The organism is Photobacterium sp. GB-72 (assembly GCF_003026095.1).
Taxonomy (GTDB): domain Bacteria; phylum Pseudomonadota; class Gammaproteobacteria; order Enterobacterales; family Vibrionaceae; genus Photobacterium.
This window is the reverse complement of sequence record NZ_PYNV01000024.1, coordinates 1-57671: the sequence shown is the minus strand read 5'-3', so window position 1 is coordinate 57671 and position 57671 is coordinate 1. Positions and strand designations below refer to the sequence as shown.

Sequence of the window (57671 nt, the reverse complement as noted above, 5' to 3'; positions counted from 1 at the left end):
CATGACGATCGTATTTTGAAAAAGGAATGTTTAGCTAAAGAGCTAAAAGTCCCTTTTCGTGAATATTTAAATCTTGCCACTTTATTTAAATTACAGCGTCATGTGACGAATAAACGATTAGGTCAACGTGCCGCAATGGAAATTGCTGGTGTTGAATGGGAAGGGCGTCAGCATTCGGGTTATGTCGATGCGTATAACCTTGCGCGTTTAGCGGCAACCATGTTCTGCGAAAAAGATACAGATTCAACACAGGAATAGTGTTACTTCCAATCGATTTGTTTAGTAAAGCCGACTGATAGAGTCGGCTTTTTTATGTGTATGATGTAATTCGTGCGATGAAAATGCTGTTGTTTATATTTTGTGATTCGGTGCCAATACTTGAGGAGATAGTTGGATAACTAAAATATTAATATTAGTTTGTAGCAAGGGATTAAGTGTTTAAACAGCAAAATATAATGCGTTATGTATACTGACAAAAGCCGCTCATTAAAAGGTAACTTTTATGTCACAGAATACGTTTATTTTGCATTCCGCTTATCCTCCATCAGGCGATCAACCTGAAGCTTTAGCGCGATTAATCGGTAATATTCAAGACGGTGTTACACACCAAACCCTGCAAGGGGTTACCGGATCTGGGAAAACTTTCACGATGGCAAATATGATCCATCGTCTTCAGCGTCCTACCTTAATATTGGCTCATAACAAGACGCTTGCCGCACAACTTTATAGTGAAATGAAACGTTTCTTTCCTGAAAATGCTGTCGAGTATTTTGTCTCTTATTACGATTACTACCAACCTGAAGTGTATATTCCTGGTAGTGATCGCTTTATTCGTAAAGATTCTGCAGTGAATCAACAATTGGAACGATTACGTTTATCGACCACCAAATCGTTGATAGAACGTAAAGACGTGATTGTCGTGGCATCGGTATCTGCTATTTATGGCTTAGGCGATCCAGCTCAATATCGCGCGGTACAAATTCCGTTATCAGTGGGTATGACCATCGAAAGGGAAGACTTTATTCAACGTCTTGTCGCGCTGCAATATAGCCGTTGTGAGCGAACGATTGAACGAGCAACTTTCCGTGTCCATGGTGAAATATTTGATATCTATCCAGCAGATTCAGAATCAAAAGCAATACGTGTGGTGATGTTTGATGACACCATTGAGCAACTACAATGGCTTGACCCTATTACAGGGAAAGTGTTGGGCGACATTGAGCATTATTTTGTTTCTCCAAAAACCTTGTATGCCGCTTCAAAAGACAAGTTACTGAAAGCCAGCATTGAAATTCAAAAAGAATTAGAAATGCGTGTCGCTGAATTAAATAATGAAAATCGTATTGTGGAAGCGGCAAGGCTGTATGAGCGCACGACACATGATATAGAAATGATGCAGCAGCTTGGATATTGTTCAGGATTAGAAAACTACTCATGTTATTTAAACGATCGCGATCCTAGCTTGCCACCGACGACCTTATTAGATTATTTACCGGAAGATGGCTTACTGTTTATTGATGAATCCCATGTGATGATCCCGCAGATTTCTGCAATGTATCGCAGTGATGTGAGTCGTAAAGAGACATTAATTGATTATGGCTTTCGGTTGCCATCAGCGAAGAACAATCGACCTTTAATGTTTAAAGAATTTGAGCAAATAAAACCACAAACCGTATTTGTATCAGCTACCCCCGGTGAGTACGAACTCAAAAAATCTCAGCAGCATGTTATAGAACAAATCATTCGCCCGACAGGCTTGCTTGATCCTATTGTTGAAGTGCGTCCTTTAGCGACTCAAACCGACGATCTATTAAAAGAAATATCAGAGCGTACGCAAAAAGATGAACGCGTATTGGTGACGACATTAACGAAAAAAAGTGCAGAGGCATTGTATGAGTTAATGGTAGAGCAAGGTATTAAGGTCAGTTATATTCATTCAGAAGTAAAAACCGAGCAACGGGTTGAAATTATAGATGATTTACGTGCAGGTAAATTTGATGTGCTTATTGGGATAAACCTGTTACGAGAAGGATTAGATATTCCAGAGGCCTCATTGGTCGCAGTGTTAAATGCCGATCATGCGGGATTTTTGCGTTCAACACAGGCGCTGATTCAAATCATTGGTCGTGCAGCTCGTAACGCAAACGGTAAAGCGATTTTATATGCTGATAAAATGACGCCTGCAATGCAGCAAGCGATGAATGAATCACAACAACGCCGAGAGCGTCAGGTGGAATATAATAAAGCGCATAATATTACACCAGCCTCCTCTCAACGTAAAAAAGCAAGGATAGATAATAATGAGCCCGCACAACATAGTGTTGAGTTCTGCTCTAATCTATCAGAGTTATGCCAGCAAATTACGACAACAGAAAAAGAACTATTGGTGGCTTGTGATACGAATGATGAAATACACGTTGGTATTTTTAGAGAAAAGCTCAATGAGTTATATCGTCAGTTCATATTTATGTAAAAAGGATACTAATTGACATCTAATTAAGGTCGTAATGACTCGGCCTTAATTACTCACAATCAACCTAACTATATTCATCTGTTATATTCTTATTGAATAAGATAAGTATGACTTTAATTAAAAGTAAGGAACAAAACTGAATTATTGCAATATATTTTTATTAACAAGATAAGTGAATTTTATTGTAAATTTATCTCATTGATGAATTTGCGTTTTATTTGTGTTGTTTAGTGGTTTTGTTTTTGTGTTGTGATTGTAATTACATTAAGTTTTGATATACTCCGCCCGATTTTTATAGAAAATAAACGGTATAAAAATTCTAAAGTTAAATAGATAAAAGCAGTCATCATTTTGGTGAATACCCCTCCAGCTATATTGGCCTTTTTACAACGTCGCGCGCGAATAACAGCGATGTATATTTTATATGGTGAGAAAGAGCGTATGTTCATTCTTAATATAAAAGATCTTAGTTTTATCAGTCATCGTGCTGGAAAATCATATGCTACGATAGAAAATAGAATTTAAGTGTATTCATTTTATAAGAATGAATCTGGGGCGTAATTGCTTCCTTTAGTTTGTTATAAAGAGTTGTTATGGTGCTATACAACGCAATAAATATGGCTTTAAATGGGATCGTTCTTATATGAACATTAAATACATGAAGCTTTATACATTGATCGTGTGCTCTACGTTCTTTTTCATTATCTTTGCATGCGGTACTTATCTACTTTATCAACACGATATTGATACAAAAATTCACAATGAGCATGAAATACAACGGAAAACCTTTTATTCAGTTGTTGATAGTAAAGATACACTAGTTCCTATGTTTTCGAAGATGACGATTCCGACTTTAGCTGAGCAGAGGGAGTTAAAGCGTTATGTCTCCGATCATAAAGATGTTAGCAGTATATCTGTGATTTATAATGATTATTATGTATACAGTACATTTGGAAATCGCCTGTATTCAATGAAGATGAAGGCAGTAAAAGGTTTTAATATTAAGGTAAAAAGCTTACTAACGCATAAGCCAACCTTGTCTTATACGTTGCAAGTTGGAGCGAATACTTACTTAAAAATATATTTTAAACCGCTTCGTTTTAATGTTATCGATAGTATTGGTAGAGGCTATATTACCGTTTTTGATAATATTGAAATTGGTGAAGGTAATCAGTTAGTTAAGCATGATTTGTTAAATCATCGCGATGAGTACTATTTTCATCTCGACGACGCTGATTTTTTTGTTGATGTTGATCCGGCACTCGCTCTAAAACAATTTATAGAAACTAAATATGTTTACTTGTTAATGCTCTTATTGGGCTGCATGGTAAGTAGTTATACATCGGCCGCTTACTGCAAAAAAATCTGGGTACGAGTTTGTATCAAACGCAATATTATTCGTCCATACCTTCAACCCATTGTTAACAAGGAAGGCGATATTATTGGGGCTGAAGTATTAGCTCGTTGGATTACTAAAAAAGGTCAAGTTTTACCGCCTTATTTATTTATACCCTATATAGAGAGTCAACACTTAACATCCTTGTTAACCTGCTCTTTGATGACACAGGTTTATCAAAGTCAGTTAATGGTTTTGAGTAAACAACTAAAATTGAGTTTTAATTTGACGGAACGTTGTTTGTTTGACGAAAGTATTTATAAAGCGAGTTTATTATTGGCGCCTAAGTTTGAACTGGTGCTTGAGTTTACGGAATCAGCACCATTTTCGAATGTTCATGTGAAAGCGCGTATGGAAAAATTTCATCAAAATGGCATGTTCTTTGCGCTTGACGATTATGGTACAGGGTACTCTTCACCGTATTATTTGACGGATTATAATTTTGATTATTTAAAAATAGATCGTTGTTTTATTGAGCAAATTGAACATAATCCTAAATCGATTTATGTTGTTGAATCTTTAGTGCTATTAGCCCAAAAACTGGAGCTTTCTGTCATCTCTGAAGGCGTTGAAACAGAAAAACAAAAACAGATGTTAGATCAATGGGGAATTAAGCAATATCAAGGGTTTTACTTTTATAAACCGATGTCAATAGAAAGCTTTATGGATATATATCGTTCTCACTAATATAGCATCTTAGTGATAACCATGACTCTTCTTGCACTCTGTGCAAGAAGAGTTTTTTTAGCTCTGTTATTTTATAAGGTTAATCGTAAGTGAGTATTTGCCAACTCTAGTCTTTAACTACCTGGGTAGTTTTGCCGCGTTCTTTATAATCTTGTTGTTTTGCAAAAGTAGCGAGTTGTTGAAATTGAGCAGGTTGCCAGACCATATTGTTTGTGAGCTCAGGAGCGAGCGCGTTAAACGTTTCTTCATTGCCTACATTATGTAAATACAACTCCGCCCACATACCATTATTATCACCGTTGCTCAGTTCGGTAGATAAAGAAAGAGGAACTCCGTTTTTTACCCCATTAGGGTAGAGAGTTAATCCCAGTTGATAATCACGTTTTAACACCACCCACTTTTGTGGCAAACGTGTATTGTGATCCCACCACTGACCATTTAACAGCTGTATGTTGCGTTTGGTTTCTTCTGCTGAAACACTGCCTAATTGCTGTAATTGATCGTTAAAAGCATCAGTCATGGCTTGAGAAAAATCTGACGGAGAAAGATCGGGTTGCTGCTCTAGCACTTGTTTAGCTGTGATAGCACCTAACATGTTGGAATAGAGATCTTCAGGTGAAAAAGCAGAGACATATTCAGGAAAGCCAATAATTGATTCATAGCCAAACCACTGTGCGATTTCATGCCATTGTGCTAATCGAAAAGCTAATAGAGCCGCAAGCTCGAGACTCAGTGATTGCTTCTCTTTATTTGTAAGTAGTTGCTTATTCTCTTGTAACCGAATGTGGCGCGCCCGTAATTCCGTGGGTAAGATTATTCGATAATGGGATCCAAGATGCTGGCGAATTTGTTGATATAAATAATAAGTGAAATCTGCCGTATCTCGGACGTGAGCTGTATCGATAAATCCCCCCTTACTCGTAAAGATTAAGCCATTAGATTCACCGCCTAATCCGAATAAGCTTGAAATAACGCTTTGTGATCCATCGTTGTAGCTATGTTTACCGAGCATTGGTATATCGACAATATTCTCTACTGAGAAAAAAGGAATGGGCATACCTAATAATTCGGTTTTTAAATCTTGACCAAAGGCACAGCATGGACGTACGCCAATAGGCGCATCCAATGCTTTACTGTATGGGCTGACGAATAAAGCACAAAGGCTGAATGCTGCGATCAAAGGTGCGTGTATTTTCATTAAAAAGCTTCATTGATGTGAAAATAAAAACCGGAACTGTCTTTACCAATGGCGTAATCGACACGCACATTTATTCGAGGCTTAAAGGCAAAGCGATAGCCGACACCTAAACTAGGTAATAGCTTACTTGAAAGTAACTGCTCACTTTTGTTGGCGATATTACCTCCGCCAAGCCAGGTCACCATACCATGACGATGGTTAAAACGATGACGCCATTCTATTTGTCCAGACAGTAAATAACGATCACGGTATTGCCCTGTATAGTAACCACGCATACGTTTATCGTTACCCATTTCCGCATAGCCATACCAAGGAATATCACCATCAACCCGTTGCCCGTAGACATCCCAAGCAATAATGTTATTGCTATCAAGTTGAACATATTGACGGTAGTTCATGGTCAGGCGTGTGTAATTTTGATCAGAGCCTAATGTGGTTTTGTAATCAACCCATTCCGCGAACCACAATTGACCACGGTATGGGTTGGGTTCAAAATCTCGGCTGTCATATTCCAACGCAATGCTTATACCACTGCTTTGTTGATTTGAAAGTTTGTGCTCACCAACATCGTTAGTCTTTGCTAAGGTTTGTTGTGAATAATGTTGATAATCCCAGCCAACACTGACGTATTGATGAGGTAAAAACTGGTATGACACCTTTGGCGCAAGTTTGATGATCTGGCCGTTATACTCACGTTTATTGTTGTCGTTTTGTGCGGCAGCTTTTCCTACTCCCCAGTAATGTTGGGGGGAATGGCTGATCCATGCATCACCGATCAAGCGCAGTTTGTCTTGATTTAAGTAACTTCGATTTTCAACCCCTAATCCATAAGAGCCAGCTGAGGATAGATAGGATTTAATCGCTAATGTTGAATACGGTGTACTGGGTGTCCAGCCTGTAGGTGAGTAAAGCCCAACCGCTGCCATTCCAAATCCGACCCCTTGTTCAGGGTTAGCAAAAGGCCCCGGCAATACTCCCCAATCAATACCTTCTGAAGTATCAATCGTTTCACTAGCGCCGAGTTTTTCCAGTAGTTGATCTACCCAACCTGATTGTGTTGTATCAGCAAAGGCTAAGTGAGAAAAACTACAAATAATCAATAATGGGGAAAGTTGCCAAGGTTTCATTGCTGATCTCTGACTTAAAAACGAAAATCAATGGATGTAAATAAGCTGGAGCGATCGCCAAAGCCGGCTTCTGCCAATAAATACAGACTTGGATTGAGCTGATATTGCATCCCGAGGATTGGGTTCCATGGTGTCGACAGTTGTTGCTCGATATGGAAACTGCCATTTTTAACCCAAGGTTGTAATCCTGAAGGAAGATTGAGATCGGTGAGTTTGCCAGATAGCGATTGCTCAACATTTTGATACATCGCACCGGCCCAAACTCGTAGTGGTACACCTTGTTGATAAAAGTCGTAACCTACACGAGGGCTGATCACCCATGCAGAAATACTGCCGTCGATGACGGTTAGCTCTGTTTCGGTATAGCTGATATCAACTAAGCCAAAGAATCGCTTATAGCCACCAGCAAGCACTACACCACCACCATATAAGTAGCCATCAAGATCAAGCTTGAAGTTATCAATGCGGCCTTTGAGGTGACGGTCTGGGCGGTTTGGGAATAAAGGCTTAATAGCAACATCATAGTTCACTGCAGTTTCCGATTTACCCGTCATCTTGCCACCTAAGACATAGAGGTTCAGAAACGGAAATAGCCACATATCCGCCCGTAGGGTGAGCACTTCACTGGTTTGTTTGCCTTGCTCTGCTTGCATATCGATGTTGCGCACAAAAGAAGGCAGGTTAAGGCCATTAAAGCCAATGCTAGTTACATCAATACCTTGCTCTAACGCCATGTAACTCAAATTAAAGCCAATCGGTTTGGGTAATTCGTAACCTAAAGCTTGAGCTTCTTCTTTCCAAAGAGGGAGAGTAAAAGATTGAGCATATGTATAAGTGGATGAGGAAAACGCTAGGCTACTAAGGAAAAGTGAATGCGCTAATCGCATGTGTGCTATGCCAGTTAAATTCTATAATGGCGCGCATTTTAAGTTGACATTTGATTTAAGCATACTTAATGATTTATCTATAATGTAAGTATATGTTACATAACTATACCCAACTGATTTCAAGTTACCGAATTCAGAACATTGTTACAGTCCCTAGTTCAAAGAAAGCAAAGAAGTGTAATCGTTTTCTATTTCCAAATTGCATATACCTTTATGTTTATAGCGCTATTTTATTTGCCGTTTTCTGCTCGCTTGTGGAGGAAATCACAGAATTAACGATAAGTATTTCTTTTCTTTGGTGGTTTTTTATTTCTTATTAATTGATAAATTACTGATTTATATGCGGTTAATAAGAAAAATATGACATAGATCTGCTATTAATTTCCTTTTCCGCTTTGAAATGGAAATCAATCATCTACACATTAGCTCAACGTATCAATATTATGACCATATTCAATAAGTGGTGACACTTATATTACTAAGGAGAGATAAAGTGTCTGGAAATAAGTTTTCGGTTGATTACAGCATTTATGAGTTGGAATGCGAAGAAACCTATAAAAAAGCAACTTCACTTTTAAAAGAAAATAATATTTTTCCTGATGCTATTCAGCAACAAATGTTATTTACACATTTAAAAGCAATGGTCATTCGCTCTTATACAAAAGAGTCATTACCAGAAATTGAAGTCGATATGTTTGAAGATATTTCCCCACTATCTCATCAATTATCAGCAGATGTGGTTTCTTGGTTCCCTACCTTAGCGTACGAAGAAACCTATTTATTATCAGTCCACTTTGAAGTGGCAAAAGAAAACGAATTAACGTGTGAATTAGGAGTGTAATTATGACAACTATTAAAGTAGTAATTGGTGATCGTTTAGGTAAAGGTCAAAAAGTTGGTTTGGGTGTAGAAGCGGCGGGCGGCGCTGTAACGGTGATCCCTGGTATGGCAGCAGATATGAAGCTAGGTGATGTCATGCACCAAGAGCAAGCTGATTTTGGTATTTCATTCTGTGGTAGTGGTGGTGCAGGGGCAATTACGGCCCAAACCAAATATGGTTACAAAGCACGTTACGGTATGCGTTCTGTTGAAGAAGGTGTAACAGCTATCAATGAAGGTTGTAACGTTTTAGGCTTTGGCTTTATGGATAAAGAAGAGCTTGGTCAAAAGTTAGTTGAAGCCTTTATTAAAAAGCATCACGGTTAATATGAAAAAATCTATTACTACGACGGTTGAAGTCAGTGGTAAAGGAAATACAAAACAATCAGCTTTTAGTTCTGCACTAAATAATGTTCAAAAAACAATTCTAAAAGAAACTAATAATGTTATTTTACGAATTGAACCTGTGGATGTTGAAATAATAAGTGCAGAACATAAACAAACTACTGAGAAGTTTATGTTCTTTTTCTTACCACGAGAAAAATCTATTTATTCCATCACTATTAATGTCACTGTAAATATTACATTAATAGAAACTGATGAATTAAATTTCAAACAAATCTAATTATTAGCTACGAACATTATTTGTGTCTACATATAAAGGTATATAAATGTTCTTCATTATTTTAATAAAGTCACTAATTATTGGTGCATTAGTGGGTGTTGGCGTGGGTGTCGGCGCTGCTCGTATGTATCACGCTCCAACTATTCAAGGTATGGGGGCATTCCGTACTTTAGGGGAATTAAACTCGTGTGAAGGGGATCCTGCTTCTCACTTCTCTTTCGGTTTAGGCTTTTTCTTCAATGCTTGGGCATCATCAGTCGCTGCTGGTGCATTTACCCAAGACGTTGACCACCGTATTTTACCGAACTGGGGCGCAGCGGCATTGATGGTAAAAAATCGTGATGTCACCCAAACCTTACATGATCCGAAGAAGATGGGTATTGCCTGCGGCATCATCGGTATGATTGTGGTGGCATTTCTTAACTCAACCGCATCAGCGGTACCTGAAAGCTTACAAATTACAGCGGTAAAAGTGCTGGTTCCGGCAGCAAACATGCTGGTTAACGTGGCGATGCCGGTGATCTTCTGGTTAGCAGCGATTGAAGCAGGTAAGCGTTCTGGTTTTTGGGCAACTATTTTCGGTGGTTTGGCACAAATGATCATGGGTAACGCCGTGCCTGGTTTAGTACTTGGTATCTTGATTGGTAAAGGTGTGGAAGATAGCGGTTGGAATAAAGTAACGAAAAGTATGTTGTTTGCCGTTATCGCTCTGTTTGTTCTAAGTGGCTTCTTCCGTGGCTTTGATATTGCGGTATTAGAATCCTTTAGCCTAACTGTTCCTGATTGGCTGCATTACATCCACGGAAGTATCAGCGGTAAATAACCGAGCCGGAGTTGAAGAAAATGGACGATAAATTAAAGAATGATTTTTGGTACGCTGACTGGTCTTTCCCATTCTTTGTTGGCTTGCTGTCATCAGGTGTTTTTGCTGGTACACACATGTATTACCTCTACGGTATCGGTGCTTTTAACGAGGTGGCTTTCGTCGCCATGTTAAGAGCGGGTATGGATACCGGTGTTTACGGTGCAGTAGCGGCGTTTGGTGCAAGTTTCCTTTTTGCTCGCATCATTGAAGGTTCCTTGGTGGGTATCTTAGATATCGGTGGTGCTATTCAAACTGGTATTGGTTTAGGTGTACCAGCATTGTTATTAGGCGCAGGTATTGTATATCCACTCGAAAACTTTGCTGCCTCATTGGTTGTGGGTTTCTTCCTTGGTGTCGCTATTGGTTATGTGATCATCCTAGCGCGTAAGTACACCATCAACCAAAGTAACTCGACTTACGGTGCCGATGTCATGATGGGCGCAGGTAACTCTTCGGGTCGCTTCTTAGGTCCTCTGATTGTGTTATCAGCAATTGCAGCATCACTACCAATCGGTATTGGCTCTTTAATTGGTGCGCTTGCTTTCTATCAATGGAATAAACCTATTACAGGTGGTGCGATTATCGGTGCAATGGTGTTTGGTTCACTGTTCCCTGTTGCTATCAGTTAATCCTTGAAAGGTTGTGCTCTGCATGTTGGGTGCAGAGCACAATAAAGGCAAAGCAATGTATGACGTATTAATTAAGCAAGGCAAGTTAGTGAGTGGCGAAGTGGTGGATGTTGCGGTTCTGAACGGCAAGATTGCAGCACTGGGTCAACTGGATGTAACAGCAAAAAAGGTGGTGGATTTAGCGGGTGATTTTTATATCAGCGCGGGGTGGATTGATGGTCATACCCATTGCTACTCCAAATCACCGATTTATAACGATGAACCAGACTTAGTCGGGGTTGAGACTGGCGTTACCACTGTGATTGATGCTGGTAGCGTAGGTGCCGATGATGTGGGTGATTTCTATCACTGTTGTCAGCAAGTAAAAACCAATGTTTACAGTATCTTAAATATTTCTCGAATTGGTTTGCTGCGACAAAACGAATTAGCCGATATGGCAGACATTGATGGTGAGTTAGTGAAACAAGCCGTCAATCAGTATCCCGATTTTATCGTTGGGATCAAAGCCCGAATGAGTGGCAGTGTGGTGGAAGCCAATGGTTTAAAACCGTTGATAAAAGCTAAAGAGATCCAACGTAATCAGTGCCCATTACCTTTGATGGTACACATTGGTAATAACCCACCTAATTTAGATGACGTAGCGGATTTATTAGGTGAAGGGGACATCATTACCCATTGCTATAACGGCAAACCGAATCGCATTTTAACTGCAGAAGGTGAGTTAAAACCGTCGATGCAACGTGCTCTTGAGCGTGGTGTGAAACTCGATGTGGGACACGGTGGTGCAAGCTTTAGTTTTGCAGTGGCAGAGCAAGCGATTAAACAAGGTATTTATCCTGACATGATTAGCTCTGACATTTATTGCAAGAATCGTATTCATGGCCCGGTGCGTAGTCTCGCTCACATTATGGATAAGTTTTTAGCGATTGGTTTACCGCTACAACAAGTGATTGATTGCGTCACAGTAAACGCTGCCAAGTTACTTAAGTTAGAAAATAAAGGGCAGTTAGAAGTAGGTAAAGATGCGGATTTAACGTTTTTCCATTTAAACACTGAAACTGTTGAGCTGGTGGATTCTGATAATGATCAGCGCAGTGGCAAGACGAGCTTAAAACCTGCCGCAGCCATGGTTGCTGGCAAGATCATGACGACAAATTACGGAGTAGGATTCGATGTCTTCAATTCATGAAAAATACCAATTAAAAGAAGTCATTAATGCGTCAGGTCGTATGACTATTTTAGGTGTTTCGACACCAACAGAAACCGTGATGGATGCGGTGCGTGATGGTCTTGGCCAGTATTTTGAAATGAAAGATCTGGTGGTGAAAACCGGTGCTTATATTGCCAAGTTGCTAAATGTAGAAGATGCGATTGTGGTTTCTTGTGCCTCGGCGGGTATCGCTCAATCAGTGGCTGCGGTGATTGTGAAAGACGATCCGTATTTACTCGAAAATTTACACGCTCACGCTCATAACGTGGCGTCAGAAATTGTGATGCCAAAAGGCCACAACGTTAACTTTGGTGCACCAGTCGGCACCATGGTGACATTAGGTGGTGGCACACTAAAAGAAGCGGGCTATGCCAATGAGTGTTCGCCTGCTCAGTTAGCCGCCATGATCACCCCGCAAACAGCAGCGATTTTATACATCAAATCCCATCACTGTGTACAAAAGAGCATTTTATCCGTAGCAGAAGCGGCAGCCGTTGCCAAACAGCATAACTTACCTTTGATTGTGGATGCTGCAGCTGAAGAAGATCTGCAGTGTTACTACAACATGGGTGCTGATCTGGTTATTTACAGTGGTGCAAAAGCCATTGAAGGGCCAACCAGTGGTTTAGTGGTTGGACGTAGCCAATATATTGCATGGGTGCGTAAGCAGTCATTAGGTATTGGTCGTGCAATGAAAGTTGGTAAAGAAGGCATTTTAGGTTTAACCCACGCCATTGCCGAGTACCTGCAAACTGAAAAAGAAACTGGTCAGCAAATGGTGGCCAAAATGGAACACTTTGTGGCGCAACTCAATACCCTTAATGGCATTGATTGCCGTGTGGTTTGGGACAGCGCAGGACGCGACATTGCACGTGCAGAAATCTGTTTTGATGAAACGGTATTAGCAATGACAACACCTGAGATTGTGGCACGACTTCAGGGTGGTGATCCTGCGATTTATTGTCGTGGCTACAAAGCTAATGATGGGATCATTGAAATAGATGTACGCAGTGTCACAAGCGCACAACTTGACGTTATTTATCAGAATATTAAAGCATTATTTTAAATTTTTAAGAGAACACCACTATGTCATTGAAAGCAAAATTCTACAAAAACCGCGTATGTTTAAACGTGTTGGCTGGCTCTATTGATAACGCAGCAGAAATCTATGATGCCGCAGAAGGTCATGTCTTAGTTGGCGTACTATCTAAGAACTACCCTGATGTACAAACAGCGGTTGAAGAGATGAAAAAATACAGCGATAAGATCAATAACGCTGTTTCTGTTGGCCTTGGCGCTGGCGATCCAAACCAATCGATGATGGTTTCGCTGATCTCTCAGCATATTCAGCCACAACACATTAATCAGGTATTTACTGGCGTGGCAACCAGTCGTGCATTAGTCGGTCAAGATCAAAGTATTGTTAACGGCTTAATTTCACCAACAGGCACTGTGGGCATGGTGAAGATCTCAACCGGCCCTTTAAGCTCGTGCAATAAAGAAGCGATCGTTCCTGTGGAATCAGCGATTGCGATGCTGAAAGACATGGGTGGTAGCTCGGTGAAATACTTCCCAATGGGAGGGTTAGAAACCCGTGAAGAATTCGCCTATGTCGCTAAAGCGTGTGCTGAGCAAGATTTCTGGTTAGAGCCGACAGGCGGGATTGATTTAGAAAACTTTGAAGAAATCATGCAAATTGCGCTAGAGGCCGGTGTAACTAAAATCATTCCACATATTTATAGCTCAATCATTGATAAAGAAACGGGTAATACTCGCCCTCAAGATGTGCGTGTTTTGCTTGATATGACCAAGAATTTGTTAAAGTAACGTGATCTGATTTAACGGACCGGAAACGGTCCGTTAATATTTATAAGTCTATGAAATATTGTGAAACAGTTAATATTTAGAAACCAATGTGAATATGACCCAGGTCTTATGACGCATTGTTTTCAAATGTTAGCCTCCGTATATAAACGGACATCATTTAACGGATTATTCAATGATTCAATTCCCTTATCCTCGTCTTAATTTAATTTTTGATGCACTGCTGATGCAGACACTGCCGCAGCAAGAGTTGGCACAACGTTTTGATGTTTCTACCAGAACGATTCGTACTGACATTTCAGCATTAAATGATACCTTAGCGCACTACGGTGCTCAGTTGTTATTACGTCGAGGTGAAGGGTATTACATTGATATTTATGATCAGCAACGTTACAGCAATATCACTCAGCAAACCCAACAAATGAAGCAGTCACCACGTAGTGTTAAAGATCGGGTGACATATTTGATGTTGCGTTTATTGAACCAGCAAGATGGCTGTAAATTGGATGATTTGGCTAATCAGTGGTTTGTCAGCCGTACCTGTTTACAGGCTGATATGACCGAAGTACGTGAGTTGTTTCAGTCATACCATTTAGAGATAGACAGCAAGCCCCATTATGGGCTGTTAGTGTTTGGCAAAGAGTCATCCATACGTGCTTGTATTGCCCATATCTTGTACCAATTTAAGGCGTCAGATCCTACATTTATCAATTTATGTGAGCTATTTTACTCTGAGTGTGATTTTGCACAATTAGAGCAGCCACTGTTAACGGCAATGCAGCAGAATAGTATTAATTTGACCGATGAAGGTCTGCATCAGTTAATGGTTTACTGTGGCGTGGCGATCAGCCGTTTAAAGCGTGGTTTGGGTTGCGATCAAACCACATGTGCTAACGTGCCAAATAATGCACTATCAGCAGCCAAAGAAATCGCAGCCTTAATGGCGAGCGAAACTCAAACCATTATCGAACCTTGTGAACTAAATCATCTCGCGATTCAAATTGCTGCCCGTCGCGTTACTGGGATCAAGCATTGGCATGTTGATGATCGTAATGACAATGATGCTGATGCTTTTATTGATCATTTACTTCATTTTATTAACGATCACTTTAATTACAACTTGCTCAATGATCTGCAGCTAAAACATGACTTACTGGCTCATGTTCATCCAATGTTACTGCGTGTTGAGCATCAAATAACGATACCCAATCCATTAGCTGATCATATTAAACGTTATTATCCGCTTGCTTATGATATGACTGTGGGTGCTGTATCTAGTTGGGACGGACGACAAATCCCAGATGGTGAAATTAGTTTTTTAGTGATGCATGTTGGTGTTGGAATAGAGCGTAATTATGTGCAAAAAAAAGAACAGCAGCCGATAGTACTGCTAGTATGTAACTCTGGTACATCGGTGATCCGAATGTTGGAATCTCAATTGCTTAAAGCTATCCCACAGTTAGTGATCCATAAAATGCACTCGATACGTGAATACGATGCATTACATGAAGTTACTGAAGACTTTGTGGTTTCAACAGAAAAGCTGGTGGTAAAAAATAAGCCAACCATGGTGTTTTCACCGATTGCTAGCTCTTTTCAATTAGAGCAATTGAATAAACTGGTGCATGAGAATAGTAACCATATTAATGCGTTAGGTAAGTTCTTTCAGCCAAGTTTATTCACTCGAATTGAAACGCCTATGACGCAACATCAACTTTTTGCGCAATTGTCTACAGAGCTAGAAGCAAAAGGGATTGTGCCAAGCCATTTTCACCCATCGGTTATTGAGCGAGAAAATATTACTTCGACCATGTTAGGTGACGGTATTGCGATCCCGCATTCTCTCGGTCTATGTGCTAAGCAAAGTGCAGTCTATACCGTCCTTTCGCCACAAGGGATTGAATGGGGAGAAGGAAAACGTGCCTATGTCATTTTCCTATTAGCGATCAACAAAGATGATTATGAAGAAGCCATGGGGCTTTACGATCTCTTTGTCACTTTAATGAAGAGTAAGGCGGTCGAACATTTGTTGGCATGTTATTCATTTGAGCACTTTACCCATGTTGCCAATGAGTGTTGGAATAACTGCAAGAAAGATTGGTAATTTATCAGCTGTAAGTGGTCGATATAATAGAAGGAACTAATGTGATTATTCGTGTAATGGAACACGCTGATTTAGAGCAAGCAGCAAAGGTGCATCAACAGGCGTTTGTACGTCAGCAACGCTCCTATGAGTGGATCGAATGTAACTTTAATGCCGCCCCGCGCTTTTTAAATTTTGTCGCTGAGCTTAATAGTGAAGTGGTGGGGTATATCGTTTGGGGGCAAAAAAGCGGTTTTCGTCCTGAAGTGATTTTAGAGTTAGAGCAACTTGCAGTGTTGCCAAGCCATCATAACCAAGGGATAGCGACACAACTTATCACTCAATCACTACCACAAGTGAAACAGCGATTAGCGGAACAAGACAGTAAATTAAAGCATATTTTGGTCAATACTCGTGCTGATAACTATGCGCAACAGATCTATCAGAAACTATTAGGCGCCGAGGTGGAAATGACGATCAAATCGCTCTATTCTGCTGATGAAGTGTTTATGATTGCCCGAAACGTTTGCTCGGATTAATACCGTTTTTTAGTTTATCTCTGCGCCGTATTTGGCCTCATCTTTAAACAAGATAGCTGTTAAACTGGCTATCTTGTTTTGTTTTAGGCTTTATTATCAGTAAAGACGTTTTATCGGTGAGAAAGCAAATGTCGTATCAGTTAGAAGAGTTAGATCTGAATTTAATACGGTTATTAAAAGCGGTGGTGGAACATCGCAGTATTAAATTAGCAGCCATGCAGTTAGGGATCTCACAGCCAAGTGCCAGTCGTGGCGTAGTGAGGCTTAAACAGTTCTTTAATGATCCGCTGTTTGTGCGCAAAGCCCATGGAGTAGAACCATCACCCCTTGCGATTCGTCTCGCTGATGAATTTGATAATATCTTAGCGCCTATAGAAAAAGTGTTACTGGAGTTCTCTGAATTTAAACCAGAAACCTACCAAGGCTCGATTTCTCTTGTGGTTGATCCCTATTTGATGGATGAGCATGGTCAACACCTACTATCTTGCTGTCACAAGGCGTTTCCAAAGGCGTCATTGGTGTTTTCTAATTGGGATAGCATCAGCCAAGATGACATGCTGGAAGGGAAAGTCGATTACTGCATTTTGGATCAAGAAACGGACATTGCGAAAGATATCTACATGCAGCCGTTATTTAAGGAAAAGCGAGTGATCTTGGCGAAAAAAGATCACCCAAGTTTACGGCTCGATAGTAATGATTGGGCATCGATAGCACCATTGTCATTGGTCTCGCTGCCAGCGCCTACCGCTTATAAACCTTTGTGTACCGTTGAATCTGAATATCAACGCATGGGTTATGAGCCAAAAGTGTTACTCAAAACCTTTAATTTACGGGTCGCTTGCCAAATGCTGTTGGAAACCAACGCAATCATGTTTGCCAGCGAAAGTACTGCCGATTTAATGTCGGAATTACATGCCTATCCGATGCCTGTGGTGAACCGTAATTTCAGCCATTTTGTGGTCTCAGGTGGTTATCTTCAAACCCATCGTAATTATCCGCTTTACCAACATTTACATCAGGTGATACAGGCCGCATTCGGTTAAATTTTCTGATCATTTCTGCGCTATTTACCCTTTTAGAGATATTCAAATTTGAATATCTCAATTACCTATTGCGCTTTTGTGCGCTGCGGTAGTCTTGCGAGTAGATGCATTAACTTTATGTATTTTCACTACGAGAATGCGTGAAATTTGATGCTATCTACCTAAAAAATTAGCACAGTGGAGTCAATCATGTGGTTAGCACGAATATTTTTATTATTAGCCATTGCCGCAGAAGTGGCTGGTACCAGTACCATGAGCCTTATTTCCAGTGAAGGTGGAAATTGGGGGTACTGGGTGATGTATAGCTTAATTTGTATTTCATATTTTTTCTTGTCGTTGGCAGCAAAAAAGATCGCTATTGGTGTTGCCTATGCGGTTTGGGAAGGGCTAGGTATTGCGCTTATTACAATGGTTTCGGTGTTTGTGCTTGATGCGCAATTAAATACGCAAGAGCTGATTGGTTTAGCGATGGCAACTGTCGGGATCGTATTAGTGACACTTGGTGAAAGTCACAGCGATAAACCAAGTCATTCGCCCACAAGCGTGTCGGCATAACAACAGGAGGCAATGAAATGAGTCAATTTTTTACACTATCATTTGGTTTTGTTGTCCTTGCTGCGTTTGTCGATATTTTAGCGAACATGGCATTAACCCGATCAAATGGCTTTAGTCATAAACGTTGGGGTATTACTGCGATCGTCTTAGTCATGTTGGCATTTACCCTGCTAGCGCAAGCGGTCAAAGAGATCGATTTAGCGGTGGCGTATGCGTCATGGGGAGCTATCGGTATTTTAGGTACCGCGATTGGTGGCTCGCTGCTGTTTAAGCAAAAACTTAAGCCTATCGGTTGGGTGGGGATTGCTGTGATGATCTCCGCTGTGATTGTTATGAAAACAGCGTAATTACGTATTTTAAAGCCCAATGTGATGTTGAATCCATTGGGCTTTTTGTTGCCTTTTTTCTGCGGTGAATATTGGGAGAAAAAATTAATAGCGAGGATTCAACATGTTCTGCTCTAAAGGCTGAAATAGTCTTGCTTTTTTGTTGATTAATATGTCTGACAAAAGATTTATTATGTCCGATTAGAGATATATGTATCTTAAAAGACGTGACAGAATAGCCTCGTTAATGATTCAGATATAGGTATCTGGACTAGAAAAATCTGAGAAAGGCAGACAATGTTCTATCTATTACCCTTAATTACCGTTGCAATATGGGCAGGGAACGCCATTGTCAACAAGATGGCATTCAGTGTCATCGATCCCGGTGCGATATCGTTTTATCGTTGGTTCTTCGCATTAGTCATGTTAACTCCTTTTGTTGCTAAATCTGTTTGGCGTGATCGTGCGGTGATTAAACCTTATCTAGCGAAATTAGCATTCCTTGGTTTGTTAGGTATGGTGCTAAACCAATCGTTAGGCTACTTCGCAGCAGCGACCACCACGGCAACGAATATTGCCCTGATCATTTCATTAGTGCCGTTGATCAGCATGTTCTTAAGTGTGCCTATTTTAGGTCAACGCTTATCACCGTTCGCATTGGTTGGCGCAGTGTTATCACTAAGTGGTTTAGTATTGATGCTAAGCCACGGTCATGTAGAAAACTTACTGTCGCAAGGTATCAAGCAAGGTGACTTCCTAATGCTGATCGCAGCGGTCGTTTATGCACTTTACTGTGTGCTATTAAAGCGTTGGAAAATGCCGTTCTCGACGTGGAAATCTGTGTACGTTCAGTGTTTATTTGCGGTCATTATGTTAACGCCATTGCTACTAAGTAGCGATCGTATGGCAATTACAGCATCTGCAGTCCCTTTGATTGTTTATGCTGCATTGCTTGCGTCAGTGATTGCACCTTGGTTATGGATGTTATCAATTGAACGTTTAGGTGCCGATCGTACCGCGATGTTCATGAACCTATTGCCAATTATGGCGGCAGGTATTGCGAGCGTGATGCTCAACGAGCAACTAGAGTCTTACCATTATATTGGTGGCATCATGGTATTAACGGGTGTTGCGCTGGCTCAGAAACGCATTAAAACGAAGAAAGCAAAAGTGGCAATGACACCTGCTTAAGCACGACATTGATATAAAACGCCGTTGTATTGAAGCTTATTTAAGCTGCGTACAACGGCGTTTTTTTTGTGTCAGATATTTAGCTGCTAGCTATTAAAGGAAAGCTAATAGCGGCGAGATGCAGAGCAAAATACCGGTGAGGATGATCAAGTAGGTTGCTGTGCCTTTATATTTGTTTAATGATGGTACTTTGTATACCAAGTAGGCTGGGATCAAGCAGCCAACAATGCCGAAGATTGGTGAACAAATAGAAGTGAACGATAAGATCGGTAGATTCAATGCCACTGCCGCCCATGCGATCAGAATAATAAATACCGTCGTTAGTTTATTTACTAACTCAGTATTGATGTCGTGGTGAGCATACTTACGTTCAAGCATGTTCATTGCCAGCCCTTTACACGCCTCTTTAAACGCCAAGAACACCCCAAAGAACGACGTCACGACCGCAAAGATGTTGATCACGATACCGACGATTGTTGCCCAACTGCCTGGGAAGTAATGTGCAATCATCGCAAGGGCAGAGATATTTTCTTGCATCGCATGTTGTGCTTCAGACTGGCTGATCGCAAAGGTGAACGAGATGGCAAAGAAAAAGACCACCACAAACAAAATACTAAAGGCTATTTTCATCGCACGTGATGCTTTATAACGTGCCACTTCAATCGATTTTTCATGTGAGCGGTACGAAATCACCATTGGGCTCAACGATTGAATAAATAAAATCGAGGTTAAGGTAAAAGGTAGGGTGATGATTGCATCTTTAAGCATCTTGTCCCCGTCGCCAACAGCGGTAATATTGCTAAAATTCCATTGTGGGATCAGCAGTACGCCCATCACCGCGACTAAGGTGATCACCGTTACTGCCATAACCCCTGAGATCTTAAACAGGAACTTTTCACTTTTTGAGCCGATATAGCTCAGTAAGCAGATTAATGCTAAGCCATAGAAAATATTATGGTTTAAATGAGATTCAGTAACGCCAAAAGTATATAGGTACGAGGCACTGTCATTAGTGATGGCGAGAGAGTAAACCAATACCCAAATCACCAGCATGATGAAATATAAAATGCCTAATGCGATGCCCCAGTTTTTACCTAAGTAGCCGCTGATCACGCCTGGATAATCGGTACATTTCTTTGATTCAGCAAGAGTATTGATAAAGAGTTTCTGAAACAAATACATGGCAGGGTAGCCAATGACAGAAGACAGTAAAAAGACCCATAATCCCATAACGCCAACTTGTACTGGGAGAAAAACAATCCCCGCGCCAATGGCCATGCCAATACTCATGACAATCCAACCGACATCAACACTGTCGAATTTTGTTGCAGCCTTCCATTGTTGAGGTGTCATGTTTGCCTGTTGGTATAGGGGGACACTGGTGTTTGAAAGGGCGGTATCTGTATTAGGTTTCATTATATATTCCAGCTTATTATCATTGTTATGCTGACAGCGAATAGCTGGATTATGGATCTAGTCGTATAGTTACTAAATAACTAAAAGTTATAATATATAAATTATAGAAGTATAAAAGATGCAATTAGGTGCTTTTAATGATTGTTTTACTTTTAGCGATGGCAGAAGAGGACAGAATGCTCTTTTAAAGAGGAAAAAAGAAAAGGCATTTAAGCGATTAAAAATAGGAAACCAGAGCAAAATAGCTCTGGTTTAGTCTTGTCGATTATTTATTAATCACATGCGTTAGAGCATTATTTGTTAATCATAATATCAAGGATCTGAATATCAGTATGGGTCATAGCGCCATTTGCTAATGCAGATAAATTACGAATAGTCGTATCGACATCATCAGCGACAATGCCTTCATTGCCCGTTACTCGAATACCATCTAATGCCATTAAGGCAGACTTAACAGCAGATCCGGCAGCAGAAGAGACTTTCATCGCACAGCTGGCTTTTGCGCCGTCACAAATAATACCGGTGATATCTCCGATCATACTGCAAATCGCTGCACTGATTTGCTCCACATTTCCGCCCAATAACCATGTAATACCAGATACCGCCCCCATTGACGCAGTTGTTGCGCCGCATAATGCAGACAGCTTGTTTTGATAGCTTTTAATATAAATTGCCATTAAATGAGAAAGTATTAAGGCGCGGATCAAATGCTCATTATCAGCATTTACAAAATCGGCAACGACCACGACAGGCATGGTGGCGGCAATACCTTGGTTACCAGAGCCTGAATTACTCATCGCCGGTTTCATAGCCCCTCCCATACGCGCATCAGAAGCGGCAGCCGTGCGGAGTAATACATCGGTGAGTAGACCGCCTGATAATAAACCGCGATCAATGTTACGTTGAAATGTCGCGCCAATTTCTAATCCATATTGGCCCTTTAGCCCTTCACAAGATAATGCGTTATTGAGCTCATAAGCTTGTTCGATAAATTGAATATCAGTAATAGGCGCATTGGTCGCGAAATCAAAAATATCTTGAACGCCAGCATCACTAAAAGGTGAGTTCGATATTTCAACGACCTTTTGCTCGTTAGGTGACGCTTCGAAAACTGTAACACCATCAAGTTCAATACTGATCACTTGAGTATGGCTATCTGCGATAGTCACTGTCGCACAATGAGCTTGGTTATAAATACTTACCTTGGCATAAAGAATATTAGTGACATCAGCGACGTTAACCGTGACTTTATTGGCATCTAATAATGCTTTAGCTTGTTTAACGTTATCTGGCGTAATGTCCTTTAATACTTCTAATTTCGCTTGGCTATTGCCAGCCAGTGCACCTACAGCTGATGCAATAGCTAAACCTGCCATTCCCGTACCGGGTACCATGACGCCGATGCCATTTTTCATCAAATTAGGAGAAACACGCACATCAATATGGGTGATATTGCGTTCATGAAGTGGAAGTTGTTCCATCGCAATAGCAGCAGCAAGCGCCACAGACACAGGCTCTGTGCAGCCTAAAGCAGGAACAACATCACGTTTGATCACGTTAATAAATGCAGGCCAAAGATGGGTTTTCATAACTACTACCTTAATGTTCCAACCGGAGGAAAATAAACCGACAACGAAGAGAGGAGGCTTTATTTTTTTAATATCCTCTTTAACTTCATGGGTATTTGAATCGCTGCAAATATACGCTCGATAACGAAGAAATAAATTTCCTATTTAAATGTAAATTAAAGATAAAATAGAAAAATATTCTATTATTTTATTTATTGTTGAATGTTATGTTGTGTTTATCACATTTTTAGAGGTTATGTTTTTATCTAAATGATAAGTCCATTTAGGTAGTGGAGATAAAATGCAGAGTATTTCAACTGGAAAATTGATTTAACACTAGCGAATTGAGGCTATTTATAGGTATGATCACGTCGTCATAGAATGAAGGTTGGTGCTAGCATCAGCCTTTTATTTTGAATAGAAACGGAAACGTTTGCGTTAATTTGGCAATACATTAGATTTGCTGAAAAATATCGCTTTTTTGATCAAATAGGAATTTACCATGTCTGCTGATAGCACACATCAACGCCCTTCTCATTTAGAACCTAAGAGTAAACTAGATAGCTATTTTGAAATTACAGCTCGCGGCAGTAATGTCAAACAGGAAATAATTGCGGGTTTAACCACATTTCTAGCCATGGTGTATTCCGTGATTGTGGTGCCTAGCATGTTGGGTGCTGCGGGTTTTAATCAAGGGGCGGTTTTTATCGCAACCTGTTTAGTGGCTGCATTTGGTTCATTACTTATGGGGTTATGGGCGCGTTTACCGATGGCCATTGGTTGTGCTATTTCACTTACCGCATTTACTGCATTTAGCTTAGTACTAGGGCAAGACGTGAGTGTGCCTGTTGCCTTAGGTGCCGTATTCTTAATGGGGGTTGTCTTTACATTAATAACGGTAACGGGTGTGCGTACTTGGATCATGAAAAATATGCCCAATGGTATTGCTCATGGTACTGGGATTGGTATTGGATTATTTTTACTTTTGATTGCAGCGAATGGCGTTGGGCTAGTGATCAAAAATCCAGCTGAAGGCTTACCCGTTGCTTTTGGTGATTTCACCGCGTTTCCAGTCTTCATGTCTATTTTAGGCTTGGCGGCTATTTTAGGATTAGAAAAGCGCCGTGTTCCTGGTGGCATTTTATTAGTGATTATTGCCATTTCTATCATTGGTCTTATCTTTGATCCGAAAGTGACGTACCACGGCTTCTTTGCAATGCCGACATTTGGTCATGATGGCGAATCCTTATTAGGTACAATGGACATTATGGGTGCCCTAAACCCAGTTATTTTGCCTACAGTATTAGCACTTGTGATGACGGCAATTTTTGATGCAACAGGTACGATTCGTGCAGTAGCAGGACAGGCGAATTTACTTAACCAACGTGGTCATATTATCAATGGTGGTAAGGCATTAACGTCTGATTCTGTTAGTAGCATTTTTGCAGGCCTGGTTGGTGGTTCTCCTGCTGCGGTATACATTGAATCTGCGGCAGGTACAGCTGCTGGTGGTAAAACAGGCTTAACAGCAACTACGGTAGGTGTACTGTTCATCTTCATGTTGTTTCTTGCACCATTAAGCTACTTAGTCCCTTCCTATGCGACAGCGCCTGCACTGATGTATGTTGGCCTATTAATGCTAAGTAATGTTAGCAAGTTAGATATGGAAGATTCTGTTGATGCATTATCTGGCTTACTGTGTGCTGTTTTCATTGTTCTAACGAGTAATATTGTTACTGGTATTATGCTTGGTTTTACTGCATTAGTTATCGGTCGATTAGTTTCTGGTGAAGTGAAAAAGCTCAATATAGGTACTGTCGTTATTGCGATTGCCTTAGTTGTTTTCTATGCTGGCGGCTGGGCTATCTAGCGACTAGTTCTATAGTAAAGTATTTTTTAAGCCCACTAAAAGTGGGCTTTTTTATACATATCAACATATAACACGTTGTTTTTATTTTCCATAATGGACTATTATCAAGGATTAATTATATGCGTTCACATTCACAGGCATATTTATGAAAAAAACGATATTAACATTGCTGTTGGCGTCATGTTTTAGCTCCGCTGCGAGTGCTTGTACTGGAATTACACTTGGCACAACAGGCAATGATCATATTCAAGCTCGTACCATCGAGTGGGGTCATAGCGATTTAAATAGTAAGTTAATTGTTTCTCCTCGTAATTATAGCTATACCTCGATAATGCCAGATCAAAAGCAAGGGTTAACTTGGAAAAGTAAATATGGCTTTGCTGGGATCTCTGTTAGTGATGATCGTTTTATTGCTGAAGGTATTAACGAAAAAGGCTTAACGGCGGGTTTATTCTATTTCCGTGGTTATGGCTCACTTGCGAAATATGATCCTAACAATACCGCAAATAACATCACGGATATGGATTTCGTACGTTGGATGTTAAGTCAATATTCAACGGTTGCAGAAGTTGAAGCTGCGTTAAGTAAGATCAAGATTGTCACTGTTTACTTTGATGCTGAAGGTAACCCATCACCAACGGCGCACTGGCGTGTGTCGGATAAGCAAGGTAACAGCATCGTGATTGAGATAATGGATCACGGTAAGATAAATATTTATAAGAACACGGCTAAAGTGCTAACTAACTCGCCAGATTACAAGTGGCAGGTAACGAATTTAAATAACTATATTAACCTTCACCCGGGTATCAGTGCGCCACAAAAGATCAATGGGGTAGAAGCCCAATCGTTTGGTGTCGGCTCTAACTTTGTGGGCTTACCTGGTGATATTTCTCCACCGTCACGTTTTGTTCGCGCTGCATTCTATGTAAATAGCGCACCTGTATTGAAGACATCGCAAGAAGCAGTATCACAAGCTTTCCATATTTTAAATAACTTCGATATTCCAATTGGCAGTGAGTTTAACGATAAGTCACATATCCCTGATTTACCAAGTGCGACTCAGTGGACATCTGTTATTGATCAAGGCAATGGTGAACTGTTCTATAAAACGATGCATGACAGTACTATTCGTCGTGTAGAGTTATCTAAATTAGATTTCAATGCGAAGACAGAGCACAAGCAACCACTTGATAATGGTAAGTTTACTACTCAAGATGTAGTGATTAAATAACCACAAACACCTAGTCGCTATTATGAGGGCAACAGCATGTTGCCCTTTTTATTGTCTTTTTTTGTGTCAAAAATGAATCTAGAAACGATCATTTTTGCAATCTTGCATTTTATTCATACTTGATCGTTAATTATTCACTACTATTATTGCGTACCCCATACCATTTATGCGCGATTGTGTCATTATTTAGTATCTTTTTATAATTTATATTATTGTTTTTAATAAACTTATTATTCTTCTTTAAAGAAGGTGTTGGGTTGCGTATTTATAACTCCTAAGATAAAACCAGAAAAAGATTAAAAAAATTTGAATTTACCATTTATGCACAACTAACGTTGCATTTTTATTGTAATGACAATTAATCAAAACGAGGTAAATTAAAAAGACCAACTGAGGAACCGCAAAGTGTTTCGGTAGGGTTGTTTAAAATATTCATTTAAGGTGCAGTCATTATGAAAGTAGTAGTAGAAATTTTAGAAGCAGGTAAATACCGTGATGTTGCTTGGGAAGGTCAATTTGTATCAGTGAAAGGTGAGCTACGCGCTGTTACACCTTCATATGCAGCACAGTTGATCAAACAATCTAAAGCGTCGTTATACACAGATGCTAATGGTGAAATGGCGTTTACTTATAAATAACTTAAATATGTTAAATAGTATATTTAAGTTTTTTGGTTAATAAAAAGGTGACTTATTATTCAAGTCACCTTTTTTGTTTTTTACTTGCATAGATGAGTGAAAATTAACCACTATTTACAATGTAAATTTAAAAATTAACCGTCTCAAAATGTGGATTCGCGGTGAGTGCCTGCATAGAGGCGAGATGATCGAGAACTATTGTTGAAACGGTATTATTCATTTTCAATTCGATACATTCTTCTCGCTGCGCGTTATAACAAGTATCTTGGGCGATCCCTGAAATTTTATCTCCATTTTTATACGTTAAACTCACATCAAGGTGGAGCATGCAGGCTATCTCAATATAGTCATGTTGATGACAACTGATCATTATTATTGCTCCTTAAATTACCGTTCACGACTATTTTAGATTACTCCCAGCGTTCAAGAAATTCAAAATATATACCTTAATAATCCCAATATGGTGATTTAGAAAGAGCACGTGATAGACGATGAGAAATATTGATTGTTATCACTAAAGTAAAATTAACTTAATCTTTTAGTGAGTATTACTGGGTTTATTTTAGCGTTAAGAAGCATTGCTATAGGGCACTTTGCAATGTGTGATTATGTATAAACGTGATTAAAAACAAAATTCGAAATTATATTTTTAATGTGTTTGATATTACAATCATTGGATTTTTATATTATTTATAACGATAAATCTTCTGCTTATAAATTACTTTCTATAATAATAAATAATGAAAGTAGACTTTTCTCTGAGTAAACCTTAATTATTAATATTTTTGTTATTTAATGTGATCATACTCTAAATATATTAATCATAACGATGTGCAACTAAACTCATCTATTGTCTATTGCCAACCATATATTAAATGAATAAGTTAAAATCTTTATTTTTCAATGTTTTATTTGTTGCCTGTTGGCTTTGGGATTTTCAAATAAAATAACAATAAATAGACTTTGCTAGCTTTCATTATTATGTTTTCAAATTTTGTGTACAGTGTGACAGCCAAAGATATTAATGGAATAAGTTTATTACAGCGTACATAAAAACAAGTTATGTAACACGGTTTTAACAATGGGACGTTGCCGTTATTAAGTAATTATTTGTAAATGTACTGATAGCTAAGATGAGTTTTGAATATTAAAAATTATTAGTGTCGCATTAAATAAAACTGTTTGGTGAGCATGGCGACTTATTTTAGCTCTGAAAGATAGATAATTCGTACTGAAAAGGAATTTATAATGGCGAAAATAAGTCAATTAGCATTACTGATTGCTGGTTTATCCGCGACAAGCAGTTATGCGATGAATCCACAGCCTGATCCCGAAAACCCTGGTGGCTACATCATTGAGCGGGCAGAAATAACAGCCGCAGAAGATGCAAAGACGTTAGATCCTATGTATGACGTTTGGGCTAAAGCACTCGAAACACGCCCAAATACAGAGGTTGAAGCGATCTACCCTGATGCTTCAAGCAACCCTGATAACGTAAAACGTGTTGAGCGAGTTTTTCCTGAAACAGAGTGGAATTTCTTGACACAAATGGCAGCGCCTGAATATACCTATACCCGTTTTCTACGCGCAATTGGTAAGTTTCCTGCATTCTGTGGCGACTATACCGACGGACGTAATGCTGATGAAATCTGTAAAACCTCTATCGTGACGGCATTTGCCCATTTCTCACAAGAAACGGGCGGCCATATCAGTATCGATAATTATTCGGATAACCCACTGGCATTAGAAGAATGGCAGCAAGCCCTCGTTCATGTACGCGAAATGGGCTGGTCTGAAGGTCAAGCGGGTTATACTACAGGTTGTGGGCAAGATGATTGGCAAAATAAACGTTGGCCATGTGCTGACGGTGAAGGGTATTTTGGCCGAGGCGCTAAACAGCTCTCTTACCATTTTAATTATGGTGCTTTCTCGGAAGTAATGTTTGATGGCGATGCAACGGTATTATTAAATGATCCGGGGCGTGTTGCTGATTCATGGCTGAACCTTGCCTCTGCGATTTGGTTTTTCTTAACCCCACAAGCCCCTAAGCCTGCGATGCTTCATGTAATTGATCGTACATGGAAACCATCACAACGTGAAATTGATGCCGGTATTACCTATGGCTTTGGTACCACTATTAATGTGATCAATGGCGGTATCGAATGTGGTGAGCAAAACAGAGAGAAAGGACAACCTGTTAACCGTATTCGTTACTGGGAAGGTTTAGCCGAGCATTATGAAATTGCTATTGCAGAAGATGAGAAAAACACCTGCTGGCAGCAAACACCCTATGGTAGTTTAAATCTTAATGGTGCCACTGACGTGCTTTACACCAACTGGGATGCGAACTGGAAATATTATTCTGATCGTCCAGGCGGTGTTTCTTTTGAATGTGAATTAGTCGGTTTTCAAACGGCGTATTCAGCTTTAGTTGAAGGTGATTACGAAAAATGTGTCGCGAATGCATATGGTTCTCACGCCAATTGGCCTGATGTGCGTGTAGTTGATAAATTACCTGATACAGATAAGCCTGTGGATCCTGTAGACCCGCCAGTCGATGGTGTGGATACATGGCAAAGCAATAAAGTTTACACTGGTGGCGATAAAGTCAGTTACCAAGGTGCTGTCTATAAAGCGAAGTGGTGGACACAAGGCGATAACCCTGCAAGTGGTGGTCCTTGGGCGCTAGAAAGTGGTACACCAGTGACTCCTGAGCCAGTTGATCCAATCGAACCTCCTGTTGATCCTGTTACGCCAGTCGAACCTGTTGATCCAGTTATTCCTGTCGATCCTGTGGTTCCTGTAGAGCCCGTTGATCCTCCTGCAACTGATACACCTGCATGGAATGTAGGAGCTGTGTATGTTGGTGGCGACAAAGTCAGTTATCAAGGAAGTGAATATAAAGCGAAGTGGTGGACGCAAGGGAATAAACCCGATGCTGGGAGCCCTTGGCAAAAGTTGTAATAAAAACTAACAATTAGAGAAAGCCCGAAAGATAAACATAAAATGTCTTTCGGGCTTTTGTTTTATAAATTAATACGTTCAATAGGAAATGTGATCGCTTTTTGTGTAATAATTTGATTATCATTCAGTGAGATTATCTCAATAAGCAGCTTGTTAATATCTGGCGTTAAAAATAGGCTGCCCTCATAATTTGCTTCAGTAATAGCTGTTGCCATGACTCTATCATCATGATTAACAATGTAATTACCGTCATCATCAGTGCTATAATTTCGATAAATATTGACATAGACATCTTCAAATATTGGATTAGTAATGTTTAAGGGGATCGTTGTGATATTGCCCGAAAAATTAATATTACTCGCCTCTAATTCTGGAAAGTTGTCTTCGTCTTGCTCAGTTAAATCGTCATCACTAATATTATCAATATCGTCACTTTCACCGTTATCTATATTATCGTCACCGCTATCTTTCACTGGAAAAAAGATAGGGGGTTGCACCTGAGCACTGGTATCACTTTCTGTTTCTATAGGCTGATTGGTTTGATCGGATGAACTTTCGCTTAAACAACCAGTAAAGATCCAAGTGATGAGTAGTAACAGTAATCGAGAGTTTTTCATCAGTATTACTCCACTGTCAGAGAATATACGTTTAAGGGATCAGGGTGCATAAACCATGTATCATGTTCACTGTCATTATTGTTGAGATAGTTTTTGATATCAGGGTAGGCAGATAAAATACTTTTCCCTTCTACCGGATTATTCCAATTAGCAGGTATTAAAATCGCAAATGGGATCCCTGATTTATTTTTATAACTGTCGCAGCTTTTTTGAATACCACAATTGATGCTGGCATCGCCTGAATCATCATTACCACTTTTGAATAAATTTGGATTAGCCTTGATTGTTGGAGAAAAGTCCTTCAAATGAATTTCTAGACTTCGAGAAGGCGGGGCTAGAAAACCATGATTATCATTGGGCGAAGCAAAAATAAATGGATTTAAATATGGAGATAAATCTTTAGGGTAGGTAACAGGTTCGTTGAATGTGATTTTCATTGAAGCTTTTACGGTTACATTTTTATCTAATTCACAATTAGGATCTACGCGTAAAAACCCGTTGTCACATTCAGAAGAAAAGTATTGCTTTAATGAGTCCGTGACAATCAAAACTGCGTCATCATCTGGGCTGTCAGTTGCTTCTACAATACTTGCTTGGTATGCATTATTTACGACAACATAGCTGTTTTCGGTATCAACACTCGAAGAGGTAACGCCGTCTAATTTAATAGCAAAACCATTATTATATTCCCCACCGTAAGCCTGTAATTCAATATCAATGTTCAGTTGTGAAAGCTTGCCAGTAGTGGCTTGTTGTACATGTCCAACACGGTATCTCAGGACGACATCATTAAAATCAAAATCATCTTCATTAGGCCAGCGGTCTTCAAACGCGAGAGTTGCATAACTTCCTTGAGAAGGAAACCAAGAATAACTTTCTTGCTTGTCATAGCTGGTAATTGAAATAGGGTAGTCTTCGACTTCTCCTCGTTCACCACGCCCTAGATGTGAAATATTTGGATCTTCATTTAGCCTAAAGCGAACCCATGTTTGATCTGTTAAGCTTGCATCACTTGGAACGTCGATAGCAAGGTGGTGGGTGCCACCGAGCAGTGAGACATTTTGGAGCACATTCTCGTTAGGATCACTAAAGTTACCATTGTTATTCCAGTCAACCCACGCAGATAGATATCCCGTTAAAAAGCCGCCGACTTTTGCCGTGAAAAAAGAGGTTGAGCCTTGATTTAAACTCATAGTTGCGAAAGTTATCCCTTGTTCATCATCACTGTCATTATTATCATCAAACGCAGGATAAAGTTGTGCGAGCAGATCTTCATCAGGTTTACTTCCTAAGTAAAGATGAGAAGACACTTGATGATGCGCACCATTGACAGAAACTGAAGTACCATAAGAATTTGGTGCATCACCAAAATCATAACCTTTTATAGCGAGTGTCATATCACGACAACGAGCTATATCAATCGTACTACTAACATTCGTTAGGGAAGGTAAGGAAATATAACGGAAACTTTCTTGTTCATTGAGGGGAGTGATATCATCAAAAAGGTATAACTCTCCTGTTTTAGAATCAATAATGTATAACATTCCATTAGCATCGAAAAACTGACCACTAAAATTACGTAATCCTTGAAGCCCTGTTGATTGTGATAGTTCCACTTTGTTATCTTCTAACGATTGCGAAAGGTCAAATCGGTGAATATTTCTACTGTTATCAATTGCATAAACAACCCCCTCAGGATGAATAGCTAGATCTGCCAGTGTATAAAAAGCTTGTTCCTTTTTTAATACTTGGGTTGCTTGCTTCGTTGATAAATTAATGCGCCATATACCTTCCTGCTTGGCATAGAGGTACAAGTTATCGTTATGAACATCGCCTGCGGTGTAATCATGTTCGGGTAAATCAACTATATCTAACTCATCGGCGTTGAAACCATTATCAATGCGCACTACTTTTTTATTTATTACTCCATATAAATAACCATCGAGAGTATTGAAACCCACTGCATCATAACTATTAGGTATTAAGCCTGAGTTATTTGTCTGTCGATCAATGTTAATGAATGAGATATTCGCAGTATCATGAAAGAAATAGCCTGTTTGGTTACATGAAAATGAGTTTGCCAAGCTATTACTCATGAAGGAGGTAAACAAAAAAAATGAAAAAAATATGTACAGATAGCGTTTCATTGTCACTCCACTTCCAGTTAGCGTTTGAAACATCCTTAGTTAAGAATCAACTTTAATGCCAGTTAAACGTACACACATAACAATAGGTTATGGCGCTTTACACTTTTGTTATTCTCATTTTTGCAAAACGCTATGAATTTTAAGACAGTGTTTATTTGTAATATGAGTCTTTTAAAAAACTGAAAAGCAGTAAATCGCAGGGGAGTGATGTTTTTTTGAATGACTACCTCATATTTGATTGATAATTGACTAATTGATTTTTTTTTCAAAATATTCCCTTTACAGCAGCAAGTTAGCTCGATATTATTCATCGCACTTACGGAGAGATGGCTGAGTGGTTGAAAGCACCGGTCTTGAAAACCGGCATACGTTTATAGCGTATCTAGGGTTCAAATCCCTATCTCTCCGCCATATTTAGTTGTTAAGCTTAGGCTTGATGATAAAACGAAATTTTAGTGCCGACTTAGCTCAGTAGGTAGAGCAACTGACTTGTAATCAGTAGGTCACCAGTTCGACTCCGGTAGTCGGCACCATTAAATTTCGGTGGGGTTCCCGAGTGGCCAAAGGGAGCAGATTGTAAATCTGCCGGCACTGCCTTCGAAGGTTCGAATCCTTCCCCCACCACCATAATTTGCAGAGATGCTTAGCAGGCATCGTATAATGGCTATTACCTCAGCCTTCCAAGCTGATGATGCGGGTTCGATTCCCGCTGCCTGCTCCAAATAATTCCTCCTTAGTTCAGTTGGTAGAACGGCGGACTGTTAATCCGTATGTCGCTGGTTCAAGTCCAGCAGGAGGAGCCAAATAGAAAAGCCCGCAAGCAATTGCGGGCTTTTTTACGTCTGAAATTTGGCATACAAAAAACGACAAAATATAGGTTGAGACCAAATGGGGACCATATGTCGCCCTGAACATTTAGGGAAAGTGCCCATCTATATTGAGGAGTCGCTTTCCGACACATTAAGTTTTCTAATCCTATTTTGATTAAAAACAATCCTTCTCCCTATAGGGATGTATGGTCATCTTCATCATCAGTAATTTCTAGTAAATCGCCCACTTCACAGTTTAGATAGCGGCATAGCTTTTCAAGTGTATCGAAATCAATTCTATTGTTCGTTTCATGGTAGAGACGTGTCACTGTGTTTCTATTTATTTCAGCATCTCTTACAACATCAGCAATTTTTAATCTTTTCGCACCCATGATTGCTGATAAATGGCACTTAATCATTTTCTTAATTCCACAACTCTCTGATGTGTAAAGTCTAACTCAGAATGGTGACTTTATTCTAGCTACTAAAAAGAAGTAATTAATATCTTAAAAGACCTTAAATGTACCTCTAAAGGTTCATTTTGATATTGACAGGGTTTCCTTTGAGGTTAATAATAACTCTTAAGAGGTACATATGGTAACTGTGGAGGTTACATGGGGTTTGCTTATTTAACAGCAGAAGAGTTGTCTTTATTAATCAAATATGATGCACGCTTTATTAGAGAGCAGTTGAAAGATCAGGTGCTTTTTGAAGGTGTGCATTACATACGTCCATTTGGTGGTAGAAAAATTCTCTTTATTTGGGAAAGAGTTGAAGAAGAGATGCTAAATGGAGTGACTTCATTTTCTTTACTTACTGGGAAGTAGGAGGAATAAATGGGAAGTGTCAATGTACGTAAAAATAAACTGTACTTAGATTTTCGATATCGAGGAGAGCGATGTCGAGAATATACCCTCTTGGCTGATAATACGATTAATCGTCGGCGTTTGAATCAACTACTTGAAAAAATTGAAGCTGAAATTGTCTTAGATATTTTTGATTACGGGAAGTATTTTCCTAAAAGTAAAAAAGCAGCACACTTCAGTTTGATTGATGAGAGGAAGAGACAATCTATTGCTGCAATAGATACGCATAATTCACCATTACTCAGTGTTTTCGCGGATATCTGGTTAGCTGAAAAAAAGATTGAATGGTCAAAAGGGCATTATATTGATGTCTCTGGCGTTATTGAAAAATACTTACTCCCCGCCTTTGGTAATCAAAAGATTAGCACTATTACCAAACAGAAGATTCTTCAGTTTCGCTCTATTTTATCTCAAGTTCCAGGACGAAAGGGGGAATATCTAAGTTCTTCAAGAATCAATCACATTATGACGCCATTGCGTCAGCTATTGAATGAAGCATCAGATAGGTATGACTTTAATTCACCATGGAAAAATATCAAGGCGTTAAAAGTTGGTCGAACAGTTATTGATCCCTTTCATCTTGATGAAGTAGAGAGCTTTTTAAATGCCGTTCCAGATGCTTATAAAGCTTACTATACCACCCGTTTTTTGACAGGGATGAGAACGGGGGAAATTGACGGACTACAGTGGAAAGATATCGATTTAGTAAATAAAACGATCAAAGTAAAACAAGCACTTTCTCGTAACGAACTAAAAGAGCTGAAAACTGAAAGCTCATACAGAGATATTGATTTAATTGATCGTGTTGTCGATGCACTACAAGAACATAAAAAAAGTAAACACACAACTTCTACTTTTGTATTTGTAAACAGCAAAGGCAAACCATTTTGTTATCCTGTTGTGTCTCGAACTATTTGGTATCCCACGCTTGATGCTGCAGGTCTTCGTCACCGTAATCCTTATCAAACCAGACACACCTATGCGACGTTATTGCTTGCATCAGGTGAATCTCCAGAGTGGATAGCAAAGCAGATGGGGCACAGTACAACTACCATGTTATTTCGTGTTTATTCTCGCTTTGTTCCTAACCTTACACGTCGTGATGGTAGTGCTTTTGAATACTTTCTAAATAATGGGGGACGTTAGTATGCAAATCTCATCTTTAACCGTTCATTGTGCGAGTTTATGTTTAGATGTTGTCAATGGAGAGAGTTTTGAAAAACTCACTATTGCAGATATTCAGAGTTGGCGAGACGAGTTGTATTCGTTCATTGAAAATCGAGTAGAATTTTTAAAGTTCAGTCGTGAAACACAACACTTATTTATTACCTCTGTTCGAGACGAAGTGTTAATGATTTTAATGCTAAGTAAAGAAAATCTATTTGCAAGAGAGCCATATTGGATCCTTGAAAAGATGCAGCGAAAAATAACATTAAGCTCTCATCTTTATATTAATAATTGCGATCTTTGACCCTCCTTAAATAGTGCGTAATAACGTTAGTTGCAGTGTGCGCACAGTCTTTACCTATGAGCCCATTTTTAAATAAACCTGTAGGTGATGAAGCTTTAGCTCATATTGGTTAGCAAAAGGAATATTTCATCAGCAGATTACTAACACATTAAATCAATTTGAAATGAAAGCGAGCTCAGATCATATGTGGACGAGTGTTGCTGTAAGGGGAATATTAATATCGTAAAAGTATTTATTAGCACAAATTCGCAAGCTTACGAATCTCAAAAAAGTTGATAACTGAATATGATGTTTCTCAAAGCCCATTCAGTCATACAGAGAAATAGTCATGTGTAAGCAAACTAACTACAGCAAATACCAAAAGCGTGCGATTAAATTCTTATCTGATTTTCTCGGTGCAGAGATCCCATTTACTTATGAGAAAACACAAACCAATCATTTAAAAGTTTTAATTGATGGAGTACCTAAACCATTATTTACAGGCTCGACGCCCTCTGACTGTAAATCGATTAATAATTTTATGGCTGAAGTGAAGCGAGAGGTGAAAGCGAGTAAAGAAACATTAGATATTGAACAAGATACCAGCGTAGTTAAAATTTTACTGCCAACGCCTTTTAAACAATCTCAAGATAAATTGATTCAGAACTGTGTTAAATCTCTTCGTACGCGCTTAGAAGTCATGAAGTCACAGGAAGAGCAAAAAGTCCTTGAGGAAAAATCTGTTAATGTTGTTTCTGCTTTTCGCAGCGAAGCGATCAAACATGCATTATCTTTTGCTCTGCAATCCCGTCGTCAAGGTGGTTATATAAAGCCAAAAGAAATGAAGAGCCTTGAGGCTAAAATTGGATCGCATCTGAACTTTATGATGCCGACATTAGCGTATTACTCTGAGTTACTGGAAAGTAAAACTAAATATCAGGAGAAGCTCGCAATAGTTGATAAAGAGGCATTAAAAAATGTTCATGAGCCGAAGTTTACGCAAGAGCCTGAAGTGGAAGTTGATTGTGAGCCAAATGTGTTCGCTAAACAATCAGATGAATTAACGAATATTCAAATAGACCGTAATGTACAGCAGATTAAACAAAGCTCAGCGTTAGAGTTGATGGCGATGCCTTCTAATAATCGAGTTTCTCTATTACGAGGCTTATCTAAATCGCAGTCACTTAAATTAATCGACGATATTAATCAAGCAATGACCCAAAATCGCGAAGATGATATTAAAGCAGTGATTGCAATGATAAAAGAAAAAGATTTGCCATTAGAGCTTATTATTTCGAGGTTAGATGCCGCATAAATTGTATTTTATTGTAAACGTTAATTACAAAATATGTTTTTTGTAATTAACTGTTTGTTTTTATTTATGTTATTTGAGTCTTGTTTTTAATTATAAAAGCTAGTTCATACATCTAATTTAATTTAGACTCGCAATCCTCCAATATACAGGCTTTTTAACATGACTGAATTACTCGCAACTGTTATCGCTTCTTATAGCGCTGAATTTATATCTGACTTATTCATATATCTTATATTATCTCTATTACTATTATCTATATTTTTAGCTGTTATTCGAAAAGCTCCTAGATTTACCGCAAGTACTGCAAATATTCTAACATCGTTAGGTATTTTAGGTACGTTTGCCGGTATTGTTGTCGGCCTTATGGATTTTAATCCATCCAATATTGATGGAAGTATCGAAGCTCTTCTTGCAGGATTAAAAACTGCATTTCTAACTAGTTTGGTCGGTATGGCGGGTTCTATTGTTTATAAGGCAATTATTGGTGCCATTCCATCTAAAAAAGAAGAAGAATCTAAAGCTGTAGGACCAGAAGATATCTTCTCTGTAATGTCGGAGCAACTTAAAAGTACAAATGAACTTTTATTGGCTATTAAAGGAGATGAAGACTCATCATTGGCGTCTCAGATAAAAAAACTAAGAACTGATTTTAATGACGCACAAAAATCAAATGCTTCATATCAAGAATTAAAAATGACTCATGCTGAAGAATTCCAAAACTCACTTTGGATTAAAATGGATGAGTTTGGTGATTTATTATCGAAATCAGCAACAGAGCAAGTCATAAACGCGTTAAAAGAAGTGATTGTTGAATTTAACGATAAACTTACTGAGCAGTTCGGTGAGAATTTTAAACGTTTAGATGAGTCAGTTAAAAAACTAGTTGATTGGCAGGAGAACTATCGTCATCAATTAGAAGACATGGCTACAAAGTATCAGCTCGGGGTAGATGCGATTTCTTCGACGGAAAGATCTGTTGCCAGTATAAATGAAAGAGCTGAATCAATTCCAGCAACGATGGAGAAACTTCATCAGGTAATGGAATTAGGTCATGGACAAGTTACTGAACTTGAAGATCGTTTAGAGGCATTTAAAGATCTCCGTGATAAAGCTGTTGAAGCTATGCCGCAAATTCGTGAGCAAATGGATAATACTATTTCGGTTATCGGTGAATCCGTCAAGGCTGCATCAGAACATTATGAATCAATGCTTGTTGAGTCTCAAAAAGTTATTGATAACTTTGGAAATACAGCAACCCAGAGCGCAGAAACTCTTCGTTTAAATATTGAGAATGGTGCAGAAAAAGTTTCAACGCAATTAATTGAAAGCTCTCAAACATTAAGTGGAAAGTTAGCTGAAGCATCATCTGACATACAGGATCAAGTAGGAACAGCAACTGGTGGTTTGAATAATGCAACGAACAATCTGACTGATGCAACAGAGCAGATTAAGCAACAATTAGAAGATGCGTTTACAGAGCTTAATGCTGAAATGCGTGTTCTTGTTGCAGATATAAAAGATGATGCGAAACAAACTGGCACTGTTTTAAAAGAAGCAAATCAAGAGCTGTTAAATAGCACCAGAGATTTACAGGCAGAAACCACAAATGCTATCACGAAACTTCATGATCGTTTAGAAACGACTTTGGAAGAAGTTTTTCAAGTACAAGCACAAGCGGTACGAAGAACGTTTGATAGTTTAGAAGATCAAATAACGCAATCTGTCGGTAAAACGGGAAGTGCAGTAGAAAAGCAGGTTGAGGTACTTGATCTTCAAATGCAACAAGAAATTAACCGAACGATGAATGAGATGGGTGAGGCTCTAGCAACAATTACCCAACAGTTTACACGTGATTACCAAAAGTTAACTCGTGAAATGTCGAATGTTGTTAATAGCAAAGTTGCAGTTTAATTATGGATAAATTGTTTGGAAAGCACAAAGCGGTAAGTGACAGTGGTGAGCACTGGATGTCTGTTTCAGACCTTATGGCTGGGTTGATGATGGTATTTCTTTTTATCTCTGTTGCATTAATGCGCGATGCTATGGTGGAGCGTGACAAAATAAAGGAAGTAGCAGAAACATATCAAAAGACTCAACAAGCTATTTATATTTCATTACTCGATGAGTTTGAACAAGATTTGATAAAATGGGGCGCTGAAATTGATAGGGATACTCTCAGTGTTAACTTTACTGCTCCAGATGTCTTATTTGCTAATGGTAAATCTAACCTGACTCAACAGTTCCAGAATATTTTAGATGATTTTTTCCCAAGGTATCTTGAGGTACTAGAGCAATATAAATCGATCATCCAAGAGATTAAAATTGAAGGGCATACATCTAGCCGATGGAGCAGTGAATCTAGTGACTACGAAGCTTACTTTAATAATATGAGCCTATCCCAATCACGTACCCGTGCTGTTCTTGGTTATGTAATGCAGTTAGAAAAAGTGCGAGTTGAACATTATGGGTGGGTAAAAAATAATGTTGCTGCTGTCGGTTATTCATCATCTAAAGCTGTCGTTAAAGAAGGTATAGAAGATGAAGAACGCTCTCGCCGAGTCTCGTTTCGAGTTATAACGAATGCGGAAGAGCAGATTCTCAAGATTTTGGGGGCAGAGTGAAGCTGACTTTTAATCTAAGAAGACTAATGCAGGCCATTGAAGTAATGGAACCTGAGAAAAAAGGAACATTTACCTTAGCACTTCAAGAAACGCATATAGATAAGATATCAGCAGAGCTTGAACAAGGAAAAGATGTAGAACTAAAAGATGTCGAAGTTGAATCAGGCTTATTAAGCTACAAAGGACGCCATGTCACATTATATATAAAAGCGAATGGTTCTAGTGCTAGGTTTCACATTTCTGATTGTTCAACATTACAAAGTATGCGTTCAAGCGGAAGGTTTGAGCGATATGTTGTTACAAATAATACATCGGGTGAATTTATTGTCGATACTAGCTATGGTGAAACCAAAGCGAGATTGAAAGTCTGTCAGAATTGTTTACGTAAGCTCAACTATAAAGGTTGTAATACAACGACTCAAATAGGTCCAATTGTTCAACATTTTAATATGGTTGAGTTTTTCTCTACGTATAGTTCTTTCTTTCCACATATGCCTTCTCGATTAGCCGAAACAGCAAAAAGTGGCTATACGGATGATTGGTCTAAGGTTTCATCTCATTACAGAGTAGAAAAAAACTTTGAGTGTGAAGAGTGTAAAGTTGACATGCGATCCCATCGGGCATTATTACATGTTCATCATATCAGTGGCGTTAAATCTGATAATCGTCCTTCTAATTTAAAAGCTCTATGTATTGATTGCCATAGTAAGCAACCTAAGCATGAGCATATGGCTCTTAGTCATAGTGAGCGTCAAACTATAAATGATTTACGTAAAGCTCAAGGCTTATTTGATGTATTAAATGAGTGGCAAGAGTTATTTGATTACTCTGATCCTGGTGTACATGGTGTTCTACATGCGTGTCAACAAGCCTATTTACAACGTCCTGAGATCAATTATTTCGTTGAAGATAACTTTGGTGAATTAGCTGCTCGTCTTGAATTAGCATGGCCAAAACATAAATTTGGTATTGCTATATCAAGTAATGATATTGACGATGCGAGAAATAATGGATGGGATGTTGTGGGTATAAATGACTTCTTAGATAGCTATAAATCAAAAAGTTACAATTTAAGGTATTAATCATGAATATTAGCCTTGAAGATTTAATTACTCGAATAATTACAATTAATCATGCGTGGAAATTATCACGGGAAGAGTTTGGAAGTGACTTTTCTATTACTCAGTCTCTTCGTTATACAAAATCATCATTACAAGCGACGTTATTAAGAGAATTTCCTGATGACACTTACTTGATTGTTGCTACAGATAATGATGACAAAAGTGAAGATATGTATAGCGTACGTTTACGTAAAAGCATTGTTATTAATGGAAGTGAAAAAATAGATGTAGAACACCTTCCTGTTCGGGTTGCCGAAGAAATACTAACAATGCAAGAAATTCAAAAATTCCTTAACTTATAGGCATAATTGTTATGTTTAATCATTTAGCTTTTATTTCTGGCGATTGGGTAACTGATGCCATTATTTCAACGATCGTTGCAGTTTTTTTATTTTTCTTTTGTAGAGAGTTGTTATCAATTATTCGAGCACAAAAAAATCTGAATGAAATAAAAAATATAAAATTAAATACGAAATCCAATTTTATAGAGCTGTCTAGTTTAACCAAAGAACAATTAGTATGGGTAACAGATCATCTGGTGTACTCACCATCAAACAAAGGATTAGAAATCGAAAGTAAAGGTGAACTTTGGTTAACAAAATCCCCTATATCACAAATGCTTCCAATGTTTGATTCATCCCGTTATAAGTTAGTTCCCGCATTATTAACGAGTATTGGTATCACCGGTACATTTCTTGGTATTACGCTAGGGTTAAGTGAATTTAGCATGGCAGGAGATTCAAAAGCACTCTTGGCGTCTGCTGCTGAGTTGTTAGAGGGAATGAAAACGGCTTTTTACACATCGCTAGCAGGCTTAAGTACTTCTGCTGTCTTCATGGCATTAATGAAATTTTCATCTAGCTCATTGGCTAAAGCACAAAGTAAGTTTACCAGTGAAATATCACTTCAATATTTTGAAGCAAGCCCTATTTATTATTTGAAAAATATTTCAAACGAAGGGCAAGAAGAAGTATTGGATGCGCAGTTACGCTCTACTCATGCAATGGAAGTGATGGGTCATAAGATGGATGCAGCAACAACATCACTCATAGAGTTAGGGAGCTCATTTAATGGGGATGCGATCTCAGAGAAAGTATCGAAAGCACTATCCGAGTCTATTGCTCTAACAATGAATCCAATGTTAGAGGCAATAAAACAAGAATTAGCGACGCTTAAAGATATCAAAGAACAATCACACAAGGAGCTAATTGAATTATTGGTTAATGAGATGAAAGTAGAGCTTATCACTCCTATCTCAGAAGAATTGAATAAAACGAGTAAAGCTCTCATCAGTAGTAATGAGGTGACAGCCCAATTAAATAGTAATGTAGAGCAAGTTGTAATAAGTACTGCTGAAACAGTAAATACAATCAATGAGTTCCAAAAAGAGACGATGATTAAACTTCAAGCATTTGCAGTGTCTCTAAAAGATATCCTTAATAACTTTAAAGATGATACACAAGGCGCGATGTCATCTATTGCTACCGAAGTTCAGTTAATGCTAGAGAATGCCTCACAAGGTATGGAGACTCAACGTTCAGCTTTCGAAAAAAGCGCCATTCGTGCATCTGGCGCATTTGTGGAAATGAAAGACTCGTTAGAATCTGCACTGGATAGTAGAAATAAATCAGAAAAAGAGTTGTTTGAGAATGTAACGAGTCGAGTTAATGGTTTGCTTTCTGAAATATCGTCATCATTTGATAATCAAACTTCTGTTATTAAAAAAACAGGGGAAGTGGCATCTGAATTAATATCTCAAACGCAAAAAGACTTTGAAGTCTCAGTACAAAAACGTCGTGAAGAAGAGTCATATTTATTGGGTGAAATGGAAAATAGAATTGGGTCATTAGTTAAAGATGCACAAGCTATTTTCAAAGAGCAAGCTGATGCAATTAAATTGGTTGGGTTCGAAGCCAGTAGTGTGATGCAAACTGCAAGTAATGAGTTGCAGCAAGGCTTAGGTGATATTGATGAGAAAGTGAAATCGATGTCTGATACTGTCCAAAAAGAATTAGAAGCTTTCCGTTTACAATATCAGCAAAACCTTTCTCACTACTTTGAACAGCAAAATAACTTATTAGAAAATAGTTTAAGTAAGCAACGTAACGGTTTAAATGAGGTTGTCGATAATTTCCGTAATGTATTTGAAAGTGAGTACAAAGCAAGACATAACTTACTGCAAGAATTAACCGCTCAGTATGAAAAACTCGAAGCTTCAGCAGGAACGGTTGAACGTGTAGCAAAAGCCATTGGTTTAAATGAAGCATCTAAAATGGCTGAATTACAAGATGCGGCTCAAACAATGAGTCGTGAAATAGGATTGCTTAAAAAAGAGTATGCACAAGCATCAGCCACGTTTGTGGACGTCACTGAAAACTTGCCAAAAGCCATGGATGAATATTTTTCTCGTGCCAATGAAAGCTTTGAAACCTTCTTTAAAGATTTTGATCAATCAGCGAGTGCTATTCATAACAAACTCTCACAAGCTGCTGGGTATTTAATTAACGCCCAGGTACAACGTCGTGAATTTGAATCGGATCAGGTGGAAGCATGATGCGCAGTACAGGTTCTGCTCATCGGTCAGCAGATGCCGATGATTCGGGAGTATGGTTATCCGTGGGAGATTTAATGTCAGTTTTGCTAATGATATTTGCTCTCTTATTGATTAGCGCCCTCGTTCAAATTTCAGAGGTTTATGAAGATAGCCAAAATACCCGTGTCGTTATTATTAAGGGGATCAATGATGCTTTAAATACTGCGGGTATTGAGGTTCAAGCTGATTCAGATACTGGTGATATCTCTATTACTGACTCAATACTTTTCGATTTAAATGACTATACGCTTAAGCCTTCTGGAAAAGAATTTTTAAATAAATTTGTACCTATTTATTCCGATGTGATTTTTCAATCAAAAGCTACCTCGGACGAGGTAAGCAGAATTGTTATTGAAGGGCATTCTAGCTCCGAGGGGGCTTTTAATCGAAACATGGAACTTAGTGTTATGAGAGCAAATAGCGTTGTTGCATTTATAAACGCTATGAATTTCGATAATAAATCTCAATTTTTTAATAAAGTTGTTATTTCTGGTCGTGGGCCATTGGAAGCGAATCAGAGCAAAGTTGTTGCAGCTGATCGCAAAGTGAAGTTTCGTTTTCAATTTAAAGATGATGAGTTTTTAGGTCACTTTTCAGAGGTACAGCAAGTTGAAAAATAATAGCTATTCGTTTTCTTTACCGAAAATACCTGACATGAATAGTGTGGAAAGACTTTCATTTGATGACTATCTAGAAGGGATAGATAAAGTTGTATTACCCAGTTTTCCATCTAAGCAACTCACTGAAATTGTTCGCCTTGTGAATGACGGGCGTAGTGATGAAATCTCTATTTTTGAGTGGTTAGATGTTATTGAAGATACTAAACAGTGGGATGTACTTGATGAAGAACAAAATATCGAGGCGTGTATTGCGGCGTGGCAAACAATAGTGACGCATCAAACATTGGGGGATATTGCGTTATTTAAAGTAGGGTTAGCATTAGATGGAAAACCCACCAGTATTGTTAATAATCTCAAAGAGACAATGGCAATAGCGAGAACGGCTAAAGGCCTTGATCCTCTAAATATAATGAGAATTGATTGGTTATTAGCATTAGAAAAGAAAGATTACTTCCAATTGGCACAATATTGCTATGAGCGCCAACAAACAGTTATTTCTTTTATCAAGTATTTACGCCTACCACTATCGAATAGTTACCTGTCTGCTGTTAATAATGGAGTATTGTCATGCTTAAAAGATGGCAACCTAAGTGATGTCGATGACATCTGGCTTCATAAGAATTATTTATCATTAAAGACAACCCATCAGAAGATTAATTTTTGTGAGTTATTCATCATGAAGTTTGATCAGTTTCGCTACGGTAAGTTATGTGAAGAGATGATCATTTCTAATTGCTTACCAGTGCAAGAACAGAATTTCTGGAATCGCTTGAAAACACCAGTAAAGCATGTTTTAAAGAAAAAATTTAAGCTTTCTAACTATTTTGATTTGCGAGCTATTTCATCAGCGCTTTATTCAGAACAAGCGGCAGAGGTACTAGGTTTTACTGATCAGCAAACTCGTCAGATACGAAGCCGATCTATGTTTTGGTCTAATTATAGTTCCCGTTTTGAACGTGTTCGAGTACTACTGCCCAAAGCTAGCTTCCATTTTGTCGCAGAAATGAATAATGGTTTGCCGCCTTTTGTGGATGATATTAATGAATCAGATCTACTTGATTCTGAGGTTTATATCTTTGAGCTCGGAAATATCATTGCGGTTGAGTTTCTTCGTGGAGCTCTTAGCGAAACACGTTTTTTCAAAAATACTGATTGGAATGCTCAACGTTTGTTTGATAGCCGAGCATTAATGATTTCTGAAATTCGTTCTATGTCACAACAAGAAGTACACGACCATTTGCCAGCATGGCAATATTTCTGTGAAAAGCTGTTACGAACGAAATTTAAAATTGAGCCTAACGTCAACATTCCTTATTTTAAAGGGCTACCACCAGATAGTAATCAATATCAAGATGGTATCGGCTTGTTAACGGCACCACCAGAATCAATGATGAAAGAACGTAAACAAGCTTTAGAGTCATGGGTTGAAAGCTTCTGGGCAAGTGAACTTAAAACAGGAAAATTTGGTGAGCTACGAGGTTTAGAGCAAAAGAGCACGCTGTATTTATCAAAAGCATTAATGGCTAAACAACTAGGCAATATTGAAGATTATGACTTTTTTATAAAAAAAGCGGCGAATCAAGGTAACTCCGAGGCTATGTGGCAATTAGGGCGGTCCATGTTGCTTGGAAATAAAAGTGATTTAAAAACAAGACAGTATGGTCAGGATTGGATAGGTAAGTCAGCATCTAAAGGGCACAAAGAAGCGATTGAAACGGCAAATCGTTTCCGAATATCCTATTAAAAAATGCATAAACATAGGAATAAGAGCATTAAATGTTCATTAAATGACTAACTGTGTTACTGGTCATGGTGCCTAATAAAAAATACCTTTAAACTGCCTAAAACTTTGTTTTAGGCAGTCTTATGAAAAACATTCTTTTATCGACAACGGGTGAGAGCCCGCAAGTTCTCACTGAAACCTTGTTTGCCCTTCATCAAAGTGGGCGACCATTTCCTGAGGAAATATACGTCATTACAACTCAAAGTAGCCTGAATACGTTGACTAATGGCTTGTTTCGAGATGGCCATTTACAGGCACTCAGAGATGAATACCAACTGCCAGATTTCAAATTTGATGAAAGTCATATCTGGCTGATTGAAGATGAACATGGCGAGTATATTGATGATGCTAAGTCGATTAAAGATCAAACTTCAATGGCGAATTTTATAACGCGTAAAGTCTATGAATTATCACAAAATCAAAATGTGAGTATTCATGCCTCTCTGGCTGGTGGGCGAAAGACTATGGCATTTTATTTCGGTTATGCCATGTCGATGTTTGGGCGTGAGCAAGATACTCTGAGTCATGTGTTCGTGGATGATCATTATGAATTTGTACGTGATTTCTGGTTTCCGACCAAACAGACAAAGTGGGTAACTGGAAAGAATGAACAAGGTGAAGTGGATCTTAGCCAGGCAACGGTGACTTTGGCTGAAATCCCTTTTGTTAGGATGCGCTCATTCGTTGAACCAAGTTTGTTAGCATCTATGTCGAATTTATCATTTAGTCAAACTGTGGGTATGCTTAATGCAACTCATGACGGAGAACTGCAGGTTATGATTAATATTTCAGCCAAGCTAATCTCTGTATTAGGTGTCGATATAAAACTCACCGCAAAAGAGCTCGCTTTTTATATATGGTTGATGAAAAAAGGTACTGATGGCTTGGTTGTTGATCGTTATTTTGAAGATGATATCACGCACAGTATTGGCTTTTTAGATAGCTATTGCTCAATCGCTTCTGATCCTCGAGTGTATAATACTTTTAACACCACCCCAGAAGATTTTAAAGAAGGGGAACACAGCACATTAAAAGGCATGGAAAAAGGATTTATACAGCCGATTTGTTCCAACATAAATAGTAAGCTTAGGAAAGAATTACCCTCGCCAGCTGCTGATAAACTAGAAATAAAATCATTATCTGAAGGTACTGAACAACGTTATTACACATTATCTTTAGCTGTTAGTGTTTTAATTTAACTTAACGAGAGGAAATCGTTTTAGGTTTTTTCTTTCATGCTTTGAGAAAGTTCTAATAGTTATATTCTTTTTAGATGTTTGTGATTGTGAGTAATACATCAAATGTTAAGTTTGTAAGCTTACGAAAATATATCTATGACGATTTAATCTAATCTATTTCATGTCTTTACTTATTAACGAGGTGATACATGAAAAATGCATTGATTGACCGTTTAACGACGTTGATTGGCGAGCCAACACGTGAAACTAAAAAATTAGTTTCTTGGACGATTACTTTAGGCTTTGGACTTGCTGTTCAAACGGATAGTCCATCGCATAATGAGTTTGCATGGGTATGGGTACCATTTAATGATGACATCATGAGTGATCTTAAAGCGGAAAAGCAGGTTTATTCAGAAGATAAGGGACGACATAGCAATACATACCCTGTTCCTGGTCTGGGAAAAGGACAGGCAGCCATTCGCATCAAAGTCGCCAGTGACACTGAGCTTAATGAGTTTTTGGAGTTTTATAAATTCTAATAATAGCTAAATCATTTTAGTTTTTAATCTAACGTTTAAGCCACAGTTTTTGAAGTATTGAAGTATTGAAGTTTTTTGGCTTTAGTTTTATTTATGTAACTTATTAATATTCATATACAAAAATGCGATAGATAAGAGAAAAACAATTTTTATTTTGTTATTCAGGTCAAGGATTTTATAAATATGAGTGGATATCATTATTGCTTAATGATTTTTAAGCAAGACCAAACGTTAATACTCTTATATTTATCTTTAAGTATCATCATAAGCATACATTTTACCAAATGTTTTCTTACGAAATTAAATATTTTGAAATTGTAATAAGCTTTACATAATCTGGAAAGCAAGAGTATGACTGAAGTGTTCACTTCTTCTGAAGTTGAGTAATAGTTCAAAATAAAGAAAAGTAATCAAAATGATAATTGAGAATTTTCAAAATCCAGTGATTTCAATGCAAACATGGTTTAACCAGTTTGAATCTGTAAGACCTAGGCCAACAGATGGAATGCCTTTATGGTCGTTAAAGGTTACTGATGAAGAATTGCTTCAAATGAATAAGCTGTTAAAGTCACTTTTCAGAGCGAAAGAACCTTCAGTTATATTTAATCACTACTCTTGTACTGGTAGTGGTAAAAAGTTTGATCAAATATTCACGCTTTATTTAGCTACATGGATTCAAAGAAACTTTACGGGTGGAAAGGAGCGATGGCCTGTTGTTCTTCGTAGCATCGAAATATTGCATAACAATAAGTTGAACACTTATATTTATGACTCAGTAAAAGCGGGACTAAAATATTGGGGTATTGATCTTTATTCTACATCTTCTGCAAATCAATATTTTGCAACCTTATATTGTCAAGGTGGATTCCCCCGGTCTGGCCTAGTTGGATTAACTAGTGGGCCCGTACCAGAATATTTGGACAAGGTTATTTCCCAGTATGCGTTGTTTTACCACACTTCTGAAATCAGCGATATTGCACAGCAGCAACTTGAGCTTCTGCCAGAAACGCTAAAGCAGCCTCCTTTCGCAAGGTTAGCTACGGTTTTAATTACAAAACTAATGGAATATAGAGATAGCTACCATTTACACGGGGAGTCTGATCCTGTAATTGCATTAAATGTTCGACATCCAAAGTGGAGGGATGAACTCCCATTTTTGCTTTGTGATGAAGAGGCTTATGAATTAATTGGTCGTTTGGTTCGTAAAACGTCAGCAATTATTCGCCGTGAACAGAACCCAGTTAGAATTAAGCGTTATTTACGAGAATATATGGGGAATTGGGACTTAGTCGCAGAAACTTATGTTAACCATACTATTCACCCTCAAGATTTATCTCGTGTACTGGCTTTTGAAAATTTACCTAAGTTTTTTGATTTATATACACAAACTACTACGGGAGAACGTGCAAGAACAGCATCTTTTAATCTAAAAGGTTACGCCAATCAAAGATGGCAAGTCATAACCAAGTTTGCTCATTTTTATAATATTGATGCTGCGAGTAATATTGGTTATGAGCTTTGGAGTGATGGCCGAAAATTTAATAGCGATACGTACTACCGAGGTGAAGAACTAAATAAAGCTCTACCTTGGATTTTTTCTGCTGAAGGTGAAAAGTCTCAATATCTTGGTCAAGGTAATGTTCATGTAAAACAAGCCTCAGCACTAATTGTTCACGCCGGTTCAGTTGAACCTGCAACTTCTCGATCAAAAGTTGAAAAAGTTGGAAGTATTCCGAGTTTAGAGCGAGATGTTTTCCGCGTTGTTGGCAAGGCAAAAGTCCAACTAGATTATGGTTTCATTGAAGTAGAAACTGGCGCTGAGGAAGCCCAAGATGTTACGTGTTGGTTGGAGGGAGTGCGAAATCACGAGGCAATCTCGCACCAATATGTATTCGAGGGTAAACCTACAGGAATGATGAGATTCGGTATTAATAAGTCTCAACTTATTCCGAGTACCCAGTTGTACTGGAAAAGTATTGATTCTGATTCTCTGTTGCCATTAAGTTCAGATGCATTCTCTTATGGTCTTGGTTCGGTTATTTGGTTTAACGCTGGCCAGGTAATGTGGCAAATGAAATGCGCGATTTTGCCTGCATCATCTGATTTTAATGTGATTCATTATGGTAAAGGTGAAATTGAGCTAAAAGTTTTGGGTTTCAAAAATACCGATCTTGGCTTCGTGGAGAGTGAAAAAAACTGGTTAAGAGATGTCGAGGTTATAGATAATATATTCCTTGCTGAAGTTCAGCTTCCAGCGAGCATGCCTGACTCATTTCACCCTGTGTTAGGTTGGAACAACTCCATTAAGAATACACTGACGTTTGAATTTGATTCGATGCAATCTGGCGTATGCTTGCTCGGTAGTAAGGGTAATACGCTTAATGCTAGGAGGAGTAAGATCGCTTTGGATGACCTTTACGCTAGTAGTTTAAAAGTAAAACTAGGTCAAGAGTCGAGCTCGATCAGCGTGTCTGCTGCACTAATACAACACAAAACTATTAAAGCAAGTGTTACGGATATCATTCAAATCCCTGAATCAAAGGTAACGTTAGGAAGTGGCGAATTAGCACGTATGGCACAGGCGCTATTTACACAGTCTGATGATACTCGTGATCGTGTTTTATTTAGATTCTACTCCGGAAGAGAGCTTCTGGATTCACGTGTACCTGCAATCGAACAGTTCAAGTATCCTGTAGCTTCTTTGAAAGGTGATCGCTCTATGCTCCGCATTTATGGTGCTCATGATCATCGTAACCCAGAATCAATACAGCTCTATACTGCACCTATATGGGACCTGTCACGTGAGCATACGCCACTGGTTAAATCCTTAGGAGAACGAGGAGAGTTGTTTTTTTCAATGCCAGAGATAAATGAACCTGGACCATGGTTCGTGTATGCAAAGAATGATCGAAAGATTCAACCAAGGGCGGTACTAGTCGCTCAGAATGAAACTGGAATTCAAGAATACAATTATTCACGCTTACAATTATCTATCAGAGATCTACTCTTCAACCCTGAGACAAGGAGCTTTGATTATTCAGAAATGGATGCTGCTTTGGGAGAGTTGATGTTTGACCTTCAACACAATGATTGGCATACCGTGCAGTCATTCGTTAAACAGCTTTCAATTGCAAATCCAACGACGTTCCATATTTTCAGGCGTCTTGCCGCGAATCCAAACGTGTTTGCTTCATTGTTACTAAAACAAGAAAATCTAGAAGAGTTTGAATCGGTTTGGTTAATATCACTCGATATGCCATTTGAATGGTTGAGTGTCCCTCTAAATCAATGGATTGATGCTATCGGGCTAACGACTAAAAGCACAATGGAATCTCTATTGATGATGAGGGAGCAACTACCTGATGATCAGTTTGAAAAAATTCAAAAAACTATGTTGAAAAGTTGCCTTCAAAACTTGTCTGACAAAGGTAGTTATTTTGCAGCCGTTGTTGATACATCACTGTTTGTTTTATACGACATAAAACCAAGTTGGATGGATATACCAATTTATGCCTCAGAAGAACTGCCGTCTTATATTGCTGATTTTCATAAGCAAAAATCTGAGTATTTTAGGCGTCAAGAAGGCAAGCTTCTGACCCAAATTCAAAACAAACATAATGACATTCGGCTAAAAGAACTTCTTGATACAAGATTATCGAGAGGCCTTTTGGATGCTGAACTTAAAGGATTTACTCAGCATTATTCTGTAGAAAAAACGAAAGCAACGCGACTGGCTATTCCATTGGAGCTGCCGGTTAAAGTTGCCCTTCATAATGCAGGTGTCTATCCAGCTGCTGACATTAATGAAGAAGAGTTGAGGTTGATTAACTTCGCTTTAAACCGTCTGTCTCAGTTTGACCGAGAATGGATACAAGAATCGATGGCGATTGCACTAAAATCTGCAGTTAAATTACGAGCGCAATAGGTTGTAATAATGTCTACAAAAGCAATTAATTTTAAGTCTCTATATAAAGACCTTTCCTCTGTTACGTCACAGGCAGTGATTAACCGACTTCAGTTGAAATCTGCGCCTTTACGAAAGTTTTTACAAAGTGAGTTTCAAGTCAAATATGGAAAGGGTAATGACTTTTTCGCTCAACCTGTTTTTGAGGCTACTTTTGGCTGGTCTTCAGAAGGCAGTGAAAATGATCTTAACGGGCTAGTCACTCAAGGTAAGTTAGAGCAAACTTTCGTTAATAACCTGTCGCAACCGCCAATGCCTTTCCCGGACTCTCCTGAAGAAAAAGAGAAATACCGTCTTAAAGGAATTAATGAAGAGCGTTGGGCTGAGGACATACAAGAGGACTACACTTGGCCTTTGGATAGACCACCATATAAGCATCAACTAGAAGCCTGGGACTACTTATCTGCTGAGAAAGTCAAATCAGTGGTTGTTACTTCTGGGACTGGTTCAGGTAAAACCGAATGTTTTCTCGTTCCATTGTTGAATGACTTAGCGAAGCAATCTAACCGAAGTGCAGAACCACTTGAGGGAACACAGGCGATATTCCTCTATCCTCTTAATGCTCTGATCAATTCGCAGAAAGAGCGCTTGAGTGCATGGACACGTGGCTTTGAAGGTAAGGTTAGGTTTGCTCTTTATAATGGTGAAACGCCGACTCAAGCCCCATCTAAAGCTATTTCCAATGCGAGCTTCAGTAAGAATACAGCTCCTGAATTGGTTACCAATAGAAAAGAAATTTGGTCTTCTCCGCCACCGATCCTCGTAACTAACGCGACAATGCTTGAATATATGCTTATTCGTCAGCAGGATGAAGATATTCTTGCCAAGTCACAAGGAAAGTTAAAGTGGATTGTGTTGGATGAAGCGCATACGTATGTTGGTTCTCAAGCCGCAGAGATAGCACTGCTGCTGCGTAGGGTTATGCATGCCTACAATGTTGAGCCTAAAGATGTTCGTTTTGTAGCAACTTCTGCAACTATTGGTGATAAAAACAAACAAGAAGAGACAAACAGAGATCTTCAAAGGTTTTTAGCCAAGGTTGCAGGGGTATTGCCCGAGCAAGTCGAAGTGGTTAATGGCCATCGTTCTGTACCCAAAATTAACTCAACAGGGGTTGAATCTTCTTTTAGCTTTAAAAAAGCTAAAGACATGAGCTCGGGTGACCTTTTCGACTATATGAGTAGTTTTCTTGTTTTTCGTGAAATGCGCAACCTCCTAACTCGAGAACCACATACACTCGAAGAGATTGCTAAGATTCTTGAGCTGAGTAAATCGGAATGTATATCTCATGTAGAGTTAGAAAAAGCTTTAGAGATTATTGATTTGGCAGTAACTGCTTATCCTCTAGGAGATGATAGTCAACAAGCGTTCTTGCCTGTGAGAGCTCATATTTTTCACCGCTCCCAAAGAGGTCTTTGGGCTTGCTCTAATCCAAACTGTTGTAATAAAGCCAATACTGAGCTTCAAGATGGTTGGAAGTTTGGCATGGTTTTTACAAGTGAGCGAACACATTGTGAAGGAGAGTGCGGAGCTCCTGTTTTTGAGCTAACTCATTGTAAAGATTGTGGAACACCAAGCCTTGCTGCGGCAAAGACAACAGCAAAGGGTGGTATAAAGCTGTTGGAACCAAGAGAAACTGATCTGCTTGACGATTATGTCGATGAAATTGATGATTATGATCAGTTGTCTGAAGAAAGTATCGATACTGAGTTTGAGGCAAATGTTCAGATCTTTGCAAGAGAGGATGCTCTCGGGAATGCACATGATCAACTAGGCTGTACTCACGTAAGCATCGACCCGAAAACTAACCGCATATCTGAAGGTTTCGAATCTGGCTACCTTGATATTTTCTATAACCAAAATGATCGAGATGACGGCTTGCGCTGCGCATACTGCCATGGCGTAGAAAATGTACCGAATACTCAATTCAAGCGAGCTTTGTTAGGCTCTCCTTTTTTAATGGGGTCATTGGTGCCAGCGATGTTACGCCACATACCAGGTGATAATCGTGATGATCTTAAAGGGAAACGTTTAATTACCTTTACCGATAGCCGCCAAGGAACCGCTCGATTTTCTGCGAAGATGCAATTGGATTCAGAGCGTAATTGGACCCGAAGTGAGGTTTACAAAAATGCGATTCTAGAGTCTGGCGAACTGGACCTTCCTGAAGATGTAAAAAACTTGCAAACATCGATTAAAGTAATGCGAGACAATGGTATTCCTGAGGTGGTTATTGCTCCGATGGAACAAAACTATCTTGTACAGTTGGACAAAATACCTTCCCCAAAAGTGAGTTGGACTGAATTAAAAGAGCGTCTTAGCGCCTTACCAGAGATACAATTGCTCTCTGGTGCTGAATTAGATTCGTTAGAGGGAAAAGCTCTTGAAAAATATGATGAGCGTATTCCTGGGGAGTACCGCAAACGCTCTGGTTTGTTGAGTGATGCTGAAAACCTTGCAGATCTATTCCTAAAACGAGAGTTTTCTAGGCGTGGTAAGAATGCTAATAACTTGGAATCTATGGGGTTAATCAGCCTTCATTATCCAACAATCGCTAACCTTTCTGAAGAAGATATGAACTCTTCAGAGTGGCGAAGCTTGGGGTTTACTATTGAAGATCTCAAGAACTATTTGAAAATTTGTATGGACTTCTATATCCGAGAAAATACGCTCGTTGATATAGATAGGAGTGTCATCAATTGGATGGGAGCGAAGATTAACCCAAGATTACTCAAAGAGTCTAACTACGAATACAAGGATGAGTTTGAGAAAAGAGCGCTATTTAGATTCCCTGTAGTTAATAACGGTCTGCAGCACCGTTTGGTTCGACTATTAGAGCTTGGTTCAGGCCGTATTGCAAAGGATGAGAAAGAACTTTTTAACTCAGTGTTGTCTTTTATTTGGCACTTACTAACAAATCGTACTCAATTATTGACGCTGTCTGAGCGACAAGAAATGAATACTGGCAATGAAATCTCAGGGTATAACTTAAAGTTTGATGAGAAAATTGAATTCGCACCTATAGAAAAGGCTTGGTTGTGCCCAATTACTAACCGTTGGCTAGATACTACCTTTAGAGGCTTATCTCCATACACAACAGGCTCATCGACATTGGATGATGTTCGATGTGATGAGCCATTGGATATTAGTCACCCTGAAGTTGAAATAATCAATAGTTCTCCTGCTGATATAAGACGTTGGTTAGCTGACGAAGCCGTTTTGAACACTCACCGTGATCATGGTCGTTGGTCTGATATTAATGATAGGGTAGTTGCTGGTGTGCCTTTAGTTCGCGCGGCTGAACATTCTGCTCAACAAAGCCCAGAGAAACTAAAACGTCTTGAAAAAGCGTTTAAAAAAGATTACCTAAACGTTCTCAGTTGTTCTACCACGATGGAAATGGGGGTCGATATTGGTTCTCTTAGTATGGTGGCAATGAATAATGTTCCTCCGAGCACTTCGAACTATTTACAACGTGCAGGTCGAGCTGGTCGACGAAGAGAATCTACAGCCTTGGCTCTTACTTTCTGTAAAGCCACACCGCATGGAGAGCGTGTTTTCAGTGAGCCTAAATGGCCATTTGCGACACCGATTCGAGTGCCAAAAGTATCGCTAGATAGTGGAACTATTGTTCAGCGCCATATTAATGCATTCTTACTCGCAAGTTTTTTGAAGGTAGAGAAGAGCCGTTCCAATAACCTTTTGAAGATGCAGGTTGGTGCATTTTTCTTGGGTGATGGTGGTCTTTGCCCATTCAATGCGTTTAGAAATTGGTTGTCTGGTTCGGCGCGTGATGATGAGAGTGTACTTGCTGGTTTAGAAAGTCTTAAATTCGATTCAATTTTTTCCGTTCATCGAAATAGTATCCTCATTGATAATGCTTTAATTGCGATAAGATCTTCACATACTAAATGGATGCGCAGGTACGAATCTTTACGCTCGCAAATTGAAGCAACAAGTGACAGTACTTCACCCGCTTCGAGAAAGTTAGAAAGGCAACTCAAGCGCTTAGAACGAGATTATTTACTTGCTGAGTTAGCCAACACGGGTTATTTGCCTGGCTATGGTTTTCCTACCGGAGTCGTTCAGTTAATTACGGACAATCGTAGCGAAAATAATTCAAGGGATGATGGTAAGTCTCAACATCGAACTTCGTACCCAAGCCGAGGTCTTGAAGTTGCACTTAGGGAATATGCTCCGGGGGCAGAAATTGTTCGTGATGGTGCTGTTTACCAGTCTCAAGGTCTTCAACTCAATTGGAAGATGCCATTCTCTGGAAATGATATTAAACAAGAGCAGCTTATTGAGTATCAATGGGAATGTGAGCATTGCGGAAACATTGGCTTTGAGTCAGTGAGTTCTGAACGAGCAAATATTCGTTGTACTGATTGCGACAGTGATAGGTTAACATGGAGTGAGTTTATTGTACCAGCGGGCTTCGTTGTTGATTTTAATAAGCCTTTGCATAATAACTATGTATCACCAAACTATTCTGGATATAGAGAGCCTAAAGTCACTTTGAATGATTCACAGTGGCAGCCACTTTCGAATTCAGGCGTTGGACGCTACCGTGTATCCGAATACGGTTCTATTTTCCATTATAATGATGGGGAAGGCGGTGGATACGCTTTGTGTTGGTGTTGCGGTCGAGCAGAGCCTTTGACTGTTGAAAAAACACCCAAGGGTAACGTAAGGTTATCTAAAGAACCGAAAATATTGAAGACTCATAAACGACTTCAAGGTTTTAAAGTTAAAGGGGAATTGTATTGTGAAGGTGTCACTCAAGGCTGGGGAGTAAAACTGAGTGAGGTGAGTAAGGCAGAGAAAGAAATTTCAATGCCGTTCATCATGGGATACCCCCAAAATACTGCAATGTTTGAGCTACAACTTAAGAATCCAGTTTCTGGTAATTGGATAATGGATGAGACCTTACTGTATACATTAGGTGTTGCTCTTAGACAAATGTACTCAGACGTAAAAGGTATTACGACTCAAGAATTAGGCGTAGTGACAAAGAAAAAAAGAACGGAGTCTTTCGAAGAGGTGGTGAGTTTATATATATTTGACTCCGCGACTCAGGGAGCAGGCTTTTCGAGTTCGATACCGGAAGTTCTTTCAACGCTTCTTAAAGGACTGATGGAATATTTGAAACAGTGCCCTAACAATTGTGATACGGCTTGCCATGCATGTTTATTGGATTACGATACTCAACATAATGTAAAAATATTAAATCGTAATTATTTAATTCAACAGCTTGAAGAAAGCAAGGTTCTTGAAGGCTTGGCTCTTTCTGCTGAAAGGCGTTTCTTTGGTGATTCTTCTGCAGTTGAACTGAGTAGTGCTAATCAAGTCTTGTCTAGATTAGGGCACTCTTGTAGTCAGATAAATATATTTTTGAGTTCGTCAGAGTGGAACTTTGGTGAGTGGAATATTCGAGAACAAATTACTACCTTAGCGACTAAAGGGATTCCAGTTAACGTATATTTTTCTATAGATCTCGCTGATTCGTTAGACTCTGACCTTGCTTGGGAGATAGCGCGCTCTATGCCCGTTGGTATTATCAATTTTCAACAATTGAGTACACCAATAGAACTGGCTTTTGATGGCCAGCCAGTTATGTCTTTAATAATTGATTCAAAGTCACATTGGTATGCGACCGATGAACAGGGACAACTGGGAGCAAATGAGCAATGGGGAAGTGGTGAAAAGTATTGTTTGGTAACTGCTACAAAAGATTTAAAGATAAACGCGAGTAAATTTAACCTAGAAGCACTTGCTCAAGCGTCTACTTTAAATGAAAACGCCTTTATTTTAAGTGACGTATCGACATTGAAGGGCTGTATCACTTCATTCGGTGACAGTTTCGTTGATTTATTAGTTAGTAATATTCAATCTTTGGATGAAAAACTAAATAATAATATCGAATCCATTCACTATAGTGATCAATATGTAGTGAGTCCACTTAACGTTGTACTCATTAACTATATATTAGCTGCGTTTAATAAACGATATGGATATTTTGTCTCAGAGATAAATACTGTTGCTCCGAAAAAGAGTAATGACAAGCAAAAAATGTCGATATCTGTTTGCCATAACTTTTTAAATTCAAATGATGTGCTAGATTTTATCCATAATTCATCACGCACTCTTGGTATTGAGGTGTATGGTGACATTGTTGGTAAGCCGGAGCTGTCACATAGTCGAATTATGCGAATCGATTTAAAAGATGGCAAACAGATTAAACTGTTATTCGATCATGGTATGGGTTATTGGAGCCGTAGTAGAGATTATCCGCAAAAGTTCGATTTTAAAAATGTTGACAATGAAGCAACTGCTATTGATAACTGGAACTTTGTTCTGAAAGACTCAGGAATGGAAACTTTTATAGCGGTTAAGCTCGACGCATAACTGTTCATATAAGTAAATATAGTTTGTTAGGCTAATCCTTATCTGTTTTAAGTAAGATTTAATCTTAATGTTGTATCGCCCCATATTTATGGGGCGATATTGTTAATGTTTCAAACATCTGTGATGCCAATCAATCGATGTATTGGTTAATACTTTGCAGCATCTTTAAAGTACTTAAATTTATAATATAGAATGATAGTTTTTAATTTTCTTTATATAGTCCGTAATAAAGTTAGTTGTAGTGCGCGCACAGTGTTTTTATCTATGTCATGGTATAGAGGTATGAGTGTAGTGGTACATTAAATTTGGCCACCTACTCAGAGGTGATATCATCACCTCTTAACATGGATAGGTGACATCATGACAAAACGAACAAGACGATTATTTAGTGCTGAATTTAAATTAGAGGCAGC

Annotated in this window: 45 protein-coding genes and 5 tRNA genes (1 of these 50 running past the window's edge); 41 read left to right on the top strand and 9 right to left on the bottom strand. The window is 38.9% G+C overall.

The annotated features are described in order from the left end of the window. From C9J40_RS19980 to C9J40_RS19970, 3 genes are all read left to right on the top strand, one after another. On the top strand, nt 1-258 hold the 3' portion of the coding sequence (locus C9J40_RS19980) for a 3'-5' exonuclease (protein ID WP_107208297.1). It extends 303 nt beyond the left edge of the window; 258 of the gene's 561 nt are visible here — the last part of the coding sequence; its start codon lies off the left edge, out of view; the stop codon is at nt 256-258. A gap of 244 nt (nt 259-502) precedes the next feature. Next, a complete protein-coding gene (gene uvrB, locus C9J40_RS19975; protein WP_107208298.1) occupies nt 503-2473 on the top strand; it encodes an excinuclease ABC subunit UvrB in 1971 nt (656 codons plus the stop codon). Between the two features lie 643 nt (nt 2474-3116). Then, entirely contained in the window at nt 3117-4556 is a 1440-nt protein-coding gene (locus tag C9J40_RS19970; RefSeq protein WP_107247790.1) for an EAL domain-containing protein, read from the top strand. A 106-nt stretch (nt 4557-4662) separates the two neighbouring features. Here C9J40_RS19970 and C9J40_RS19965 read toward each other — a convergent pair whose 3' ends face one another. Genes C9J40_RS19965 through C9J40_RS19955 form a run of 3 tightly spaced genes read right to left on the bottom strand, consistent with a single transcriptional unit; the run spans nt 4663 to nt 7768 of the window. Continuing rightward, on the bottom strand, nt 4663-5754 hold the full coding sequence (locus C9J40_RS19965) for a DUF4056 domain-containing protein (RefSeq protein ID WP_107247789.1): 1092 nt from the start codon (nt 5752-5754) through the stop codon (nt 4663-4665). Continuing rightward, nucleotides 5754-6881 (bottom strand): BamA/TamA family outer membrane protein, encoded by a 1128-nt coding sequence (locus tag C9J40_RS19960; RefSeq protein WP_107247788.1) that lies wholly within the window; start codon nt 6879-6881, stop codon nt 5754-5756. Before C9J40_RS19960 ends, C9J40_RS19965 begins: the two co-directional genes overlap by 1 nt. 14 nt (nt 6882-6895) lie before the next feature. After that, nucleotides 6896-7768, bottom strand: coding sequence for a hypothetical protein (locus tag C9J40_RS19955; protein WP_107208302.1), 873 nt, complete (start codon nt 7766-7768; stop codon nt 6896-6898). Between the two features lie 493 nt (nt 7769-8261). Between C9J40_RS19955 and C9J40_RS19950 the strand changes: the two genes are divergently transcribed. From C9J40_RS19950 to C9J40_RS19885, 14 genes are all read left to right on the top strand, one after another. After that, nucleotides 8262-8609: a transcriptional regulator gene (locus C9J40_RS19950; protein WP_107247787.1), complete on the top strand. Its 348-nt coding sequence runs from the start codon at nt 8262-8264 to the stop codon at nt 8607-8609. Between the two features lie 2 nt (nt 8610-8611). After that, entirely contained in the window at nt 8612-8974 is a 363-nt protein-coding gene (locus C9J40_RS19945) for a glycine-rich SFCGS family protein (protein ID WP_060989724.1), read from the top strand. 1 nt (nt 8975) lies between these two features. Then, nucleotides 8976-9272 (top strand): DUF4312 family protein, encoded by a 297-nt coding sequence (locus tag C9J40_RS19940; RefSeq protein WP_107208304.1) that lies wholly within the window; start codon nt 8976-8978, stop codon nt 9270-9272. A gap of 46 nt (nt 9273-9318) precedes the next feature. Next, nucleotides 9319-10095, top strand: a complete 777-nt coding sequence (locus C9J40_RS19935) for a DUF4311 domain-containing protein (RefSeq protein ID WP_060989726.1) — start codon at nt 9319-9321, stop codon at nt 10093-10095. Nucleotides 10096-10115: 20 nt separating this feature from the next. Further along, the gene (locus C9J40_RS19930) at nt 10116-10766 is read left to right on the top strand and encodes a DUF4310 family protein (protein ID WP_107208305.1); all 651 of its coding nucleotides are present in this window, start codon (nt 10116-10118) and stop codon (nt 10764-10766) included. 55 nt (nt 10767-10821) lie between these two features. Then, the gene (locus tag C9J40_RS19925) at nt 10822-11955 is read left to right on the top strand and encodes an amidohydrolase/deacetylase family metallohydrolase (RefSeq protein WP_107208326.1); all 1134 of its coding nucleotides are present in this window, start codon (nt 10822-10824) and stop codon (nt 11953-11955) included. After that, entirely contained in the window at nt 11939-13042 is a 1104-nt protein-coding gene (locus C9J40_RS19920) for a DgaE family pyridoxal phosphate-dependent ammonia lyase (RefSeq protein WP_107247786.1), read from the top strand. The genes C9J40_RS19925 and C9J40_RS19920 overlap by 17 nt, the downstream gene beginning before the upstream one ends. 20 nt (nt 13043-13062) lie before the next feature. Beyond that, the gene (locus C9J40_RS19915; protein WP_107208307.1) at nt 13063-13803 is read left to right on the top strand and encodes a KDGP aldolase family protein; all 741 of its coding nucleotides are present in this window, start codon (nt 13063-13065) and stop codon (nt 13801-13803) included. Nucleotides 13804-13975: 172 nt separating this feature from the next. Continuing rightward, complete coding sequence (locus tag C9J40_RS19910; RefSeq protein ID WP_107208308.1) at nt 13976-15904, top strand: transcription antiterminator; 1929 nt, start codon at nt 13976-13978, stop codon at nt 15902-15904. A 56-nt stretch (nt 15905-15960) separates the two neighbouring features. After that, nucleotides 15961-16422 (top strand): GNAT family N-acetyltransferase, encoded by a 462-nt coding sequence (locus tag C9J40_RS19905; protein WP_107208327.1) that lies wholly within the window; start codon nt 15961-15963, stop codon nt 16420-16422. A gap of 128 nt (nt 16423-16550) precedes the next feature. Next, nucleotides 16551-17465, top strand: a complete 915-nt coding sequence (locus C9J40_RS19900; protein WP_107247785.1) for a LysR family transcriptional regulator — start codon at nt 16551-16553, stop codon at nt 17463-17465. A 189-nt stretch (nt 17466-17654) separates the two neighbouring features. Next, nucleotides 17655-18020 carry an SMR family transporter gene (locus tag C9J40_RS19895; RefSeq protein WP_107208310.1) on the top strand — a complete coding sequence of 122 codons (366 nt, stop codon included), beginning with the start codon at nt 17655-17657 and terminating at the stop codon, nt 18018-18020. 17 nt (nt 18021-18037) lie between these two features. Beyond that, entirely contained in the window at nt 18038-18367 is a 330-nt protein-coding gene (locus C9J40_RS19890; protein WP_107208311.1) for an SMR family transporter, read from the top strand. Between the two features lie 276 nt (nt 18368-18643). Continuing rightward, entirely contained in the window at nt 18644-19537 is an 894-nt protein-coding gene (locus tag C9J40_RS19885; protein WP_107247784.1) for a DMT family transporter, read from the top strand. Nucleotides 19538-19630: 93 nt separating this feature from the next. On the opposite strand, the gene C9J40_RS19880 is transcribed toward C9J40_RS19885, so the two are convergent. Both C9J40_RS19880 and C9J40_RS19875 read right to left on the bottom strand, forming a co-directional pair. After that, nucleotides 19631-20953: an amino acid permease gene (locus C9J40_RS19880; RefSeq protein ID WP_158259296.1), complete on the bottom strand. Its 1323-nt coding sequence runs from the start codon at nt 20951-20953 to the stop codon at nt 19631-19633. Nucleotides 20954-21246: 293 nt separating this feature from the next. Further along, nucleotides 21247-22542 (bottom strand): serine dehydratase subunit alpha family protein, encoded by a 1296-nt coding sequence (locus C9J40_RS19875; protein ID WP_107247783.1) that lies wholly within the window; start codon nt 22540-22542, stop codon nt 21247-21249. Nucleotides 22543-23023: 481 nt separating this feature from the next. On the opposite strand from C9J40_RS19875, the gene C9J40_RS19870 reads away from it, so the two are divergent. The 3 genes from C9J40_RS19870 (at nt 23024) to C9J40_RS19860 (ending at nt 26260) form a co-directional block, all read left to right on the top strand. After that, nucleotides 23024-24391 carry an NCS2 family permease gene (locus C9J40_RS19870; protein WP_107208314.1) on the top strand — a complete coding sequence of 456 codons (1368 nt, stop codon included), beginning with the start codon at nt 23024-23026 and terminating at the stop codon, nt 24389-24391. A 145-nt stretch (nt 24392-24536) separates the two neighbouring features. Beyond that, on the top strand, nt 24537-25622 hold the full coding sequence (locus C9J40_RS19865) for a linear amide C-N hydrolase (protein ID WP_107208315.1): 1086 nt from the start codon (nt 24537-24539) through the stop codon (nt 25620-25622). Nucleotides 25623-26074: 452 nt separating this feature from the next. Continuing rightward, nucleotides 26075-26260 (top strand): hypothetical protein, encoded by a 186-nt coding sequence (locus C9J40_RS19860; RefSeq protein WP_045150501.1) that lies wholly within the window; start codon nt 26075-26077, stop codon nt 26258-26260. Between the two features lie 127 nt (nt 26261-26387). Here C9J40_RS19860 and C9J40_RS19855 read toward each other — a convergent pair whose 3' ends face one another. Next, nucleotides 26388-26630 (bottom strand): Rho-binding antiterminator, encoded by a 243-nt coding sequence (locus tag C9J40_RS19855; RefSeq protein ID WP_107208316.1) that lies wholly within the window; start codon nt 26628-26630, stop codon nt 26388-26390. Between the two features lie 878 nt (nt 26631-27508). On the opposite strand from C9J40_RS19855, the gene C9J40_RS19850 reads away from it, so the two are divergent. Continuing rightward, nucleotides 27509-29224, top strand: coding sequence for a chitinase (locus tag C9J40_RS19850; RefSeq protein ID WP_107247782.1), 1716 nt, complete (start codon nt 27509-27511; stop codon nt 29222-29224). Nucleotides 29225-29286: 62 nt separating this feature from the next. Here the strand turns inward: C9J40_RS19850 and C9J40_RS19845 are convergent, their stop codons facing one another. Continuing rightward, nucleotides 29287-29841: a hypothetical protein gene (locus C9J40_RS19845; protein ID WP_107247781.1), complete on the bottom strand. Its 555-nt coding sequence runs from the start codon at nt 29839-29841 to the stop codon at nt 29287-29289. Between the two features lie 5 nt (nt 29842-29846). Further along, nucleotides 29847-31925 (bottom strand): LruC domain-containing protein, encoded by a 2079-nt coding sequence (locus C9J40_RS19840; protein ID WP_233217827.1) that lies wholly within the window; start codon nt 31923-31925, stop codon nt 29847-29849. A gap of 383 nt (nt 31926-32308) precedes the next feature. Here C9J40_RS19840 and C9J40_RS19835 point away from each other — a divergent pair. The 5 genes from C9J40_RS19835 to C9J40_RS19815 all read left to right on the top strand — a co-directional run bounded on the left by C9J40_RS19835 (nt 32309) and on the right by C9J40_RS19815 (nt 32791). After that, nucleotides 32309-32399 (top strand) — tRNA-Ser (locus C9J40_RS19835). Between the two features lie 46 nt (nt 32400-32445). Beyond that, nucleotides 32446-32521 (top strand) — tRNA-Thr (locus C9J40_RS19830). A 9-nt stretch (nt 32522-32530) separates the two neighbouring features. Next, a tRNA-Tyr gene (locus C9J40_RS19825) sits at nt 32531-32615 on the top strand. A gap of 19 nt (nt 32616-32634) precedes the next feature. Then, a tRNA-Gly gene (locus tag C9J40_RS19820) sits at nt 32635-32709 on the top strand. 6 nt (nt 32710-32715) lie between these two features. Further along, nucleotides 32716-32791: transfer RNA gene (locus C9J40_RS19815), tRNA-Asn, on the top strand. 200 nt (nt 32792-32991) lie between these two features. Here C9J40_RS19815 and C9J40_RS19810 read toward each other — a convergent pair. Continuing rightward, nucleotides 32992-33216, bottom strand: a complete 225-nt coding sequence (locus C9J40_RS19810; protein WP_107247779.1) for a helix-turn-helix transcriptional regulator — start codon at nt 33214-33216, stop codon at nt 32992-32994. Between the two features lie 195 nt (nt 33217-33411). Here C9J40_RS19810 and C9J40_RS19805 point away from each other — a divergent pair, with 195 nt between their 5' ends. The 15 genes from C9J40_RS19805 (at nt 33412) to C9J40_RS19735 (ending at nt 57258) form a co-directional block, all read left to right on the top strand. Then, nucleotides 33412-33624, top strand: coding sequence for a hypothetical protein (locus C9J40_RS19805; RefSeq protein WP_107247778.1), 213 nt, complete (start codon nt 33412-33414; stop codon nt 33622-33624). Nucleotides 33625-33633: 9 nt separating this feature from the next. After that, a complete protein-coding gene (locus tag C9J40_RS19800) occupies nt 33634-34809 on the top strand; it encodes an Arm DNA-binding domain-containing protein (protein WP_107247777.1) in 1176 nt (391 codons plus the stop codon). 1 nt (nt 34810) lies between these two features. After that, nucleotides 34811-35134: a hypothetical protein gene (locus C9J40_RS19795; protein WP_107247776.1), complete on the top strand. Its 324-nt coding sequence runs from the start codon at nt 34811-34813 to the stop codon at nt 35132-35134. Between the two features lie 328 nt (nt 35135-35462). Then, nucleotides 35463-36428, top strand: coding sequence for a hypothetical protein (locus C9J40_RS19790; protein WP_107247775.1), 966 nt, complete (start codon nt 35463-35465; stop codon nt 36426-36428). A gap of 159 nt (nt 36429-36587) precedes the next feature. Next, a complete protein-coding gene (locus tag C9J40_RS19785; protein WP_107247774.1) occupies nt 36588-38339 on the top strand; it encodes a MotA/TolQ/ExbB proton channel family protein in 1752 nt (583 codons plus the stop codon). Nucleotides 38340-38341: 2 nt separating this feature from the next. Beyond that, on the top strand, nt 38342-39049 hold the full coding sequence (locus tag C9J40_RS19780) for an OmpA family protein (RefSeq protein WP_107247773.1): 708 nt from the start codon (nt 38342-38344) through the stop codon (nt 39047-39049). Continuing rightward, entirely contained in the window at nt 39046-40131 is a 1086-nt protein-coding gene (locus C9J40_RS19775; protein ID WP_107247772.1) for an HNH endonuclease, read from the top strand. The genes C9J40_RS19780 and C9J40_RS19775 overlap by 4 nt, the downstream gene beginning before the upstream one ends. Before the next feature lie 2 nt (nt 40132-40133). Beyond that, complete coding sequence (locus tag C9J40_RS19770; protein ID WP_107247771.1) at nt 40134-40472, top strand: hypothetical protein; 339 nt, start codon at nt 40134-40136, stop codon at nt 40470-40472. A gap of 11 nt (nt 40473-40483) precedes the next feature. Then, a complete protein-coding gene (locus tag C9J40_RS19765) occupies nt 40484-42724 on the top strand; it encodes a chemotaxis protein (protein ID WP_107247770.1) in 2241 nt (746 codons plus the stop codon). Beyond that, nucleotides 42724-43383: an OmpA family protein gene (locus C9J40_RS19760; protein ID WP_107247792.1), complete on the top strand. Its 660-nt coding sequence runs from the start codon at nt 42724-42726 to the stop codon at nt 43381-43383. The genes C9J40_RS19765 and C9J40_RS19760 overlap by 1 nt, the downstream gene beginning before the upstream one ends. A gap of 34 nt (nt 43384-43417) precedes the next feature. Then, nucleotides 43418-45127: an EH signature domain-containing protein gene (locus C9J40_RS19755; RefSeq protein ID WP_233220337.1), complete on the top strand. Its 1710-nt coding sequence runs from the start codon at nt 43418-43420 to the stop codon at nt 45125-45127. 122 nt (nt 45128-45249) lie between these two features. After that, the gene (csm6, locus tag C9J40_RS19750) at nt 45250-46365 is read left to right on the top strand and encodes a CRISPR-associated ring nuclease Csm6 (protein ID WP_107247769.1); all 1116 of its coding nucleotides are present in this window, start codon (nt 45250-45252) and stop codon (nt 46363-46365) included. A 188-nt stretch (nt 46366-46553) separates the two neighbouring features. Next, nucleotides 46554-46886, top strand: coding sequence for a hypothetical protein (locus C9J40_RS19745; protein ID WP_107247768.1), 333 nt, complete (start codon nt 46554-46556; stop codon nt 46884-46886). A 415-nt stretch (nt 46887-47301) separates the two neighbouring features. After that, on the top strand, nt 47302-50811 hold the full coding sequence (locus C9J40_RS19740; protein WP_107247767.1) for an STY4851/ECs_5259 family protein: 3510 nt from the start codon (nt 47302-47304) through the stop codon (nt 50809-50811). Between the two features lie 9 nt (nt 50812-50820). Next, nucleotides 50821-57258: a DEAD/DEAH box helicase gene (locus C9J40_RS19735; RefSeq protein ID WP_107247766.1), complete on the top strand. Its 6438-nt coding sequence runs from the start codon at nt 50821-50823 to the stop codon at nt 57256-57258. The last annotated feature ends 413 nt before the right edge of the window (nt 57259-57671 follow it).

Coding starts and splice junctions, on each gene's coding strand:
- C9J40_RS19935 (WP_060989726.1), top strand. CDS start 9,319: ATGTTCTTCATTATTTTAATAAAGTCACTAATTATTGGTGCATTAGTG.
- C9J40_RS19765 (WP_107247770.1), top strand. CDS start 40,484: ATGTTTAATCATTTAGCTTTTATTTCTGGCGATTGGGTAACTGATGCC.
- C9J40_RS19905 (WP_107208327.1), top strand. CDS start 15,961: ATGGAACACGCTGATTTAGAGCAAGCAGCAAAGGTGCATCAACAGGCG.
- C9J40_RS19745 (WP_107247768.1), top strand. CDS start 46,554: ATGAAAAATGCATTGATTGACCGTTTAACGACGTTGATTGGCGAGCCA.
- C9J40_RS19880 (WP_158259296.1), bottom strand. CDS start 20,953: ATGAAACCTAATACAGATACCGCCCTTTCAAACACCAGTGTCCCCCTA.
- C9J40_RS19870 (WP_107208314.1), top strand. CDS start 23,024: ATGTCTGCTGATAGCACACATCAACGCCCTTCTCATTTAGAACCTAAG.
- C9J40_RS19930 (WP_107208305.1), top strand. CDS start 10,116: ATGGACGATAAATTAAAGAATGATTTTTGGTACGCTGACTGGTCTTTC.
- C9J40_RS19790 (WP_107247775.1), top strand. CDS start 35,463: ATGTGTAAGCAAACTAACTACAGCAAATACCAAAAGCGTGCGATTAAA.
- C9J40_RS19875 (WP_107247783.1), bottom strand. CDS start 22,542: ATGAAAACCCATCTTTGGCCTGCATTTATTAACGTGATCAAACGTGAT.
- csm6 (WP_107247769.1), top strand. CDS start 45,250: ATGAAAAACATTCTTTTATCGACAACGGGTGAGAGCCCGCAAGTTCTC.
- uvrB (WP_107208298.1), top strand. CDS start 503: ATGTCACAGAATACGTTTATTTTGCATTCCGCTTATCCTCCATCAGGC.
- C9J40_RS19740 (WP_107247767.1), top strand. CDS start 47,302: ATGATAATTGAGAATTTTCAAAATCCAGTGATTTCAATGCAAACATGG.
- C9J40_RS19885 (WP_107247784.1), top strand. CDS start 18,644: ATGTTCTATCTATTACCCTTAATTACCGTTGCAATATGGGCAGGGAAC.
- C9J40_RS19965 (WP_107247789.1), bottom strand. CDS start 5,754: ATGAAAATACACGCACCTTTGATCGCAGCATTCAGCCTTTGTGCTTTA.
- C9J40_RS19920 (WP_107247786.1), top strand. CDS start 11,939: ATGTCTTCAATTCATGAAAAATACCAATTAAAAGAAGTCATTAATGCG.
- C9J40_RS19955 (WP_107208302.1), bottom strand. CDS start 7,768: ATGCGATTAGCGCATTCACTTTTCCTTAGTAGCCTAGCGTTTTCCTCA.
- C9J40_RS19850 (WP_107247782.1), top strand. CDS start 27,509: ATGGCGAAAATAAGTCAATTAGCATTACTGATTGCTGGTTTATCCGCG.
- C9J40_RS19860 (WP_045150501.1), top strand. CDS start 26,075: ATGAAAGTAGTAGTAGAAATTTTAGAAGCAGGTAAATACCGTGATGTT.
- C9J40_RS19910 (WP_107208308.1), top strand. CDS start 13,976: ATGATTCAATTCCCTTATCCTCGTCTTAATTTAATTTTTGATGCACTG.
- C9J40_RS19915 (WP_107208307.1), top strand. CDS start 13,063: ATGTCATTGAAAGCAAAATTCTACAAAAACCGCGTATGTTTAAACGTG.
- C9J40_RS19895 (WP_107208310.1), top strand. CDS start 17,655: ATGTGGTTAGCACGAATATTTTTATTATTAGCCATTGCCGCAGAAGTG.
- C9J40_RS19780 (WP_107247773.1), top strand. CDS start 38,342: ATGGATAAATTGTTTGGAAAGCACAAAGCGGTAAGTGACAGTGGTGAG.
- C9J40_RS19755 (WP_233220337.1), top strand. CDS start 43,418: ATGAATAGTGTGGAAAGACTTTCATTTGATGACTATCTAGAAGGGATA.
- C9J40_RS19760 (WP_107247792.1), top strand. CDS start 42,724: ATGCGCAGTACAGGTTCTGCTCATCGGTCAGCAGATGCCGATGATTCG.
- C9J40_RS19855 (WP_107208316.1), bottom strand. CDS start 26,630: ATGATCAGTTGTCATCAACATGACTATATTGAGATAGCCTGCATGCTC.
- C9J40_RS19795 (WP_107247776.1), top strand. CDS start 34,811: ATGCAAATCTCATCTTTAACCGTTCATTGTGCGAGTTTATGTTTAGAT.
- C9J40_RS19960 (WP_107247788.1), bottom strand. CDS start 6,881: ATGAAACCTTGGCAACTTTCCCCATTATTGATTATTTGTAGTTTTTCT.
- C9J40_RS19845 (WP_107247781.1), bottom strand. CDS start 29,841: ATGAAAAACTCTCGATTACTGTTACTACTCATCACTTGGATCTTTACT.
- C9J40_RS19800 (WP_107247777.1), top strand. CDS start 33,634: ATGGGAAGTGTCAATGTACGTAAAAATAAACTGTACTTAGATTTTCGA.
- C9J40_RS19890 (WP_107208311.1), top strand. CDS start 18,038: ATGAGTCAATTTTTTACACTATCATTTGGTTTTGTTGTCCTTGCTGCG.
- C9J40_RS19805 (WP_107247778.1), top strand. CDS start 33,412: ATGGGGTTTGCTTATTTAACAGCAGAAGAGTTGTCTTTATTAATCAAA.
- C9J40_RS19945 (WP_060989724.1), top strand. CDS start 8,612: ATGACAACTATTAAAGTAGTAATTGGTGATCGTTTAGGTAAAGGTCAA.
- C9J40_RS19865 (WP_107208315.1), top strand. CDS start 24,537: ATGAAAAAAACGATATTAACATTGCTGTTGGCGTCATGTTTTAGCTCC.
- C9J40_RS19970 (WP_107247790.1), top strand. CDS start 3,117: ATGAACATTAAATACATGAAGCTTTATACATTGATCGTGTGCTCTACG.
- C9J40_RS19735 (WP_107247766.1), top strand. CDS start 50,821: ATGTCTACAAAAGCAATTAATTTTAAGTCTCTATATAAAGACCTTTCC.
- C9J40_RS19900 (WP_107247785.1), top strand. CDS start 16,551: ATGTCGTATCAGTTAGAAGAGTTAGATCTGAATTTAATACGGTTATTA.
- C9J40_RS19810 (WP_107247779.1), bottom strand. CDS start 33,216: ATGATTAAGTGCCATTTATCAGCAATCATGGGTGCGAAAAGATTAAAA.
- C9J40_RS19770 (WP_107247771.1), top strand. CDS start 40,134: ATGAATATTAGCCTTGAAGATTTAATTACTCGAATAATTACAATTAAT.
- C9J40_RS19785 (WP_107247774.1), top strand. CDS start 36,588: ATGACTGAATTACTCGCAACTGTTATCGCTTCTTATAGCGCTGAATTT.
- C9J40_RS19940 (WP_107208304.1), top strand. CDS start 8,976: ATGAAAAAATCTATTACTACGACGGTTGAAGTCAGTGGTAAAGGAAAT.
- C9J40_RS19925 (WP_107208326.1), top strand. CDS start 10,822: ATGTATGACGTATTAATTAAGCAAGGCAAGTTAGTGAGTGGCGAAGTG.